The sequence below is a fragment of the Candidatus Arthromitus sp. SFB-turkey genome (genome assembly GCF_001655775.1).
GTDB classification, from domain to species: domain Bacteria; phylum Bacillota; class Clostridia; order Clostridiales; family Clostridiaceae; genus Dwaynesavagella; species Dwaynesavagella gallinarum.
Genome location: NZ_LXFF01000023.1, coordinates 1 through 57,671 on the forward strand (window position 1 = coordinate 1; position 57,671 = coordinate 57,671).

The window sequence follows — 57,671 nt, forward strand, 5'->3', positions numbered from 1 at the left end:
TATATTAATTTTTGAAAAAATATCAAGAATTATATTATAAATATTTTAAAATTTGAGGAGAAAAAATTGGATAATATAAATAAACAAAAAATTTTTATAATTAAATTTTTATATTTTATTTTAATATTAGGAATTATTTTTTCCATATTTAAATATGCATTACCAGTTTTGTTTCCATTTCTTGTGGCATTTTCTATATCAATAATTTTACGTCATCCTGTTGATTTTATATCAAAACATTTAAAAATAAATAGAAAGTTTGTAGGAGTTTTATTGCTATTGCTTTTGTATGGAAGTATATCTTTTGTATTTATATTTTTTGGAACAAAACTTTTTAGATATATAGGAGAGTTGTTTCAAAAACTTCCAGAGATATATACAACAAATATAGAGCCAGCTTTAAACATTATAATATATAAAATTCAGGATATAATTCCAGAACTTAATGTTGTTTTAGATTTAGAAAATATAAGTAAATACATAATAAATATAATTAATTCAATTTCTCTTAGTGCGGTAAATTTAATTGCATCTATTGCTACTAAAATTCCATCTTTTTTAGTTAAATTTATATTTGCTATAATTGCTTCATTTTTATGTACACTTGATTATTATAAAGTTACTGGTTTTATAATGAGGCAGTTTCCTGAAAGAGTTCAAGAAATTATTATTAATGTTAAACAAAATATTTTTGGAACAATAGTTAAATTTCTAAAGGCATATTCAATTTTGATGTTTGTAACTTTTATTCAATTAAGTATAGGATTAACAATTTTTAATATACCAAATGCTATAACACTTGCAGTTATTTTTTCTATGTTAGATGTTCTTCCCGCTATTGGTGTTGGAGGATTGCTTATTCCTTGGTCAATAATTGAGTTTATAAAAGGAAATTATGATTTGGCAATTGGTTTGTTGGTTATATATGGAATAATATCTATAGTTAGGTCTATACTTGAGCCTAAAGTTATTGGAAAACAAATTGGATTGAATCCTCTTATAACTCTTACTAGTATGTTTTTAGGAGCAGAGATACTTGGATTTTTTGGTATATTTATTTTTCCGATAATTGCAACAATTATAAAATATTTAAATGATAGTGGTACACTTAAGTTATTTAAGTAAAAGATATTTTTTATAAAAAATTATTATATATTTATTAATGTGTTAGTTGTTTTAAGAAGGTGGTTTTATGGATGTAAATTATTTTCACCTCGCATTGTGGTTTTTAATATTTTTAATTTTAATTATTGTTGAAGTTTTAACAATAAATTTATCAACTGTATGGTTTATTATTGGAAGTGTATTTGCGTTTTTTTCTTCATTTTTTACTAGAAATTTAAATTATCAGATTATAGTCTTTATAGTATTTACTATAATTTCTATTATTTTAACAAAAAGATTTTTAACGAAGGTTTCAAATTTTAAAAAGATAAATACGAATGTTGATTCTATAATAGGTAGAACTTGTTTAGTAACAAAAGATATAAATAATTTATTGAATCAAGGTGAGATAGTTATAGATAAAAATATTTGGTCTGCATTAAGTAAAGATGATAATGTTGTTATAAAGGAAGGTACTAAAGTTAAAATATGTGATATAAAGGGAGTTAAAGTTATTGTTGAAGAAGTGTAGTTAAGGGAGGTAAGTATGTTTTTGTTAGTGTTTTTTTTTATATTTTTTGTAATTTTAATATTGATATTTGGTGGAATTGTAATTGTTCCACAAGCTTATGTTTACGTAATTGAAAGGCTTGGAGCATATTATAAGACTTTAGAAGTAGGTATTCATTTTAGGATACCATTTGTTGATAGGGTTTCTAATAAAATATCAATAAAAGAAAGAGTTGTAGATTTTGATCCTCAACCAGTTATAACTAAAGATAATGTAACTATGATGATAGATACTGTTGTTTTTTTTCAGATAACAGATCCAAAGCTTTATGTTTATGGAGTTGAAAATCCAATTTTAGCCATAGAGAATTTATCTGTTACAACACTTAGAAATGTAATAGGAGAACTTGAGTTAGATGAAACATTAACTTCAAGGGATATTGTAAATGGAAAGATGAGAATTATATTAGATCAGGCAACTGATTCTTGGGGAATAAGAATAAACAGAGTTGAGCTTAAGAATATTATACCTCCTCAAGAAATACAAGATGCTATGGAAAGACAAATGAAAGCTGAACGTGAAAGAAGAGAACTTATTTTAAAGGCAGAAGGAGAGAAGAAATCTGCTATACTTCTTGCAGAAGGGGAAAAAGAATCTACGATTTTAATAGCAGAGTCAAAGAAACAAGCTGCAATAAAAGAAGCAGAAGGTCAGGCAGAAGCAATATTAAAAATACAAACAGCGTTAGCTGAAAGTATAAAATTAATGAATGAAGCTTCTCCAACTAAAGAAGTGTTATCAATTAAAGCGCTTGAGACTTTTGAAAAGGTTGCAGATGGAAAAGCGACTAAAATAATTATTCCGTCAGAATTGCAAAATTTATCTGCACTTACAAGTACTTTTGGAGAAATTTTTAATTCTAGTAAAGAAATATAAAGGATTATTACATATCAATCTATAAGTTTTTATAGGTTGATATTTTTTTATAAAATATCATATTTGAAAATAATTAAGAGTGAGGTTTTTGTTTTGGATGATTTGAAAAATATTTTTAAGGGTGTAATTTTGGGAGTGTCTAATATTATTCCAGGAGTTTCTGCTGGAACTATGGCTGTAATATTGGGTATATATAATAAAATAATTGATTCTGTATCAGGAGTTTTAAGGAATTTTAAAGAAAATTTTAGGTTTTTATTTTTTATTGGAATTGGAATTTTAGGAGGGATTATATTTTTTAGTAATATTTTAGAAGAGTTTTTAAAAAAATATCCTTGGCAGATGAATTATTTATTTATGGGATTGATTGCGGGAAGTATTGGTATTTTATTTAAAACAGCTATTTCATATAATCCTAAAAAAAGTTATTATATATATTTTATTATTACTTTGTTAATTTTGGTTATTATGAGATTTATAAGTCCTCCGATAGATTCGAAAATTATAGTTAGTTTGAATTTTAAAAATATAATTTTTCTAATGTTAAGTGGTTTTGTAGCATCTAGTGCAATGATTCTTCCAGGAGTTAGTGGTTCGTTTGTTCTTGTTTTGTTTGGAATGTATAATTCTATTATATCTGCAATATCAAATTTTAATATTATAGTTCTTATACCATTTGGAATTGGAGTTATTTTAGGATTAATTATTATGATAAAAATTATTGGATATTTATTGAAAAATTTTAAAGCACAAACTTATATGGGAATAGTTGGACTTGTTGTAGGATCTATTTTTTCAATATTTCCTGGATTTGAATTTTCGATATTAGGGATAAGTTGTATAGTTGTATTTTTAATTGGTTTTTTAATTTCATTTTGTATTTGCAAGATTAATGTAAAAAATGTAAAACAGGACTAAAAGTAGTTTGGATTCGTTTTGGGGGCATTATGGTAAAAAACTTTTAGTCCATATTTTAAATATATTAAGTTGAATTACAAATATTATTGTAAAGAAAAAAATAATCTAATACGAAACTATAAATATAACTAAAATTTAAGGAGAATTATAATGAATTTAAGTTATTTTTTTAATAAAGATAGTTTTTTTAGAAAACTTATGTTTTGGTTTATAGCTGTAGTTTTCGTAGGAGTGGTTGTTTTATTGTTAAAGCATGGACATAGTTCTTTATCTCCAGCAGCTAAACGTATGTTTGATGCAATTTCGGTAATTAAATAAATTATATATAAAAAGCTACAATCTTTATTGATTGTAGCTTTGTTTATTGTATAAATTTTCGTATAATACAAGAATTATAAAACACAATATTAGGCTGAAACCTGATATTAAAAATGGAAGCTTAAACCATAAATCAAAAATTATTCCAGAGGATATTGCGCCTAAAAATGATCCTATGGCTTTAAATCCATTTTGAAGTCCCAATAATTCACCTTGATTATTTTTTGAATTTTCTATTATCATTGATTGCATAATAGGAGCTATTAATGTATGTGCAATAATAAATATCAGTAGAAAAGTTGTTAAAATAATTTTATTTGTTGAGGTCATAGAAATTACTATACTTAAACCTGAAATTAATGTAGAGGATAGATATAAAGTTTTTGAACTGAATTTTTTATTTGCAATTGGTATAATAAATAAATTTGTAATTAATGTGAACATTCCTGTTGATCCTAAAATCAATCCATTTACTGTTGTTGGTAATTTTAAAATATCTTCAACATAATAGCTTATTGTTGAAGTATAACTTTGAATTCCTAAAAAAGTTAAAATCATTAATGAAAGTATTAAAAATATAAATTTATTTGATTTTGAAACTTTTTTAAAGTCTTTTATGCTAAATATTTTTATTGTGAATTTTGCTTCTTTATTTTTAATAGAGATATCTTTAAAAAATATAGCAATACATAATAGAGAAATAAGTGATAAAATTATTTGAACGATAAATGTGACTCTATAATCATTTGTTCCTAAATATCCTCCTAATAATGAACCTATTGCAATTCCAAGACTTCCAGATGCGTTTAAATATGCAAATCTTTTTAATTTTTGAGAATTTGGAGTTATATACGATACGTAAGAAATACTTGATACGTAGTATCCGGATATAAAAATTCCAGATATAATTCTTGCAATTAAAACAGTTACATGATTTGGGAAAAATCCAAAAATGACTTGTCCTATAGTATATCCTAACATTCCAAGCATCATAGGAAATTTTTTACCGTATAAATCACAAATACTTCCAAATGTTGGAGAGGCTACAAATGTTGAAATATTTAGGCATCCGTACAAAAGTCCAAAATAAAAAGTAGGTAGACCCACAGAATTTATAAGTTTTGGTGTTACAGGATGAACCATACTAAGAGAAGTAAGAACTAAAATGTTTATTAAAATTATTGTTATAAAATTTTTATTATTGTATTTAAAATGATTCAAGTTGGCATCTCCTTAAAATGAAATTGTTGGTATAATTATATAACAAAATTTAGTGTAATTTTAAAAAATATTATAATAAATTTTGTTATTATTTTTTGAGGAGATTTTAGATATGGAAATAGAAGTTAGAATTTTGGATATTGATATTGAAGATATCAGAAAAAAATTATTTGAGCATAATGCAGTACTTGTAAAAAAAGAAAACCAAATTAATAAATTATTTGATTTTGAAGATGGAAGATTATTAAATAGTAAGGGCTATGCTAGAATTAGGATTATTGAAGATTTAATTTCAAATGAAAGTTCATTTTATATGACAGTTAAGAAAAAAATATCTAGTAATAATGATAAGTATAAAATTATGGATGAAAAAGAAATTAAAATAAGTGATTCATTTGTTGGTGAAGAAATTTTTAAATCTTTGGGTTTGAGAATGACGTGTTTAATAAACAGATATAGGGAAAGTTATAAAATTTTTGATGTTTTAGTTGAGATTGATGTAAATGATAAAAGTTTTTATCCTAATCCTTATATTGAAATTGAAGGCAATTGCACTAAAAATATCGAAAAAGTTGTTAATATTTTAGGATATAGTATGGAAGATACCACTTCTAAAAGCATTTTTGATATATTGAAAGAGCGTAATAAAAATTAAGTTGATAAAAAATTTTTGCTAATATATAATTGATTTGAAAATTATATATGGTGTTTAAATTTTCAAATTTAATATTAAATAAATAGAAATTTTAATTTTAATATGTCTTATAAAGTATTTTCAAAAGACATTTTTATTTTTTTACAGGGAGAGAAAGAATTGAAAAAATTTATACATAAGATTCCAATTTTGTTGTATTTGATTTTATTTTTGACTATTTTTACATCATGTGTAAGTCAGGATAATGTTTCAGAAAAAAATATAGAAGATAAGTTAAGAATTGTTTCTCTTGCACCTTCTAATACAGAAATTTTAGTTGGATTATCTTTAGGAGAAAATATAATAGGTGCAGATGAGTATTCAGAAAAAGTTGAAGGTATAAATAAAGAAGCTCAAATTTTTAGAATTGGAGATCCAAATATAGAAGAATTATTAAAATTAGATCCAGATATTGTACTATTATCTGGGCATGTTTCTTATGTGGCTAAATTTGAAGAACTCAAGAATTCAGGAGTTGAAATTATAAATATAGAAACAGCTGAAAGTATAGATGAAATTTATGATTCCATGTTGTTTATAGGAGAAAAAACTTACAAGTTAGATGAAGCAAATAAAATGGTTGAAGATTTAAAAAATAAGATTGAAGAAATTAGTAAAGATAATTCTGATCAATCTGTAACAGTTTATTTTGAAATATCTCAAGCACCGTATATTTATAGTTTTGGTAGTAATACTTTTTTAAATGAATTATTGATGCTATCAGGTGGAACAAATATATTTCAAGATTTAGATGGATGGATTTCTCCAAATGAAGAATCAATAATAAATGCTAATCCACAAATTATTTTTACAAATGTTGATGTAACAGGAAATATTGATGAAATTAAAAGTAGAGTTGGATGGGAAAATATAGATGCTGTAAAAAATAATAGGGTTTATTACATAGATAAGGATTATTCTTCTAGACCATCTCAGTTTTTCATAAACGCATTATATCAAATGAATGATTATATAAAACAAGTTTTAAATGAAAAATAGTAAATTAATAAAGATAATATTTATAATTTGTTTTGCAATTTTTTCAGTATTTTTAGGGATAATTGTTGGTGGAAAGATAGAAAACATAAGAGATATTTTGGAGATTATTTTACATAAACTTTTTGGTTTTAATATAGATGAAAGCATTTCACAAACAAAAATTTCTATTATTTGGGATATTAGATTACCTAGAGTTTTACTTTCTTTTTTAGTTGGAGGAATGCTTTCAGTTAGTGGTGCTGTTATTCAATCTGTTTTAAGAAATCCTCTTGCATCATCTTATACAATAGGTATTTCATCAGGAGCTTCTTTGGGAATTGGACTTTTTATTGTTTTGGAAGTTGCAACTTCATATTTTATATATCCAGTTGTTGGCTTTATATGTTCTATTATAACTGCAATATTTGTTATTTACTTGTCTAAGAAAATTGATAAATATATGTCAAACAATACTATAATTCTTATTGGTATGGTTGTTTCATTGTTTTTAAATGCTTTTTTAACTTTCGTAACTTCTATACAAAAAGAAAGTTTATCTTCAATTATCATATGGCAAATGGGATCCTTTTCTTCTAGAGGATGGGAATATATGCTGTCCATTATTCCGTTTTTTTTAATATCAATTATAGGAATTATGATGTTATCAAATGAAATGGATATTTTAACATTTGGTGATGAGATGTGTAGCGCAGTTGGTGTTAATTTAAATAGAACAAAAGTTAAATTGTTGATTTTTTCAACTATTTTAACGGGAGCTAGTATAGCCTCAAGTGGAATAATAGGATTTGTAGATTTAATAACCCCTCATATATCTAGGAAATTATTTGGATCTAAACATGTTGTTATTGTACCTATAAGTATGATTTTAGGAGGTGCACTTATGGTTATGTTTGATATAATAGCAAGAGTTGTTATATATCCAGCAGAACTTCCTATATCAACAGTTAATGTTTTAATAGGTACACCTATATTTTGTTATATATTTTTTAAGAAAAATAGGAGGTAATAAGGGATTTTAGAAGTTTCAAATCTTTGTTATTCTTATGGTAGAAAAAAGATCTTAGATGATATAAATTTTTGTTTAAAATCGGGAGAACATTTAAGTGTAGTAGGTGTTAATGGATGTGGAAAATCTACACTTTTAAAATGTTTGTGTAATTTTTTAAATTATGAAGGAAGCGTTAAGATTGATGGTATTGAAATTAAAAGTATAAATCCTAAAGATTTGGCTAAAAAAATTACTATATTGCCTCAACAGATTAATATGTATTTTGATTATAAAGTTAGAGATGTTGTTAAATTTGGAAGATATGCTCATAGTAAATGGAAGTTTTGGGATAAAAAAGAAAGTGATTATATAAATGAAATTTTAAAGGATATGAATATTTATCATTTAAAGGATAAGTATATGAGTGAGTTGTCTGGAGGCGAACGTCAGAAAGTTTTTATTGCTAGAGTTTTAGCTCAAAACTCAGATATAATTCTTTTAGATGAACTGAGTAATAATTTAGATATTAATTCACAAATTTATATGGTACAGAATATTAATCGATGGTTTAAAGATAAAATTTTAATAAGTGTTTTTCATGATTTGAATTTAATAAGGAATTTGGATAATAGAGTAATGGTTATTAAAAATTCTAAAATTTATAAATATGGTGATGTGGATAGTATTTTTACAAGGGATAATTTGAAAAATATTTATGGTGTAGATATTCAGGAATTTATGATAAGTTCTCTTGAAAAATGGCAGTGTAGAAAAAAGATATTTAATATTAGAAAGGAAGGTAATGAATGGTGATAGTTGTTGGAGGTATGATAGGACTTGGTAAGACAAGCGTATCTGAAATTATATCTGAGGAATTAAATTCTCAAGTTTTTTATGAAAGTGTTGATGATAACCCAATTTTACCATTATTTTACAGCTCGAGTGATGAAGAAATTAAAATGAATAGATATCCTTTTTTGTTACAACTTTATTTTTTAAATAAGAGATTTGAATCTATAAAAAAAGCATTTGTACATAAAAATAATATTTTAGATCGAAGTATATATGAAGATTGGTATTTTTGTAAAAAAAATATGGAATTAGGAAGAATATCTGAATTAGAAATGAGTATATACGAGTCTCTTTTAAATAATATGATGGAAGAATTGAGGTTTTTTCCAAAGAAGAGTCCAGATATATTTATATATTTAAAAGGAAGTTTTGATACAGTTTTAAAGCGTATAACATCTAGAGGAAGAGAATATGAATTAGATAAAAAATTAGTATCTTATTATAAACATATATGGGAAGGTTATGATGATTGGATGTATAATGTTTATGATAAATCTGATGTATTAACAATTGATATGGATAGAATGGATGTTGTAAATAATGAAACTGATAGAAAAGAGTTATTAAAACTTGTAAAGGATAGATTAAATGTTACATCTGGAAGCTTTATTTAGTTAATTATTTATTGTAATATATTATTATGGAGTTATATTTTAGGAGGGAAAGTAAAGTGAATACGCCACATATAAATACGGATGGAAATAAGATAGCAGAATCAATACTTTTACCTGGAGATCCTCTTAGAGCAAAATTTATTGCTGAGAATTTTTTGACAGATGTTGTGCAGTTTAATTCAGTAAGAAATATGTTTGGATTTACGGGAAAATATAATGAAAAAGAAGTTTCTGTTATGGGAACTGGTATGGGTATGCCAAGTATAGGAATTTATTCATATGAACTTATAACTAAATTTGGTGTTAAAAATTTAATTAGAATTGGAAGTTGTGGAGCGCTACAAGAAAATTTAAAAGTATATGACGTAATAATAGCTCAGGGAGCTTCAACAAATTCAAATTATGCCTCTCAATATGGTCTTCCAGGAACTTTTGCACCAATTGCATCATATGAGTTATTATCAAAAGCAGTTAAAGTTGCTAATGATTTAAATATAGACGTTCATGTAGGTAATATTTTATCTTCTGATACTTTTTATGATGATAATGCAGAGGCACATTTGTTGTGGAAAAAAATGGGTATACTTGGAATTGAAATGGAAGCTGCAGCACTTTACATGAATGCAGCTAGGTTAGGAGCAAAGGCACTTAGTATACTTACGGTTAGTGATAATATAATAACCAAGGAAGAAACAACAGCAAGTGAAAGACAAAGTGCATTTGTAAATATGATGAAAATTTCTTTAGAAATGATTTAACACATTTTTAGATACATCTTAATACAATAGATGTATCCTTTTTTATTTTTTAATGAATTTATTTTCATTAAATTTGTTTAGGATGTAGTTATTTGTTGGAGATAAGTTATCGATGTTGTATTTTTTAAGTTTAATAATAGCACTAGTTTATTTCTATATATTTTTAAGTATTTTTAGATTTAAATTATTATATTTTTTGAAAAAATTTATTTTTAGAATAGTACCAGAATTGATAGTTTTAATGTATTTTAATTTCTTTATGATAAGCATAATAAATTCAAAGATAACAACTTCTTTGAGTAAGACGGGATTTTATAGTGTTGCAAATCAAATAAATACTATATTTTTTCATAAATTTTATTATGTAACATTTTTTGATTTTATTGTAATTATAATATTTTTATACTTTTTGTTTATTATAGTAAAAGCTATTTTTTGCAAAAATTATTTAAGTAAATTGAAATATTTAAAAACTACGGTAATGTATAAATATTTTGATGAAATAAAGTGGTTAATTATTTGTTTCTATATAATTTATTTTATAATTTTATTTGTATCTCGGGAATATTTTATATATTCATTACAACAGTATATAAATATATTTACCATCTTTAATATATATTTTATTATAAATATGTTTCTTATGATGAAAGAATTAGAAATAATTCTTATATCTGATTTGTTTAATTACAAAATAAATAAATTTGATGTTAAAGATTTCATTAAAGATGAAAATTATCGAATTTATGACTTTGATGTAATGTTTGAAGAAAAGAAATATTTATTTAGAGAAGTTAATAATTATTTAAATTATTATCAAAAAGAAGCGCTTACTATATGTATAGATGGAAAATGTGGATGTGGTAAGACTAGTTTTGCGGGAGTTTTACAAAAACAATTAAATGATGATTATTATGTTTTTGAGATAAATAGTTTAATAGTTACAGAGAATAATAGATTAAATGACTATTTTAATTTCATTATGGGGAATTTATTTAAAGCTCATGGTATATATAACTCTAAACTTTTAAAAAATTATATGAATATAATAAGTTATGTTATAAGTGATAAAATTTCTAATGTTGTTAATTATTTTTTAGATGAAAATTTTAAAAAGAGTTATTTTGATTTAAGAGACGAAATTAATTTGTATACAAAGAAGATATTTGATTCTAATTTTAATAAAAATCTAGATAAAAAAGGAATAATATTTATAGTTGATGATTTAGAAAGGGTTTATAATGAGGCTCAAATTGTTAACATGCTAATTTTTTCTCAATATATAATTAGTTTTGATTATGTAAAGTTTATATTTGTTACTAATTTAGATATTTTGAATGAGAAAATAGAAAGTAGATATTTAAACATGTTTATCCATAAAGTCTTTAAAATTGATGATACGAATACAAATGCTATACTTTCAAAATATTTTAAAGAACTTGATATGTATGAAAATATTAATAGAAGAGAAAATTTGACAGAGTGGTTTAAAATTTTGGCTACGATTGAGTTCGATAAAAATATTAAAGAATTTGGAATGTATTTATATAATAATATTAATCTTGAGTATTATATTTTTTCTAAAAAATGGACGGAATACAAAAGTAAACTATTTGAAAAATTGGATGAAAGTAAACTCATGGAAGGATCATTTATAAAAATTAATTTCGATAATAATTTAGATTATGAAATTATGAATGATTACTATAATTATATTTATTTTAAGAAATCATTTCTGGGAGATATTAGAGATGTAATATTAGATAATATTTATATGATAAATAGATTAGCAAAAATAAAATTTGATTTATATAATGATGAGCAGGTAATTGCTATTTGGATATGTCTAGAAAAAAAAGGTTTATTAGATAGTACAATGTATTTAGATAAAGAAAAGTATAGAATATATAAAAATCTTACTAAGTATAAACAAAATATTAATAAAATAAGTACACTTGTAAATCTAAAACTTGAAAAAAATCCTAGAAATTTAAAAAGACAAGTATCATTTTTTTGGTATAGTTTTGAAAAATTAAATGAATATTTAAAAGAAATAGAAACACATGAGCATTTTGATGATGTTTTAAAATTAGTTACACAAAGAGATTTTATATTGTTTTTTATGCTTATATGTTTTTTTAAAATATCAAATTTTATAGAAGATCCTAAAGAAGAATTCAAGGTTAGTTTTAAAAATAATGTGGATATTATGGGGATATATAAATTTTTAAATTCAAATTATGAAGATTTGAAAAGGTGTTCCGTTAGGGGATTAACATCATTTGTAAATGAAAATGCAAATGATGTGGATATTGAAACTTATGTATCTTTAAAAGGATTTGATAAGGGAATAAATTATATATTTTTATGTTTTTATATTCAAACTTATATATACAAAAAGATGATATTAGAAGATGTTAATGAGGAAGGATTTGAACTTCTTGTAAGATTTATATATGATTTAAATAGAAATTAAAATAGTAACTACAATATGTAGTTACTATTTTTTATTTTGTATCAAAGAAGAATGGAATATTAAGCTCGTCAAATACTTGCTTTAATTCAGATAAATATTTTTCAGCTAGTTTGTTAAAACCACCGTCTTGTTGAAATTCTGTTATGTATTGATTTATTTTGTTTAAAAGTTCTTCATTTCCTTTTTTTACAGCTATTCCCCAATATTGAGTATCTCCTATTGGTTCTAAATTAATTTTTGTAGTATCTTGATTTTGAGTATGAGCTTTATAAATTGTATCTTGTCCATATATAAATATATCTGCTTTTCCTTGTGCAACTTCTAATATTGCTGCAGATTCTTTATCAAAAATCATTATTTCAGCGTTTTGTAGATTATTTTCTGCAAATATGTGTCCTGTTGTACCTTTTTTTACAGCAACTTTTATTCCCTGTTTGTTTGCATCATCTATTGATTCTACTTCTGAATTTATATTTATAAGCATTGCTAAATTTGATACTGCATAAGGAATAGAAAAATCTACAACTTTTGATCTTTCTTCTGTTATTGTCATAGATGATAAAATAATATCTATTTTTCCTGCTTGAAGCGATGGTATTAATCCACTGTAAGCGGTGTTTATAATTTCAAGATCCATATTTAATTTATCAGCTAAATATTGGGCTAATTCTACTGAAAGTCCATATGGATTACCTTGATTATCAATTGTCTCAAATGGAGGAAATTGGAGTTCCATACCAACTCTTAGAGTTTGTCTCTCGTTTTTTGTTGATGAACAAGAAACTGTAAAAAGTAATATTGAAATAGAAAGTATAAATTTTCTTATAAACTTTTTCATAAATTGCTCCTTTAATTTAAAAAATTTTTTCTAAGTACATTATATATTAAAAGGTGTTATTTCATCTAGTATTAAAATTTTGATAATAAATAGAAGCAATATTTGTATATAAATTAGAAAAAGTTCACAAAATAAAAATATGTTTGATTTTTAATTTACCAATTGGGAGAAGTATCATGGATCTTAATATTTTAGATAAGCTAATTGAATATGCCATAATAGATGTTTTTGAAGATACTAAACTCAAAATTTTGGGATTTCCGTATAAATGTAAGTTTATAAAAAGAAGAGAACAAGAAAATTTTTATATAAAAGATGCAACTCTTAATTTTACAATGATCGCTAAAGATAATAAAATCGTTCATTTTGAGTTTAAAAAAGAGTATTTTTATAATGATATATATAAATTTCTTGTATATTCATCATTTTTGATATATGAAAATAAGGATGATTTTGAACTTATACTAGTTTATCCGAGAAAAGCAAGAAAAATAGTTAAAAGTATGGCTTTTACTTCTTTAAGATTTGTGTATACAGATGTTTATTTAGATTGTTTTAATGGCGATAAGCTTCTTATGAAATTGGCCGCTAAGGCTTCTAAAAATAGAAGATTTAAAGATGAAGAATATTTAGCATTATCGCTTATTCCATATATGTATTCCAAACGTGAAAGAATTACTTTGATAATAGAAGGATTAAGACTTGCAAATTCTTTAAATTCTAAAAAGAAACATAGTATTATTATAATTATTCTTATTCTATCTGAAGGTTTTTTGGATGAATCAGATATGCTTAAACTTAAAAAGGAGATAAAAATGTATAAAATTGGTAAAATGCTATTAGAAGAAGGGAAGAAAAAAGCAGCAGATGAAGTTGAAAGAGAAATTTCTGGAAAAATGGTTGAAAAAGGTAAAAATCAAGCTAAAGTTGAAATTGCTATCGATATGATGAGAAACAAAGAACCTCTTGATAAAATTATGAAATATACAGGATTTGATAAAAGGACTCTTGAAAAAATTTATTATAATTTTAAATAATAGCTGGGGTAAATTTTATTTACTTCAGTTTTTTGTTTTTTGATATTTTAAATTTAAGTATTTTTAAATTTAAAATGATATAATTAGTTAAAAAATTTGAAAAAGGATGATTAGTTATGAAATTGTTGTTGGCTGAGGATGAAAAAGAGTTTGCTAATGCTTTAGTTGCTGTATTTAAACATAATAATTATTCTGTTGATGTTGTTTATAATGGACAAGATGCTTTGGATTGGGCTTTAAATACAGATTATGATGGAATTATTTTAGATATAATGATGCCTAAACTTAGTGGACTTGAAGTTTTAGAAAGACTGCGTAAAGAAGGAAGTAGTGTTCCTATTTTACTGCTTACTGCAAAAGGTGAGGTATATGATAAAGTAAAGGGGTTAGATATGGGAGCTGATGATTATTTACCAAAACCCTTTGCTATGAAAGAGCTTTTAGCTAGAATTCGTGCAATGACAAGAAGAAAATCAGAATTTTTATCAAATACTTTGAATTTTAATGGAATGAGTTTAAATAGAGAAAATTTTGAGTTATCTTATAAAAATCAAAGTTTAAGATTAGGAAATAAAGAATATCAAATGATGGAGATGTTAATGAGTAATCCCAATATGTTAATATCTACGGATCAGTTTATGGAAAAAATTTGGGGATATAATTCTGACGCAGAGATTAATGGAGTTTGGGTTTATATATCTTATTTAAGAAAAAAGCTAGTTTATATTAATGCTCCTTTTGAAATTAAAGCTGCTAGAGGAATTGGATATAAGTTAGAGAAAAAAAGAGGTATAAGTATAAATGATTAAAAAATTACAAAGAAAATTTATATTTATAACTATTTCTTCTTTATTCATTGTTCTTTTAATAGTTGTAGGTACTATTAATGCTATTAATATTATTCAAACTGAAAATAAAACTAATGAATTAATTAACATAATTTTAGATCATGATGGAGTACTTCCAAGAGACTTTAAAGGGCCTAAAATTAAACCTAAAGATGATTTTAATAAAATGGATTCTCCATTTCGTTTTGAATATTCTAAGGAAACTCCTTTTCAAACAAGATACTTTTCAATAAAGTTTTTTGATAATGGGGATACAGTTATAGACATTAAAAATATTGCCTCTATAGATTATTTAGAAGCAAGTGATTTAGCTGAATTAGTTATTAATTCTGGAAAAACTTCAGGTTATAAAGGAATATATAAGTTTAAAATTTCTGAGAAAGATGGATATAAACTTCTTGTGTTTCTTGATTGTAGGAAAGATATTTTAGTTATTAGAGATTTTGCTATAGTATCTATATTTGTTGGAATATTATTTTTAATTCTTGTTTTAATTTTATTGAGTATTTTGTCTAAAAGAGCTATTAAGCCTTTTATTGAAAGTATGGAGAAACAAAAAAGATTTATAACAGATGCAGGACATGAGATAAAAACGCCTCTTGCAATTATATCTGCAAATACTGAAGTTATAGAAATGTACAATGGTGAAAATGAATGGACTCAGAGTATTAGAAATCAAGTTAATAGATTAAGTGAACTTATTAAAAGTTTGTTATCTCTTGCTAAAATGGATGAGAATGATTTTAATTTAGAGATGGAAGAGTTTTCTTGTGGAGATGTTGTTTGTAATTTAGTAGATAATTTTGATGCACTTTTTAATAATAAAAATTTAGATTTACAAAAAAATATAGATTCTAGATTAAAAATGGTTGGAAATAGAAATGATTTTTATAATTTAATTTCTATTCTTTTAGATAATTCTGTAAAGTATACACCAGATGGTGGAAAGATAGAAATATTTTTTGGTAAAAAAGATAATAAAGTAGAATTCTCAATTTTAAATACATGTGAAGAATTTTTACAAGGTGATTTAAGGTATCTTTTTGATAGGTTTTATAGATTAGATAATTCTCGTTCAAGAGAAGGTGGAGGGTATGGTATAGGATTATCGATAGCTGAGTCCATTGTAAAGGCGCATAAAGGTAAGATAACAGCTATTGGAAAAGGAAATGAAGTTTGTTTTAGGTTTTTATTACCTCAAAATTTAGATAAGAGAAAATAATTTTCAAATTCGCTTTTATAGTGGGTTTGAAAATTTTTTTTGAGAAAATTGAAAGTTTAAAGTTAATTTAAGGTTGGATATATATACTTGTTTACATAGAAGGAACGATGTTCACATCAAACTTAATAATTATTTATAAGGAGGAGAAAAAAATGGGAAAAATTAAATCAACGTTTCAAAGGTATGAAAAAAAATATCTTTTAGATGAGAATAAATATTATAAATTTTTAAACAAAATTGAAGATAAAATGAGAATTGATGATTATGGTAAAGTTACCATTTGTAATATATATTTTGATACAGAAGATTCAAGACTTATAAGATATTCTCTTGATAAACCTGTTTATAAAGAAAAATTAAGGATGAGGAGTTATGATGTTCCAAATAGTAAGAGCACAGTTTTTGTAGAACTTAAGAAAAAATATGATGGAGTTGTGTATAAGAGGAGAGAAAATATGCTTATTGTTGAAGCGGAAAATTATTTGTATCGTGGAGAATATCCATCATTTGAAAGTCAAGTTTTACATGAGATAGATTGGTTTATAAATCATTACAAGACTATACAACCTAGTATGTATATTTCTTATGAACGAATTGCAATGTATGGAATAGAAGATTCAGAAATTAGGATTACCTTTGATGAAAATATTTTATGGAGAGATACGGAGCTTGATTTGAAAAAAGGATCATGGGGTAATCCAATAATTAATAAAAATGAGTATTTAATGGAAGTAAAAATTGCTGGAGGAATGCCATTTTGGTTGTGTGATGCTTTAAATAGTTTGGAAATTTATCCTAGATCATTTTCAAAATATGGAATAGCGTATCAAATGCAACAAGGATATATAGATATGATTAACACAGAAGAGAGTTATGAAAGAGAAGTTTTTGCTTGTTAGAAATTTTTAGAGATTTTAGGAGGAGAAGAAGTTGTTAGATTCATTATTTGCTTCAATTTTATCAACAGAGGCTACAAGTTCGATTTCAGGTAAAGAATTGATAATTTGTATGCTTGTAGCATTAGCTTTAGGGGTAGTTATAGCACTGATTTATATGTTTAGAAGTGTTTATAACAAAGGTTTTGTTATAACTTTGGCATTAATGCCAGCTGTTATACAAATGGTAATTATGCTAGTTAATGGTAATTTAGGTACAGGGGTTGCAGTTACTGGGGCGTTTTCTTTAGTTCGTTTCAGGTCTGCTCCAGGTACTGCTAAAGAAATAATAAGTATATTTTTAGCTATGGCAGTTGGTCTTGCTACAGGAATGGGATATATAGGTTTAGCGGTATTTTTCGTGATAGTAATGGGAATAGCAAGTATAGTACTAAATTTAAGTAATTTTGGTAGTTCAAATTCTTCTGAAAAATCTTTAAGGATTACAATACCAGAGTCTTTAGATTATGGAAGTATATTTGAAGATGTATTTGAAAAATATTTAAGAAAGTGGGAACTTGTACAGGTGAGGACAATGAATATGGGAAGTTTATTTAGATTAGAATATAGGATTACTGTTAAGAATGTTATTCAAGAAAAGCAAATGATAGATGACTTAAGGTGTCGTAATGGAAATTTAGAAATACTTTGTGGAAGAGTTTCATCATCTAAGGAGGAATTATAATAATGAAGAGAGATAAGTATAAAAAGTTTTTAGGTGTTGCTTTATCAACGATGTTTTTATTTGGTTTAAGTTCATGTACAAATACAAATGCAAGTGCTACTAATAATGTAACTCAATCTAGTGTAAGTACAGATAATTCAAATCAACCTATGCCAAGAATGATGAATGTTTCTTTAGAATGAGTTGATTTAAATGCAGAATTAACTTCTTCTGTGGTTGATAAAGAAATTAAAAATAAGGATAAGGAAGTAAATTATGATAGAAATACGTCTACAATAATTACATTAAATGGTGATAGTATAAGTTTTCAAGGTGAAGGGGTTACAGTAGGTAATTCTACTGTTACAATTACACAAGCAGGAACTTATGTTATAAGTGGTAATTTAAATAATGGTCAAATAATTATTGATGCAGCTGATACTGATGATGTTAGAATTGTGCTAGAAAATGTTAATATTCATTCTGAAACAAGTGCTGCTATATATGTTAGAAATGCAGATAAATTAATCGTAACTCTGCCTAGTGGTACTACAAACACTTTAAGTGGAGGAAGTACTTACGAGAATATAGATGAAAATAATATAGATGGAGTTATTTTTAGTAAAGATGATCTTACTATAAATGGAGAAGGAACTTTAAATATTAATGCAAATTATAAACATGGAATAGTTTCTAAAAATGATTTAAATATAGTAGGAGGAACTTTTAATATAAATTCTGTTTCTCAAGCTTTATCAGGTAAAGATGCTGTTAAAATATATGGGGGAGTATTTAATATAGAGTCTCAAGGAAAAGGAATAAAGAGTGAAAATGTAGATGAAACAGAAAAAGGAAATATTTATATTAACGGCGGGGAATTTAATTTAAATACTTTAGATGATGCACTTCACACAAGCGGAAGTATAGTTATAGATGAGGGTAATTTTACTATAAAGACTGAAGATGATGGAATGCACGCAGATAAAGATCTTGTAATAAATGGAGGAAATATAAATATAACTGAATCTTATGAAGGTCTTGAGGGATATAAGGTTGTAATAAATGGAGGAGAAATAAACATTGTTTCTAGTGATGATGGTATAAATGCAGCAAATCCAGAAAGTACCAATACTGTAGAGGTTATACCAGATACAACAAATACTACAACTACTCAAGAAGCTACACAAAATACAACAAATAATATGAATACTGTACCAGTTCCTCCAACTGATGGAAATACAATGGTGCCAGGTAAAATGGGAAGACCAAATACAGATAATGGAATGATTAATGATCCAAGTGCTTATATAAAAATAACTGGAGGAAATACTACCGTTAATGCTTCAGGAGATGGTATTGATTCAAATGGAAGTTTTTTAGTTACTGGTGGAAGTCTGTTTGTATCAGGCGCTTTAACTAGAGGAGATGCAGCAATAGATTATAATGGTGGAGCTAAAATTGAAGGAGGAACTGTTGTGGCTGTTGGAGGGATAGGAATGAACCAATCATTTGGTTCAGAATCTACTCAGTACAGTATTTTTTATAGTGTAAATGCTCAAGGATCAGAAAATAATGCTGTAAAACTTATTGATGATTCTGGAAACGTAGTTGTTTCATGGGAAAATCCTCCTAAAGCATATTCATCCGTTGTTGTTTCATCACCTGATTTAAAACAAAATGGAAATTATAAACTTCAGACAGGTAGTGATATTATTGAATTAATTTTACAAAATGTTGTTACTACAAATATTTCCCAAGGAATGGGTATGGGTGGAAGAGGACAAAGAGGACAAAGACCTCAAGAATTACCTGTGAATCCAAATACTAGTGGTACAACTGAAACTCAAACAACAGGTAGTTTTTAGTTATATAAAAGAGAATAGTTTAACCTATTCTCTTTATTTTTTTGTATGGAATAATTTAAATATTTCATTAATTATGAGAGGTAGCAAGGAAAGAAAAATTGATATTATCCAATCATTTGAGTTTAAATTTTTTACATTGAAAAAATTATTGAAAAATGGAATTGTTACAAGTATTGTTTGAATGATTATGCCAATTAAAATTGAGTATATAAGTTTTATATTTGAAAATAATCCTATTTTTAAAATTGTTTTATCTTCAGATCTAATACTTAATGATAAAAATAGTTGTGAAAATGATAAAACGATAAAAGCCATAGTTTGACCGTAAATTGTTCCGTATTTTCTAAAGCCTATTAAAAATGATATTAAACTTATTATTCCTATTAGTAATCCTCCAAAAAATAATTTTAAAATGCTTGAATTTGAAAATATTCTTTCATTAACTTTCTTCGGTTTTTGTTTCATTACATCTTTATCGTGAGTATCAACGCCTAAACTCAATGCAGGTAGTGAATCAGTGATTAGATTTATCCATAAAAGGTGAGTTGGATTTAATGGAATTGGAAAATTAAATAATATTGATAGAAAAATTGTAATTATTTCTCCTAAGTTACAAGTTAATAAGAATAAAATAGATTTTTTAATATTGTTGAAAATGTTTCGTCCTTCTTCAACAGCTGTTATAATAGTTTTAAAATTATCATCAGTAAGGATTATATCTGAAGCGTTTTTAGAAACGTCAGTTCCTGTTATTCCCATTGCAATTCCTACGTCAGCCATTTTTAAAGAAGGTGCGTCGTTTACCCCATCTCCAGTCATAGAAACAATATTTCCACTAGATTTTAAAGCTCTAACAATTTTAACTTTATGTTCTGGGGAAACACGGGCGAAAACACTTATATTTTTAATTTTTTCTTTAAATTCTTCATCTGTTAAATTGTCAATTTCACTTCCAAGCATTGCTTGATTTATATTATCAGCAATTTTCAAATCTTTAGCAATTGTAAATGCTGTATTTTTGTGGTCTCCTGTAATCATAATTGTTTTTATTCCAGATTTTTTTGCTTTTTCAATGGAATCTTTCACTTCTTCTCTAGGAGGGTCAATCATACCAACTATACCTAAAAATACTAGGTTATTTTCAAATTCTTCTTCTCTTAAGTGAACAATTTCTTTGTATGCAAAACCTAAGGTTCTTAAGGCATTATTTGCCATGGTTTCTGCATTTTCTAAAATTTTGTTTTTTATTGAATCTGTTAAATCTAAAATCTCATTATTTATTAAAACTTTTGTACAAAGAGAAAGTAAATTGTCAACGGCACCTTTTGTGAAAGAGTAAAATTTATCATTTATATTGTTTACTGTTGTCATAAGTTTTCTATCTGAATCAAAAGGAATTTCTCTTAGTCTTTTATAATTCATTTTTTGATTGTGTACTGATGAAAATTCTAAAAGTGCTATTTCAGTTGGATCACCAGTTTTGGAATTTTCAGAATATGTTGCATCATTACATAAACACATATTTTTTATTAGAAGTTTATTTGCTTCGTTGTTAATGTCAAACTTAGAGGCATCAAGAAGTGTGTTGTTTGAGAAAAATTTTACAACAGTCATTTTATTTACTGTTAGAGTTCCAGTTTTATCTGAACAAATTATATTTACAGAGCCTAAAGTCTCAACAGCAGATAATTTTCTAACAATTGCATTTTTCTTAATCATTTTTTGTACGCCAATAGCTAACACCATTGCTATAATTGTTGGTAATCCTTCTGGAATTGCAGCAACTGCTAAAGAAATAGATGTTAAGAAAATTTCAAACAAATCATTTCCTTGAATTAATCCAATTACCATAATGATAATGCTTATTGCAATTGTTAAAATTCCTAATTGTTTTCCTAAATTGTTTAATTTCTTCTGTAATGGAGTTAGTTCTGTTTGAGAATTATCTAAGAAAGAAGCAATTTTTCCAATTTCTGTATTCATACCAGTTTCTACAACAACACCTGTTCCACGTCCATAAATAACTGTTGTTGACATGAATGCAAGATTTTTTTTATCACCAAGAGGTAAATTTATATCTTCATAGGTTTCATTAGAATTTTTATCGATGGGAATAGATTCGCCAGTTAATGTTGATTCATCAATTTTTAGGTTAACAGATTCAATTAATCTTAAATCTGCCGGTATGATTCTACCTGTTTCAAGAATTACAATATCACCTACAACTAGATCTTCAGAATTTATTTCTATAATTTCATTATCACGTTTAACAAGAGCTTTTGGAGATGAAAGATTTTTTAAAGCTTCTAAAGATTTTTCAGCTTTGGATTCTTGAAATATTCCAATGGAAGCATTAAGTATAATCACTAGAAATATAATAAGTGCTTCTTTAGGTTCTCCGAGAAAAAATGAAAGAATTGCCGCGATTATTAAAATGTAAATGAGGATATTATTTAGTTGCTCAAAAATCATTTTTAATATGCTTTTTTTTGCTGTTTTATTTAATGAATTTTTTCCATTTTTAGATATGAGTTCAGAAGCTTGAGAAGTTGAAAGTCCAGTAGAAGCGTTTGAATTTAATTCTTTTATTACGTCATCGATTTTTTTCGTATGCCACATAATATAGATAACCTCCAATTTTAAGAATATAATAATATATTTATTTTGTGCATTTTTAAAAAGTTTATAAAAAGAATTAATATAAATTTAAAAATAGATAATCATATATTTAAGGTTATTTTTTGAGAGGTATAGTTTTATGAAAATATCTGGATTAGAGTATAAAGATAAAAGTAATTTTGTGTTAAACAAAAAGATAACTAATGATAGGGTAGATAGTTTTTCTAAAGAAATGGATAATAGTTTTTTTGATAAATCAAAAAAGGATTTAAAAGAATTGTTAGACTCCATAAGAAAGAAAGGAAATAGAATTGTTTTAACAAAAAATCATAGTGATGTTGTTGATTATAAAAATTTAGTTAAACAATATTTAAAAAGAGTTTTAGACGATATGTATGAATTAAATAAATGTTCAGATACATTTAATTCACGATATTATTTAACTGTGGAGACTATTGATAAAAAACTTCAAGAACTTACAGATAAGATTATAGGAAATGAAAAAGATAATATTTCTATTTTAAATACTCTTGATGAAATTCAGGGATTGATGATAGACGTGTACAAATAAAGAAGAATGTTTATTGTTCTTCTTTATTTTCATTTACAAACCATTTATTTGATGAATTGAAATAATGAGGGTAAAATTCTGTGATTTTATAATCTTGTATATTGTATTTCTTAAGAGGTTCATTATTTAAATAATTTTCTATATTTTCTTTAGAGTTTGATTTCATCATAAATATTGAACCGCTCATATCAGATTTTAGCCCTGAAATTAATATAAGATTTTCATTCATTGCTTTTTGAGTATAGCTTATGTGTTCTTTCATTATATCATCATTAATCATATCAGGATTTTTTAACATGCTTTCTATAACAAAATATTTCATTTATATGCTCCTTTTGTTTATATAAAATTATTAAAAAAAGAAGGTGAATTATTTTTAGGAATTACCTTCTTTTTAATTATGTAGGATATTATTTTTTATCTTCAAGTTTATTTTTATCTTTTTTAGGTTTATCTTCTTTGAATTTGTAAACTTGAACATTAACGTAATTGTTTTTACTATAAATTGCAAACAATAATATGAAAACAGATATCCAAACGTAATTATAACCATTATTTTTCATGTTGAATTTAGCTCCTTTACAAAATTATTTCTTAGTAAATATATTAACAAAATTTTGTCTAAAATTAAATATTATTAGTAATTAAATTTTATCTATAAAGCACTAAATATTAAAATATTTGCAAATAAATTTTACATATAGTAACATATATCTCTGAAAGGAAAGGGAGAGTCATTGTTAAAGAGATTAAATTTAAAAGATTTATGTTATTTTTTAATTGGAATTATTTTTTTAACTTTGGGAATTCGTATAATAGGTGTTTCAAATCTCGGACTTTCATTTTCAGATGCGATACCTATAAAATTATCTGAACTTTTGAAAATTCCAGTATCTTTATCAAGTCTTATGCTTGGTATATTTACCTTATTGGTAGCTAGTGTTATAAAAAAGAGTAAAATTCCCCAATTTGAATGTTTAATAACTTCGTTTGTATTAGGATTTTTTATTGATTTTTGGTTGTTTGTAATTCCTGATATTTATTTTGAAGGACTTCTTTTAAGTGTGAGTGTATTTGTATTAGGAGCATTTGTTTTATCTTTAGGTATTTCCATTTATCTACAACCTAATAAATATCCACCGCATCCAAATGATTTACTTCTTATGGCTGTAACTAATAGGTTTAACTTTTCAATTTTAAAGTCTAAAATTTTAATAGATTCTATGTATGCTGCAATAGCAATTTTACTTTTAGCTCCAATTGGAATTGGAAGTGTTTTTAATACTATTTGTTTAGGGTTTTTTATAAACAAGCTATTTGATTTTTTTGAAAAAATTTATAATAAAAAATGCTAATTATATAACAATGATTAAAATAATTCATAATATACTTCAGAGGTTTAAAATTATTTAGGAGTATATTATGGAAGATAAAAATATTAAAAAAAAGCTTAAGGGAACTGAAACGGAAAAAAATTTATGGACAGCATTTTCTGGAGAGTGTGAAGCTAGAGTTAGATATGAATTTTTTGCAGATGTAGCTAAAAAAGAAGGGTATGAACAAATTGGGGCTATATTTGATGAAACTTCACATAATGAAAGAGAACATGCTGAACTTTGGTATGATTATTTGGGGCAAATTTATGACACTGAAAAAAATCTTAAAAGATCTTCTAAACTTGAAGATTATGAATCTACTCAAATGTATATAGATTTTGCTAATATTGCAAGGCAAGAGGGATTTGATGAAATAGGAGATAAGTTTCAGAAAGTTGCTGGTATTGAGAAAGCTCACAGTGATAGATTTTCTAAACTTAGAGATAACATATTAGATGGAAAAGTGTTTAATAGAAATAAAAAAGTTATGTGGCAGTGTAGAAATTGTGGTTATTTAATTTTTGAGGAAAGTGCTCCAGAAATTTGTCCAGTTTGTGAATATCCACAAGCGTTTTATCAATTACAAGAAAATAATTTTTAGGAAAAATAAAGACAATAAAGTAAGCAGTGTTTACTGCCTACATTATTGTCTTTATTATTGTATTTTTTAGGTTAGATAAAATGAAAAATATTAATTTCATATTTATTAGGGAATCAAATTTAATTTTTGGTTTTGAAAATTTGTTTTTATCGTGAGAAAAATGTAAATTTTTACAAATAATAGGTGTTAAATTTGCTTCATTCATGGTTTTATATGAATTTGGTTTGAAAAATTTATCTGGTATTATATTTTGTTCTTTGTGTTCAAACTGAAAATATTTTTCACTTTCATATTTTTTAGGTATGTTAGGAAAACATGAAAATATTTTTGAAGGAAGTAGGGTATCATTATAAAAATTATTGGATTTTTGTTTATCTAATTGTGTTAAATAAATTTGATATGAAATTAAATCTTGAGCATTTAAAATTTCATTCATTTCAAAATTTGGGTTAGAGAAAAAATCTTCAAGTTCCCATATATATTCAGACATTAAATTATTTGCTTGATTAAAATTACATTGTTTATTTAACAAATAGGATTTTAAATGTGAAAATGTTTTGTAGAGTGAAATTTTGTCATACGTTCCTATGGATGAAATGGAGTTTTTCTGCGAAAAGTATTCTATAATATTAAATAGTAAATTTAAAAATTCATCACTGATTTGTGGTTTTACGTCTATATATAGCTGAAAAGCATTAAGAAGTTCAACTAATTTTTTAGGTTTACATTCTAGAATGTTTTCTTTAAAATCTATAAACATTTTTTCAATTTCACATGAAAAATTAAGAAAAGGTATTTTATATGGGCTTGTGTCTTTAAGCATATTTGAACACTTTAAAAAAGCGATCATCAAATATGCTTGAGATGAAAAATCAAAAGAATTATCTGTAGATTCAAAGGAAATAGTGTTATTTTCCTTTTTTTGTTTTTTATCTCCTTTAACGTTTTTATTTACAAATAAACCAAGTTCATTTCTAAAATTGTTAATGTAGTAATTTAATTGACATTTTACACTTGATACATAAAACTTAACGATTTCTTTTCGCTTCTTTTCATCTTTAATAATTTTTTGGTAGTATTCTGCAAGAGTTAAAATTGAAAGGGACATATAGGCGTTACTTAATATGTTAATCTTTTTTTTGATTTTATCTTCTTTCCAATGGAATATGTGATTTTCTGGTTTTATTTTTGGTTTTGCTTTTTTATAAACGTAGATTAAAGGATATATATTTTTTGTTCCTACAAGATCAGAATTTGAAGGCTTGTCCTTAAACTCTTTTCCATTTATTATTTCCCCGCATTTAGAATTTAGAAAAATTTGTTTTAAACTTTCTTTACCAAAATTAAATAGTTGATATTCAACTATTGGGGAGTTAAGAGAGCTTAATTTTAAAAATTTTCCTAAATGGTTTTGTTCCATAAAAAAATCACCTCATTAGTATATTATGAGGTGAAAAAATTATTATTTCTTAATATAACGAAATATAATGAGGTTTAATTTGAATTATTTTTGTTTATTGAATTAGATAGAGTTTTACTCATAGTATGATCATATTTGAGTATTATTTATGCTATTTAGTGTAGTTGCTCGTAAAACTCTTCCATCAAAAGTTAAAGCAGATTTAAACACTGCACTTGATGTTTGGATGAGTAGTAACTAAATGTACACCTATTATAGATAGTGGATAATATTTTATAATTTGAAGTTTTATTTAATTTTTTGCATTTCAGATTATTCATTTTCTAAACCTCCTTATTTTTAAGTGTTGATTTCAAGTATTGTTATTTTGTTTGTGAGGTTTAAATCTAATTAATTATTTAAACTTTTTACTGTTTTTAAGAAGCTTTCTTAGTATTATTTTTTAAACATCTTTTTACAGAAGTTTTTTTACGTTTTTTATCATCCTCTAGCTTTGTTGATAAAATACATGGATCAGTTATAGAAACACCTAAATGATTTTTAGTTAAATTAGAAGTAGCAAAATTATAGCTAAGGCGTGCTCTGAAAAGTCTACGAACTTTAACAACTGCCGATGTTTTTAGAGGAATTAAAAGTAGTCCAAATACAAGCGCAACCAGGAGAGAAAAAAACTTATAAATTGAAGTCATACTAAATTTTTTACGTTTCAAATTATTCATTTTCTAAAACCTCCTTATAAATGTTGATTGCAAAACTATTTTTTGATAAAAGAAGCTTTACTTTTATTTAATTAAGTAAGTTTTAATTGAATTTAAAGTAAAGTTGTTGTTTTATTTGTTTTAATTTTTGTATAATTAGTTATTTTGGTGTTCAATTATATGAAAAATCTATTTTATAGACTAATTGTAAACAAACTATTTCTAAAATGCAAATAATTTTAATAAAATTTCGTATTTTTTAAGTGTTTTATTTTTAAGAAATTTAGAATATGGTGTGTTATAATTGTTTTGAGGTGAGTTTTGGTGAAAAAAGGAAAAATTGATTTGAATAATTTGAATGAAGTAATTAAAACATATACAGGGGTGCAAAAAAAACAAACTTTGTTAAGCTCAAGTATTGGGGAAGATTCTTGTTTAATAGATTTGAAGTCTTTTGATGACGATATTATGTTAATTTCTTCTGATCCTATAACTTTTACATCAAAAAATATTGGGAAATTGTCTGTTATTATAAATACTAACGATATATACGCAAGTGGTGGATTAGGATATGGAATAATTTTAAATGTATTTATCCCGCCTAATAAAACTATTGATGATTTTAAAAATTTAATGGAAGAAATTCATAAAGAATGTATTTTTCATAATCTCCAAATTTTAGGTGGACACACTGAGGTAACAGATGTGGTAAATGATATTGTTGTTTCTGTTACTATAATTGGAACTAGTAAGAAAAAGTATGTTGTAAAGACAAGCTCATCTAACAAAGGAGATTTAATATTTTTAACCAAAACTCTTGGAATAGAAGGAACAGTTGTACTTTTTGATGAATTTAGATGCGAACTTGAAAAAATTTTAACAAGTAATGAAATAGAAGAAATTGAAAAATTTAGAGATAAAATTTCTATAAGAAAAGAGTGTGAAATTCTAAGAAGTTTAAAAATATCTTCGATGCACGATATAACAGAAGGTGGATTAATTGGAGCACTTTTTGAAATGAGTATGTCTTCCAAAAATGGATTTAGAATTTTTAAACACAATGTAATTATACATAGTGTTACAAAAAAGATTTGTGATTATTTAAAGAAAGATATATATCATTTGATTTCATCTGGAAATTTATTATTTACTTGTGAACCAAAATATGAAAATCTTATTAAAACAGCTTTTTCAAATGAAAATATGGAGTGTTTTTTAATTGGAGAAGTTATAGAAGGTGGAAAGTATATAATAAATGAAGATTTTGATAAAGAAATTCCATTAAATATATCGGATTCATTTTTTGATTAGGAGGAAAAATCAAATATGAAATTAATTATTGCAAGTAATAATCAAAACAAAGTTAATGAGATAAAAGATATATGTAGAGATTTAAATTATGAAATTGTTTCTCTTAAAGATGAAGGAATTTTTATAGATATAATTGAAGATGGAAGTACAATTGAAGAAAATTCGTTTAAAAAGGCAAATGAAATTTATAAATATATATCTAAAAGAGGAGATAAAAATTTTTTAGTACTTAGTGATGATAGTGGACTTATGGTAGATTATTTAAATGGAGAACCTGGAGTTTTGAGTGCAAGATTTTCAGGAGAAAATTCTAGTGATGAAAAAAATAGTGAAAAAGTTTTGAAACTTTTAGATGGAGTAAATTATTCTAAAAGGGGAGCAAAATTTTTAACAGTTTTAACTTTGATTGATGATAATGGAAAGAAAAATCAATTTCATGGAGATATTTACGGTAAAATATTGGAAGAAAAAAGAGGAGAAAATGGTTTTGGATATGATTCTATATTTTATATAGAAGAAATACAAAAAACTTTTGCGGAACTTTCAAAAGATGAAAAAAACTTGATTTCACATAGATATAAAGCTTTAATGAAATTAAGAGAATATTTTAAGACTAACATGTAAATAATAAATTTTATTATAAAATTAAAAAAAATATTGACAAGATAATTAAAGTGTTATATTATTAAATACGTTGAGGGCAACGGCATTTAATTTGTAGTTGTTGTTTGTGGTAAATCGGGGTGTGGCGCAGATGGGAGCGCGCGTGCTTTGGGAGCATGAGGTCGCAGGTTCGAGCCCTGTCACCCCGACCACTTGCGGGTATCGTATATCGGTAATACTCCAGCCTTCCAAGCTGGCAAGGTGGGTTCGATTCCCACTACCCGCTCCAAATTTTAGATGTCTTGTGGTGAATGTAGTTCAGTTGGTAGAGCGCCAGATTGTGGTTCTGGTTGTCGTGGGTTCGAGTCCCATCATTCACCCCATATCAATTATAGGGATATAGCCAAGTTGGTAAGGCAACGGACTTTGACTCCGTCATGCGTAGGTTCGAGTCCTGCTATCCCTGCCAATATGGTTCGTTAGCTCAGGTGGTAGAGCACATGACTTTTAATCATGGTGTCCGGGGTTCGAGTCCCCGACGAATCACCAAATGCAGGTGTGGCGGAATTGGCAGACGCACTAGACTTAGGATCTAGCGCCTTAGGGCGTGGGGGTTCGACTCCCTTCACCTGCACCATACAATGATAAAATGTGCGGGAGTAACTCAGTTGGTAGAGTGCCACCTTGCCAAGGTGGATGTCGCGAGTTCGAGCCTCGTCTTCCGCTCCAACTATGCGGGTATCGTATATCGGTAATACTCCAGCCTTCCAAGCTGGCAAGGTGGGTTCGATTCCCACTACCCGCTCCATATGTGTCTTTAGCTCAGCTGGATAGAGCAACGGCCTTCTAAGCCGTAGGTCAGGAGTTCGAATCTCTTAAGACACGCCATATTTGTTATTTAGAAACGATACGAAGTATCGTTTCTTTTTTTGTTTACTTGCTAAATGATATAAGAAATTATATAATAATAGTTATTGATAATATAATAATATTTGATTGTGAGAAGGAGAGGGTTAAATGACTATTGGTTTAATCGGATTAGGGAGAATGGGATTTAATTTAGCGCTGAATATGAAGGATAATGGACATAAAGTTATTTGCTTTAATAGATCTAAAGATAAAGTTGAGCAAGCTATAAAAGAAGGATTAGAAGGAGTCTTTTCTATTGAAGATTTAGTAAATAAATTGGAATCAAGAAAAGTTATTTGGCTTATGCTTCCAGCTGGTGAGATTATTGATACAATGATTAAAACACTTGTGCCTTTATTAAATAAAGGAGACATTATAATTGATGGAGGAAACTCTAATTATAAAGATACTTTAAGAAGATATGAAGAATTAAAATTACAAGGTATAGATTTTGTTGATATTGGAACAAGTGGTGGTATAGATGGAGCTAGAAATGGAGCTTGCACTATGATTGGTGCTGAAGATTCAGTATTTGCATACATAGAAGAGTTAGTAAGAGATATAAGTGTTGAAAATGGATATTTACACTGTGGAAAAAATGGATCAGGGCATTTTGTAAAAATGGTTCATAATGGTATTGAATATGGAATGATGGCAGCAATTGGAGAAGGATTTGAAATATTAGAGAAAAGTAGATTTGATTTTGATTTTGAGAAGATTGCTAGAGTTTGGAATAATGGTTCTGTTGTACGTAGTTGGCTTATGGAACTTGCAGAGAATGCTTTTAAGAAAGATTCTAATTTAGATAAGATAAAAGGCGTTATGTATTCTTCAGGTGAAGGACTTTGGACAGTCCAAGAAGCTTTAGAATTAAAAGTTCCAGCAACGGTAATAACTGAATCTTTAATGATGAGATATAGAAGTGAGCAAGAAGACACTTTTACAGGAAAAGTTGTTGCAGCGCTTAGAAATGAATTTGGAGGACACGCAGTAAAAGAGAATAAATAAATTTTGAAATAAGTTTGGAGGTAATATGAAAGAATTGAAAATTGTTGAACCAAATATTTTTGTAATATTTGGTGCTACTGGAGATTTAACTTATAGAAAGTTAATGCCAGCAGTTTATAATTTATACATTCAAGATCTTCTTCCGAAAAATTTTTCTATAGTTTGTATTGGACGTAGAGAATTTTCCCAAGAAGATTATAGTGGAAATGTTAAAAATTCTATAAAAGAATTTTCTAAAAATACTTTTGATGAAGAAAAATGGAAAGAATTTTCCCTTATATTCGAGTATTTAAAATTAGATTTTGTTAAAGATGATACGTATGCTTCTCTTAAAGATTTAATTAATAACTTATGTAATAAATACGGTTGTTCTGAAAATATAATGTACTACATGGCTGTTTCTCCTGAGTATTTTTCAGTTATAGCTGACAAACTTAATAAAAATGGTTTAGTTCGTAAGGATAAAGGAATTAAAAGAATAATAATTGAGAAACCTTTTGGTGAAAATTTAAAATCTGCAAGAGAACTTAATAAAAAAATAACTGAGATTTTTACGGAGAAAGATATTTATAGAATTGATCATTATCTTGGTAAAGAAATGATTCAAAATATAATGGCCATTAGATTTGCAAACCCTATACTTGAATCTATTTGGAATCATAGATACATTGATAATATTCAAATAACAAGTAATGAATCTTTAGGGGTATTATCAAGAGGTCAGTATTATGAAAAATCAGGTGCTCTTAAAGATATGTTACAAAATCATATGCTTCAGTTATTGACTCTTATTGCTATGGAACCTCCAACATCGTTAGATACTGAAAGCATTAGAGATGAAAAAGTTAAGGTATTAAGAGCGATTCCCAAAGTTGATGAGGAATTTGTTTTAAATAATATTGTTAGAGCTCAATATTTAGAAGATAAAGAGGGGACTTTAAAGGCTTATAGGGATGAAGAAAATGTTTCGAAAGATTCTAATGTTGAGACATTTGTAGCACTTAAGTGTTTTATAAATAACTATAGATGGACAGGAGTTCCTTTTTATATAAGAACAGGTAAAAGATTAAGAAAGAAAATAACTGAGGTTATAATTGAGTTTAAAAATGCTCCATTTGTTTTATATAATGGAGAAAATAATATTCAACCTAATTTACTTGTTATAAGAATTCACCCAGATGAAAGAATATTTTTAAATTTAAATGTGAAAAAACAAGGGAATGAAAATGAAATTATTCCTATTCAAATGGATTTTTGTCAAAATTGTCATTCTATAGTTTCAGCTGAAGCTTATGAAAAATTAATGTATGATGCAATAAGAGGAGATTCAACATTATTTACACGATGGGATGAAACAGAGTTTTCTTGGAAGTTTGTAGAGAAGATATTGGATATATGGAAAAATAAAGATATTCCATTGTATACATATACCTCTTTAACAGATGGTCCTAAGGAAATGGATGGGCTTTTAGATAGAAAAAATATGAAATGGTGGGATTTTTAAAAATGAAAATACATGATATTTCAACTTTAATTCATCCAGATATGATTGTTTATAAAAATAAAATTGATAAAAAGCCTGTAATTACAGTTGTAAGTGATTATTCTAAAGGAACAAGTTATGAAAGTAGAGCTCTTTTAGATATGCATGTTGGAACTCATATGGATGCACCGCTGCACATGGTTGAAGGTGGAGATACTATAGATAATCAGGATTTATATAAATGTGTAACTGATTGTAAGGTTTTTGATTTGGCTCATGTTGAAGAGAAAATAGAAATGAGTCATATACAAGGCTTTAGTATTGAGGAAGATGATTTTATAATTTTTAAAACTAGAAATTCATTTGCTAAGGAATTTGATTTTAAATTTGTATTTATTTCAACAGAAGTTGCAGAGTTTTTAGCTAGCAAAAAAATTAAAGGTGTTGGAATAGATGCATTAAGTGTTGAAAGAGATCAACCTAATCATGAAACACATGAAGCTTTTTTGAAAAATAATATTGCTGTTCTTGAGGGATTAAATTTAAAAGATATAAACGAAGGGAAATATTTTTTAGTTGCACTTCCTTTAAAAATTAAAGGTGCAGAGGGAGCACCTTCAAGGGCAATTCTTATAGAAAAGTAATGTTTTAAAAGGATATAAATTTTATATCCTTTTTTTGTTGGCAAAAATTACACATTAATAAATTAAATTTAAAAAAGTTTTATTGAACATAATAAAAATAAGCAGATTTTATAATTTATAAAAATTTGGAGTTATAAGATTATGTTTGATAAATTAAAATGTTTATTTAGTTTTAATTGGTTTTATATAGTCTTGTTTTTAGTGTTGAGTATTTTTAGTTTTGGAGATGAAATAACTGTAGGAAGAGAAACTATAAAAATGATCATTAAAGATAAACAAGATTTTAGTCAAAAATCTCAGTATGTAAATTCTAAAAATAATAAATTTAATTTTATTGATATAGATAAAATTTCATCTAATGATGATATGGTAATTTATACAGGTGAAATTGAGTACATATTTTTTCATCCTCTTATTTTAGATAGTCAAAATGGGTTTGATATTAGAAAAAACAATAATAGAAAATTGTATAACTTATTTATAACTACTGATGAATTTAAAAAATGTTTGGAAAAGCTTTATGAAAATGACTATATGCTTGTAGATATTTTTGATGTTTATAAGGAAGTATACAAAGAGGGAAAATTTAAAATTCAAAGGCAGGATTTAAAGATACCAAAGGGTAAGAAACCATTTATACTTTTTGTTGATGATTTAAGTTATAATAGGTACATGTTAAACTCTACATCTTCAAAATTAGTATTAGATGAAAGTGATTTTAAAATAAAAAGTTTAAATGTAGAAGATGGGAAAGAAGTTTTAAGTGATGATAAGGAAATAATACCAATTTTAAATAAATTTATTGAGGAACATGAGGATTTTTCTTTAAATAATGCTAAGGGAGTAATATCTTTGACGGGTTCTGAAGGTGTTTTTGGATACAATACGGGGAAATATGCTAGAAGAAATGAAAAAAACGTTGAAACATTAAGAAGACTTTCAAAAGATATTTTTGATGCTAAGAAGGTAGCGGATAAATTAAAAGAAGATGGCTGGAAATTTGCATGTCATACTTATGACCATATAAATTTTAAAAATGTTACGATGGATTATATAAAAAATGACATAGAGAACTGGTTTAAATATGTTTCAAATATTGTTGGAACAACCAATATATTTGTTTATCCTTATGATAATTCTATAAATGAAGGTGATGAAAGATTTAAATATTTAAATTCAAATGGGTTTAATATTTTTTGTTCTTCAGATAAGGGAATAAATAGAGATTCATTTACATTAAAAGATCATGTGAATATTCATAGAGACTTAATTTGTTACGAAACAATAAAATCTAATAAGAAAAATTTTTATAAAATATTTGAAGATGTAATAAATAAAGATACTAGAAAAATTAAGAAAAAAATTTAATTTATTAAAGGGATGCGTTTATGAGTAAAATTGTAGAATTTAAAAATGTTGGTAAGAAGTATAAAGTTGGGGAAGTTTGTATTAATGCTTTGGAGAATGTTAATTTTTCTATTGATGAAGGAGAATTTGTAGTAATTCTTGGAGCTAGTGGAGCAGGGAAGACCACAATTTTAAATATTTTAGGTGGAATGGATTCAGCATCTTGTGGAGAAGTTTTAGTTAATGGAAACTGCATTACTAAATTTAATAAAAAACAGTTAACTAAATACAGAAGGGAAGAGATAGGATTTGTTTTTCAATTTTATAATTTAATTCCTAATTTAACTGCTTTAGAAAATGTAGAGTTTGCAACAAGTGTATGTAAGGATTTTTTAAATGCAAAAGAAATGCTTGAGAAAGTTGGTTTATCTGAACGTATAAATAATTTTCCGACACAGTTATCAGGGGGAGAACAGCAGAGAGTTGCAATAGCTCGTGCAATAGCAAAAAATCCATTACTTTTATTATGTGATGAACCTACTGGAGCATTAGATTATGAAACTGGAAAGAAAGTTTTAAAACTTTTGTATGAGATAAATCAAAACTTTAATAAAACTGTTGCCTTGATTACTCACAATTCGCTTATAGCACCTATGGCTGATAAAGTTATACATGTTAAAAATGGTACTATTGATAATATTGAAATTAATACAAATAAAATCCCAGTTGAGGAGATTGAGTGGTAAATGAAGACGTTGTTATTGAAATTATTAAGAGATATTAAAACATCCATTGGTGGATTTATTTCTATAATATTTGTTATTGGAATTGGGTCGGCTTTTTTTTCAGGACTTTTAAACTCAGTAAATTCAGTTGATAATTTAATAAATAATTATTATGAACAACAAAATTTTATGGATTATATAGCTTATTTTAAAGGTGTTAGTGAAGAAGAAATTTTAAAATATAGAGATAATGAAAATATAGAACAATTGGAGTTAAGACATTCATTTGATGTTGTATTTAATATTAACAATAAGGATACTGACTTAAGAATACATACCCTTACTGAAAATGTTAATAAGCCTTATTTGTATGAAGGAAAATTTCCAGAACTTAATGAAATAATTTTAGACAAAACATATATGGAACTTAATAATTTAAAAATCGGAGATACAATCAATTTTAAATATAATTCTTTTGATTTTGAATTAAGAATTTCTGGTATTATGGATTCACCTGAGTACGTTTATAAGGTTAAAGATACATTTTCTGGAAATGTAGATTTTGATGGATTTGGTATTGGATACATAAAAGAAGAAACTTTGAAAAATAAGTTTGATGAAATAAATTCACCTTTTGTTTATACAGATGTGATTATTAAATCTAAAAATAGTTTAGATGGATTGAATTTGTTTGAAGATATAAATTCGTTTGTTAGAATGATTGATAGAGAAGATCACATTAGTTTCAAATCTTTTGAAGGCGCACTTAGTCAAATTGAAAAAGTTGTTGTAATATTTCCAATAATATTTTTCTTAGTTGCAGGTATTATAACATTTATTTCAATGTCTAAAACAGTTGAAAATCAAAGAACTCAAATTGGAATTATGGGAGCATTAGGATTTTCAAATTTTAGAATTTATTTTAATTATGTTATGTATTCGTTTATAGGAGGTTTTATAGGTGCGATTTTAGGAGGAATAATCGGAATTTATACCATACCTGAAAGTATTTCAGGTACTTTCTCTGCACAATATGTTTTTCCAATAACTCCTTTAAAGCTTTATCCTGAGTTTATAATTTATGGAATAATTATTTCAATTTTATTTTCTATCACTGCAACTATAATTTCTTGTTATAAAACTTTAAGAGAAGTTCCAGCCAACACTTTAAAACCGAAACCACCTAAAAAGTCAAGTCATATTTTTATTGATAAGTTTTTCATTTGGAATAAGATGTCATTTACCTATAAAATTATACTGAGAAATATTTTTTACAATAAGATGAGGTTAATTTTAAGTTCAATAGGTGTAATTGGAAGTATAGCATTTTTAATTACAGGATTTTCTTTAAAGGCATCTGTTGAAGAACTTTTAGATTATGAAACTAGAACAAGAAAATATGATTTTGAAATAAGAACTGTTAATTATGTAAATGAGGAAGAAATAAAAAATTACAGTGAGAATATAAACATAGTTAATTTAAGCACTACTATTTTAGGGAAATTTTATGAAAACAATAATGATAAAATTGATATTCCTGTTGTTGTTGTTAAAAGTGATAATAATTTAATTTCTATTGAAAATACAAATGATGAAATTATAAAATTCAATGATAATAGTGTTGTGATTCCTCATAAATTTGTTGAAGATTATGAGCTTAAAATTGGAGATAAAATAACTTTAGAATTTGATATTGGAGATGAAATAAAAAATATTGATGTTTTTATAACAGATATTGGAAATATGTATTCCACTCAAATGATATATGTTTCAGAGAATATTTTAAAAAATAATGGAATGGATATTTCCTTTAATTCGGCTTTTGTAAAAGTTAAAGAGGGAGTTTCAATAGATGATTTAATAACTGAGTTAAAAGAGAATGAAAATATTGATGGAATAACTTTAGTTGGAGATATACGAGAGTTTGCTAAAAATATTATAAGTATGATAAATTCGGTTATTATGATTATAATTATTGGATCTGCAATTTTATCTATTTCTGTAATTTATAACATAACATCTATAAATATTTTTGAAAGAGTTCGTGAGATTTCAACTTTACTAGTTTTGGGTTATTATGATAATGAAATAAATAAACTTATTTTTATTGAAAATATAGTTTTAACTATTTTTGGAGGAATCTTGGGAATTCCTTGCGGTATTGTTTTGTTTGATTATATGCAATCACTTATTTCTGAAAGAGGAGCGAATTTACCTCAATTTATTTCAGCAGAAAGTATTATTATTTCGTTTATAATGATATTAATTTTTTCAATGGTAACAAATTTATTTTTGAAACGAAAAGTTTTAAAAATTAACATGATAGAAGCACTTAAAGGTGTGGAATAAAATTTAGGTTTGAGAGATTATCTCAAACCTTTTTGTTTTAAAAAAGTTTAACATATTCTAAAAAAATAAAATACAATATGTATTATTAATAAATTAAGGTGAATTTATTTGCAAAAAGGTTATTTAGTTTTTGAATTGAAAAAAGATAATGGAGCTACGCCTGTGTGTGATGCACAAGTGAAAATAATTAACATAGATGGTCGTGAAGTTAATCTATTATTACATGTGAATGAGGATGGAAAAACTAATGAAGTTGAAATATATACAAAAGATTCTAATTTAACCTTTGATAAATCAAATAGAGAGACTCCATACACAAAAGTTGATGCGGAAGTTAGATTTGAAAACGATAAAATAATTTCTATTGATGGTATTCAGGTTTATTCAAACGTAACATCAATTCAAGAAGTTAAACTTGATAATAGAGAAAATAATTTTAGAGTTAGTAAAGATAAAAAAGGCAAATCTAAAAAAGAACATATTCACTTGAAAAATGAATCTCCTTGTATATTTCAAAATGATGAAAATAAATCAAAAGATATTTTAAATGAAGATGATAAGGGCATAAAGCCAATTGTGAAAATGGATAAGGTATGTATACCTGAATTTATAACTATTCATATTGGTGAATTAAATGAAAATGGTGAAATAATTACAGTTCCATTTATTGATTATATAAAAAATGTTTCTTGTTCATGTGTATATCCTACATGGAAAGAAGAAGCAATAAGAGCAAATGTTTATGCCATAGTTTCTTTTGCTTTAAGTAGAATTTATACAGATTGGTATAAAAGCAAAGGCTATGGATTTGAGATTACAAGTAGTAAAAAAAATGATCAAATGTACGTTAGAGGAAGAAATTTATTTAGAAACGTTTGTGATATTGTTGATGAAATTTTTGATATGTGTATAAAAATTAAAGGGTTTAATCAACCTTTTCTTTCTAGATGTTATAATTTGACAAATCAAGATAGAGTATTGTCAAGATGGGGAAGTTTAGATTTAGCAGAAGATGGACTTGATGCTTTAGAAATTTTGAAAAAATACTATGGAAATAATATTGAAATTGTTAATGTTCCAAATATTCAAGGGATTATAAAAAAATATCCTCAAAAGGAATTGTCAAAAGGTTCTACTGGTGAGGATGTTAAATTTATACAAAAGGCATTAAATAGTATTGGTAAAAAATATACAGGTATTACAAAAATTCCTGAGGAAGATGGTATCTTTGGAGATTACACTGAAAAAGCTGTTAGAGATTTTCAGAGAATTTTTAATTTAGATAAAGATGGTATAGTAGGACCTAAAACTTGGAATAAAATTTCTTTAATGTATGCTTTAACAAAGAAAGTATTTGGAAATGGTAATAGTAATGATGTTGAAGAGATAAATTATAATTCACTTCCTTTAAAATTAGGTAATAAGGGTGAAGATGTAAAAAATCTTCAAAAATCTTTAAATTATATACTTGGTCATTATAAATTTTTTGATAAATTAAAAGAAGATGGTTATTTTGGAGAAAAAACTAAGGAAGCTGTTGAAGAATTTCAAAAAATATTTGGTTTAGTTGTTGATGGTATTGTTGGTAAAAATACTCTTGAAAGAATTGAATATGTCGAAAGAAATATAAATGCTCTTCAGGATTTTATTAATAAACAGTTGAAAGTTAATTATAATGCAAATGATCAAAAAGTTAAAAGTGAAAATGTACAAAATCAAAGTAGATTAATTTTAAGTGAAAAAGAGATTTTAGTACCTATAAAAATGGGAGATGTTGGAGAAAACGTAAAACAGTTACAAGTTGAATTAAATAATTTATCAAAATATTATGGATTTTTAGGAAAAATTACAGAGGATGGAATGTTTGGACCTAAAACTCAAGATGTTGTTATTAAATTTCAGAAGAAATTTGGTTTACCAGTTGATGGTATATTTGGAGAAGAAAGTTTAAAAAAATTAATTGTATTAAACAAAGCTTTAGAGGAATTAAAACTTGATGATAGTATGTGTAAAGTTGAGCAAAAAAGTAATGTTACACGAACAGAAATTGAACTTAACAAGAAGGATTTTAAATCCGAATATTCTATGGAATATCCAAATTTTGATTTAGAATTTGGTTGTACATGTGGTTATATTACCCTTGTTCAGAAGTATATAAACGCTATTAAGAAAAGCGGTGAGAATTATTTTTCAAGTAAAATTGAGTTGTTAGAAGATGGAAAATTTGGACAAAATACACTTATGCATATTAAAGAATTTCAAAGAAAATTTAATTGTGATGAAAGTAACAAAATTGATAAGTGTACTTGGAATAAGCTTGTTATGGAATATGAAAAAATTTATAGTAAATAGTTAAATTTTAAAGATTTTCTTGCATTATTATTTAATGTTTAGAAAATCTTTTTTTATAAAAATTTAAAAATGGTATATAATTTAATTATTATTTAATAGTAAGAAGGTGTTTTAATTGCAAAGAATGTGTATATTGAAAAAAAATATAGCATTTTTTTTGGTTGTAATAAGCGTGTTATTCGTATTTGTTTCTTGTGGATTTAACAATCACACTAAAGTTATAGAAAAGTTTTTGACTAATTTTAAAAATCAAAAATTTACAGAAAGTTATGTTTATTTAATGGATAATGAAGAATCGTCAATTTTTAAAGGTTATATGGAAACAGTTATAAATTCACAAAATTCTGATAATGAACTTGGTAAACTTAATAAGGCAATTATAGATAAAATTTTTGATTTTACATATGAAATTGGAGAAGTTAATGAAGAGGGAGAATCTGTAAAAGTAAATGTTAATTTTAAATATTTTGAGTTATTAAAAGCATATGAAGGTGCTTTAAATGATTTTTTGACAAAATCTTTGGATTTTGAAAATTTGGATAATTTGTATAGTGTTGAATATATAACAAATCTTTTGATAGAACACATTAACAAACTTGAAAAACAAGAGAAAAATTTAGAGATTGAAGTTATTAAAGATAAAGATTGGAAACTTGTAATGAATAGAGAATTAACAGAGATATTAACAGCAAATTCTATTAAATTTATTGATTCTGTGAAAGAAAATATATCTATTGAGTGAAATTTATAAAAAATAATAAAAGATTTATAAATATAAATATTTAAATTTTGTAACAATATAAAATATAAAAAATTTAAAAATTTGTATTTTTAAATATTGTAAATGTGGTATATTATAGTTGAGTTATTTTGATTATTTAGGAGGATGGAGTTTTGAGTAAAATTGTTTTTGTTGGAGCTAATCATGCAGGAACAGCTGCTATTAATACAGTTTTAGATAATTATAGTAATAATGAAGTTGTTGTTTTTGATAGAAATTCAAATATAAGTTTTCTAGGTTGTGGAATGGCTTTATGGATTGGAAATGTAATTGATGGACCAGAAGGTTTATTCTATTCATCCAAAGAAAAAATGGAAGCTAAAGGTGCTACTGTTCACATGGAGTCAGAGATTAGTGATATAGATTTTGAAAATAAAGTTATATTAGGTAAATATAAAGATGGAAAAGAGTTTAAAGAAAGTTATGATAAATTAATATTAGCTACAGGATCTCTTCCAATTTCTCCTAATATTCCAGGAAAAGATTTAGAGAACGTACAGTTTGTAAAATTATATCAAGATGCGGCTCAAACAATTGAAAGATTAAATAATCCTAACATTAAAAATGTAACTGTTATTGGAGCAGGATACATTGGAGTTGAGCTTGCAGAAGCATTTGAAAAACATGGAAAAAATGTTACTCTTTTAGATTTGGCTTCAACTTGTTTGGAAAGATATTATGACAGACCATTTACAGAAATGATGGAGAAAAATTTAAGAGATCATAATATTAATACTAGATTTGGAGAAAAAGTTGTTGAGCTTAGAGGAAATGGAAAAGTTGAGAAGGTTGTAACTGATAAAGGTGAAATTGATGCTGATATGGTTGTTTTAGCAATAGGATTTGTTCCAAATACATCACTTGGAAAAGATAAAATTGATAAAATAGCTAATGGGGCTTACAAAGTTAATTTAAAAGGTGAAACTAGTGTTAAAGATGTTTATGCGATTGGTGACTGTGCGACTGTTTATGATAATTCAAGACAGGAAACAAATTATATAGCGCTTGCTACTAATGCTGTTAGAAGTGGTATTGTTGCAGCTCATAATGCTTGTGGAACTGAAATTGAATCAATTGGGGTTCAAGGTTCAAATGGTATTTCTATTTGTGGATTAAATATGGTTTCTACAGGATTAACTTTAAATACTGCTAAACAATTAGGTTTTGATGCAGATTATACAGAATTTGAAGATACACAAAAACCAGCATTTATGAAACATAATAATGAACAAGTTAAGTTGAGAATAGTATTTGATAAGGCTACAAGAAGAATTTTAGGAGCTCAAATGGCATCAAGACAAGATATATCTATGGGAATACATATGTTCTCACTAGCTATTCAAGAGAAGGTTACAATTGACAAGTTAAAGCTTCTTGATTTATTTTTCTTACCACACTTTAACCAACCATATAACTATATAACTATGGCTGCTCTTTCAGCTAAGTAAATTTAAAAATGAGTTATCTTAAAAGATAACTCATTTTTTTGTTTTTTCAAAATTATTGACAATAAATGTACGTACATGTTAGGATTTTTTATATTAAAAATTTCATTTTGAGGAGTTAGAAATGAGTAAATATTTGGTAACTATGATGGTGTTAATATAATTGATAATGAAATAAATATAATGTTTCAAGAGATACAATTAGAAAATTATTGTCTATATTAGAAAAGGAAGGATATATACAAAAGATTAAAGGTAAAGGATCAATTGTTTTAGATATACAGAGATATGATTTTTTTGTAACAAGAATCTATACTTTTAAAGAAATTTTTAGTAATTTAGGGAAAAAATATGTTACAAAAGTCAAAAGTTTAGGTTTAGTTTTTCCAAATGATAAAATTAAAAAAGAACTTTCACTTAGTGAAAATGATAAAGTTTGGAGAATAATAAGAGTACGGGAAATAGATAATGAAAATATAATTTTGGATAAAGATTATTTATGTCATAGTAGCGTTGAGTCTATAACAGAAGAAATTTGTGAAAATTCTATATATGAATATATTGAAAATGAATTGAATCTTAAGATTGCGTATGCAAAGAAAGAAATAACTACACAAATGGCCAGTGAAGATGATATTAAATATTTGGATATGAAAGATTATCAAATGGTGGTTGTTGTTAAAAGTTATACGTATTTAGATGATACAACACTTTTTCATTACACAGAATTTAGACATATACCAGATAAATTTAATTTTATATATTTTGCAAAGAAGATAATTTAAAATATATTTGTTAAAAATTTGCCCTAGTAGATTTTATTTATTAGGGCAAATTTTTTTTAATCATAATCGTAATTTTTTAACCATTCTTCATCTGGTTCAAATATTTCCATTTTTAGATTGCTATTTTTGCAAACTAATATTTTTGTTTTAAGATTTTCACTTGCTACAACAAATGGAAACTCTTCACGATTTGTTGCTGCACCAAAATTACCATTTTTATCTAATGCTATTACTGACATAGTTCCAGGTGTATAATTTGTATTTTTAAAACGTTCGATGTGATCCTTTATAGAATTTTCACAAGCAGTTTGTACATCTTCTCCCATTTTCATGCGATTTACTATTGAAATTGATAAACATCCTTTCATTATGTCTTCTCCTACTCCAGTTGCAGCAGCACCACCTATAAGTGAATCGCAATAAAATCCTGAACCTATAACTGGAGAATCTCCAACTCTTCCTGATTGTTTCATGAATAAACCAGAAGTAGATACTCCGACAGCCATATTTTTATTAGAATCAAGACCAATCATACAAACAGTATCATGTCCATCGTATGCCTCTAGATTATCTGGATCAAAATTATTTTTTATTTCTTTATTCCATCTGTCTATGGCAATATCATTTAACATATTTTTAAATTCAAACTTGTTAAGTCTAGCAAATTTTTCTGCACCGTGAGAACTTAAATAACAATTACGCTTACGCTCGCTTAAAAGATGAGCAACTTTTATTGGATTTTTAATATTTTTTACGGAACATATAGCTCCAAATGATAAATCATTTCCATCCATGAAGGCAGCGTCTAATTCAAGTTCACCTTCTATATTTGGAAGACTCCCAAAACCAACAGAATTAAATGATGGATTATCTTCAATATGAGATATAGATTCCTCAATAGCAGTTTTTACATTTCCGTCATTTTTTAAAATATTTTCACCAATAATAATTCCATCAAATGCCATTTTCCAAGTACCAATCATTGAATATTTCATAAATATACCTCAATTTAAATATTTCCTAATTTAATATATAAACATACAAACTTAAAGTCAATAATAAAAAAATAAAAAAATTTTTGTATAAATGTATAAAAATCTTAAAAAATGAAATTAATTAGATATCCTTAATTTTTACTATAACTTACTATACAAATTTAAAATCTCTAACCATATTTTGGTTGGAGATTTTTTTTATGAAAATTTGTTATTAAAATTGCAATAAATATTTACGAAAATATAAGAAAGATGTTCGGACTTAAATTTTATGTTGATTGGGGTGAATTTTGTGAAGTCATGTAATGTATGTAAAACAGTAGTTAAAGATAATGATAATTTTTGTACATTTTGCGGGAGTAAGATTCAATCTTTAAGTGAGCTTATACAGGAAAAAAGAAATGAAATGTTATTAAATGATAATAAAGAATCGATAGATAATTTTAATAATGGATTTTTAAGTACTGAAGTAAGAAAATTTAAAAAAAACAGAAGGACTTTAGTTTTAAGTTTGATTTTTTTATTAATAGCTATATTTTTAGGTTTGTTAGTAGGAAATCAGATAGATGGAGAAAATGTTCAAAAAGAGAATGTTGTTATAGAAAGTCAACTTGATAAAAACGATTATGGTGATGTTTATAATAATGGGAATAACGTTGCAGATAAACAAGAACAAGAAAATTTATTTGATGGTGAGTTTAAACCTATTAATGAAATGGAATATAATTTTCAAAATAATAAAGTTGTGGGAAATACACAAGAATATTTAACTCCACCTGGTAATGTTAATGAAAAAGTATCTATGAGTGGGGATATGTTTTTACAATTATATAATGCAACTGATAGTTTGAAAATGGATAGAGATAAAATTTTATTTACATCTTTAGTTAGAGATTTAAATGGAAAAGATTTGTGTAAATTTGTTTATAATGCACATCAATTTACAGCAACTTATGGAGATAATGATAAACTTTTATATATTATGAATTCATTTGGTGAAAAAGTTTTTGAAGATGGACAAGTTATAAAATCTATAGAAGAATTTTTAGTTTCCTATGAAGATATGTTAAATATAAGCAAGATTAGTAAAATGATTATAAATTTGATACATGATGAGCCTACCATTTCAAAGTTTCCTAGTATAATTAATCAGCAGTATTTATGGAATATAACTGTTCAAAATAATCTTATTACAGTTGTATCTTATGTTGATCATAGAAGTGAAAAAGGTGGAAAAATTAGAGAGAATTTCAAAATTATTTTGAAGAAAGATGGTAGTATATATAAAATAGTTGATTTGATTTTTAATGGAGAAAAAAGTGAAAAGATAATTTATTAACAAGACAGAGTTTGTGTGATATAATTATCACTCAAGTTCATTTTTAAAAGGGTGATATATTTGAAATTTGTTGGAATTTTTATTACCGTAATTTTAGCCTTAGTATCAAATTTCATAAGCGATTTAATTCCAATGCACTTAATATCGGCTGGAGTTTTTGCTATGATATTGGGTATGTTTTTTCATAAATTTATAATTAAAAGTTCTGATATAGAATATGGATTGAAATTTGTAGCGAAAAAGATACTTAAATTTTCAATAATTTTAATGGGATTTACTCTTAGTTTTTCTCAAGTGTTTTATGTTGGAAAATACTCTTTAATTGTTATGGTTTTTACATTGGTAGCTGCATTTGGTGGAGGGTATTTATTAGGAAAATTATTTAAAATGGATTGGAAGCTTTCAGGATTAATTTCTGCTGGTACAGGTATTTGTGGTGGAAGTGCTATTGCGGCAATTGCTCCTACTATTGAGGCTGAAGATAAATTTGTAGCTTATGCAATTTCAGCGACATTTATATTTGATATTCTTATGGTTATTTTATTTCCGATTATGGGAAAAAAATTAGGAATGAGTGATTTAGGTTTTGGTCTTTGGGCTGGAACTGCTATAAATGATACATCTTCAGTTGTTGCAGCAGGATATGCGTTTTCTGATTTAGCAGGAAAATTTTCTACTATTGTAAAATTAACAAGAACTCTTTCAATAATACCGGTAGTTTTAATTTTTGGATATATTCATCAAAGAGAAAAAATAAGAATGAATATTAGTTCTAATGAAAAGATAAAAGTTTCAATTAAGTCTATTTTTCCATGGTTTATAATATTTTTCTTATTGATGGTTCTTGTAAGAAGTTTGTGTGATGCTTTTCTTGTTGGAAGGTTTATTACATCAGAAATGATTGGAAATATGTCTAATGTTATTTCTACTGTGAGTAAATTTTTGATGGTTATGGCACTTGGAGCAATTGGACTTTTAACTGATTTTAAAAAAGTTATGAAAAGTGGTTTCAAACCCATGTTACACGGATTTATAATATCAGCTTTGGTGGTTGTTGTTGCATATGTTGTTCAACTTATGATAGGTCAAGTTTAAGGGCAACAATAAAATAAGGATGCAGTTTTCTGCATCCTTATTTTATTTGTAGAAATTTAAAAATTATATAACTTTATTTTAAATATAAAAATTGTTATCATTTATTTGTATTTTTGAGAAATATTTGAGGAGAGAAAAACTTTTATGTCAAATAGGAAAAGAGTTTCAGTTATGGTTATTGCACATATTCCAATGATAATTGGAGCTGTTGTTTTAGGTTTAAAAGGTGGATTAATAATGGGAATTGTTTATGGTGTTTTAAGTTTTTGGTTTGGACATTCATGCCATCATCACCTATAGCATTTTTATTTACGTCGTTTTATTCTTTGGGAGAGATAAGTGGGAATTTTTGGAGCTTAATTATTTGTTTTGTTCCTAGAATATTGATAGGATTGTTAACTTATTTTCTTATTAGTGCAATTTATAAGGTTTCTAAAAATAAATTTGTGTGTAATTAAAGTTGATGAATTTTATGCCATTGGTTATGGTGGTTTATATTCATTAGGTAAAAGTTGAGCTATCGTTGTTAGTATGGGAACTGGAACTGTATATGTTAAGGCAACAGAAAATTTTATAGTACATATAAGAGGAAGTGGAGTTGGTAGAGGTACATTAATTTGATTTTCAGAAAAGTTACTTAATATTACGAATTTAGATTTAATTGATAAGTATATAAAAAAGGATCTCTTTCAAAAGTTGATTTAGCTATTGAAGATATTTGTAATGAGTTGATTCCATTTTTACCCTCAGATACAACAGCATCAAATTTTGGAAGTATTAAATTTGATGCAACAAAAAATGATTTAGTATTTGTAATAATAAATATGATTTATCAAACTATAGGATTACTTGCAGTGTTTTATATAAAAAATGATAATATTAAAGATATTGTATTAACAGGAAGTTTAACTACATTTTCTGTTATAACTCAAGTTTTTAAGAAACTTGAGATTTTATATAATGTTAAGTTTAATATTCCAAATGATAGTGTATTTTCCACAGCCATAGGAACAATTATTTATTATAAAAAATTTTTGCAATAATTGCATATTTATGTCGAGAAAGGAAATAATTTTAAAAAGATTATTTTCCAGGAGGCTTATTATATGGTAAAAAATATCATTGCATTAATTTTGAGTTTTATGTTTATTATTTTTATAGCTAGTTATAGAGTTTCGGCACTTAGAGATAAAGAGTCGTATGAGTATGCTTGTTATGAGACTGAAAATAGTTTTTTAAATAATATTGGTTTAGATAAACTTAGAAGCAAATTTTTTGATAAATTTAAAATATTTGACGCAAATAGAGAAGAGAATAAGAATCTTATTAAAGCAAATCGTGAATTAAACAAAGAGATAAAAGAGAAACTTAAAGAAAATAAATCAAATCTTTCTCAAGATACATGGAAAGAAATTAGATCTTATAAGAATGAAATAAACGATATGAAAATTTCAACGAGAGAAAAAGTTAAAGATTTGATTGATAAGCAAAAAGAATATTTGCAAAATTCTAATTATAGTGATGAATCTATTGAAGAGTTTATAAATGTTTTGATAAGTGCTCAAGAGTTGAAAAGAGAAAGTATAGAGTTTGAAAAAAATTATTTACACAAAATAAATGATTTAATATGATAAAGGTACTTAATTTTTTAAGTACCTTTATCATTTTTTATATAATAGAGCACGTGAGGATATAATTTTGAATTTTTAGAAACTCTTGGATGGTTAAAATCTTTTAAATAATTCATTTTGATTTTTTTCATAACTTTTTGGGATGGTATATTTAATTTAGATGTAAAACTATAAATTTGCTGAAAATTTAAATTTGTGAAACCGTGTTTAATACACGCTAAAGCTCCTTCACTAGCAAAGCCATTATTCCAATAAATTTTGTTAATTCTCCATCCTATTTCAATAAAGTTATCGTTGATTATACCAGGTAAAGTTGTATTATGAAATCCAATGAATCCGATAAAATTTTTATTTGATTTCAGTTCACATGCATATAAACCGTATCCATATGTATTTAATTCATCATTGATTTTATTATAAAAATTTATTGTTTCGTCTTTGGTTAGTATATTTGGGAAAAATTTCATTATTTCTTTATCAGAATTCATTTTTATGAATGTGTGGAGATCTTCGTTTTTCCAATTTCTTAAAATTAATCTATTTGTTTCTAAATGTATCATGAGGTATGTCTCCTAAAAAAATTTAAAATGGAGGTTTTTTAAGATGATAGCAATAATATCACCGTCACTTACAATGGAAGAATGTAGTGATAATTATACAAATTTAACGATACCTTTTCAAGTTGACATGGCTAAGAAAATTGTTTCTAGAATAAATGAACTTAATATTCAAGATATGAAATCTATAATGAATATTAATGAAAAATTAGCTACAATTAATAAATTGAGATATAAAAAAATAAAATTTGATAATAATGGAAGTCCAGCCATACTTTCTTATACTGGAACAGTTTATAAAAATATTAACGCATCAATATTTGATTTAGATGAAATTGAGTTTTGTAAAAAACATGTTAGGATTTTAAGTGGTCTTTATGGGATTTTAAAACCTTATGATAGTATCTACGAATATAGACTTGAGCTTAAAACTAAGATTGATATTGAAGATAGTAATAATTTGTATGATTATTTTGGGAATTCAATATATAAATGCTTAATTTCAGAAGATAGAGAAATTGTAAATCTTTGTTCTGGTGAATATAGCAAAGCGATAATTCCATATTTAACAAATGAGGATAAGTTTATAACATGCAGTTTTAAAATTAATAAAAATGGAGTTTTGAAAACTTTTGCAACAGATGCTAAAGATACAAGAGGAAGAATGATAAATTTTATCGTAAAAAATAAAATAAATAATGTAGAGTTATTAAAGAATTTTAATGAAAACGGATATGTTTTTAGAGAAGAATTATCCAATGATAGTGAATATGTTTTTGTAAAATAAAAGTACTCATTAAGAGTACTTTTTTAATTTAATATGATTTCTAACATTAATAATAGTATAAAGCCTAATATAAAACCAATGGTTCCATGATTTTTAGATTTATTTGAATTACATTCTGGTATTAATTCATCAATAACAACAATTATTATAGTTCCGGCAGCAAACGAAAGTATAAAAGGTAGAAGGGAAACAATTTTATTTGCTAAAATAATTCCTAGTATACCTCCTAATGGTTCTAGTAATCCAGGAATGGATCCTATAACAAATGATTTTAGTGTTGAAATTCTTTCATTTTTTAATGGTATGGAAAGAGAAAAACCTTCTGGGAAATTTTGTAGTACCATAGCGATTGATAAGGTGATTGCGCCAGCTAGACTTCCGGTTAGATTTTGAGAACTACTTAAAGAGAAAGCTATACCTATTGAAATTCCTTCAATCATATTGCGCAGTGCAGAGGATAAAATTATAAGAGATTTTTTCTTTAGAGACATGGATATAGGTAGATTATTTTTTAAAATTATACATGATATAAATTTATCTGTTAATTTGAATGATAAAGCTCCTAAAATGAAACCTAAAGTTATGGAAAACAAATTAGTTAGTTTATTATCTGATAATTCTGTAGCTGGTATGAGTAATGACCAAATAGAAGATGAAATCATCATACCTGCAGTGAAACCTAAAAATATTTTATAATATTTTATACTTAAATTATTTTTGATAAACAATACACAAGAAGCACCTAGTATAGTTGATATCATTGCTATTGTTGTACTTATTAATGTTAGTTTCAATGATGAGAAAGTATACATTATTTAAGAAAAACTCCTGAAGACTTCTAAGATAAATTAAATAAAAATACGAATTTATTTTAATAATATTAAATAGATTTAATATTGTGATTATAGAAAAATATATTTTTTATTTTTGATTTTAGGAATTTAGATTAATGCAATTTTGGATATGTATTAAAAAATAGAGTATTTAAATTTAAAATATTTAAATTTATTATATAAAATTATAGAATTTCGTTAAAAAAAAGTATATATGCTTGATAAATGTGTAATTAGTAATCTTGATTTTTAATTAAGTAATGTTATATTATATTGTAGCCTACTAATGGTAAATGCTATTAATAATATCTAAATTAAAATATCATTTTTATCATGTTTATAGTGATGTGATTGTTTGATTAGTATTTAGTTTGGTTTTGAATTTTAGGAGGTTTTCATGAACAGTAGATTAAAGAAGCTTTTGGGAGGAATTGTTTTAAGTTCTACTTTATTTTGTGTTGTTCCAAAGGCTGACCCACTACCTGTTAATGAACAAGTTAATCAGGATGATGAAGAGGGAATTTTTGAAACTATTTACGATAAAATAGCAGGTGGAGATACTAATATTTCTGTTTCAAACGATGACGATTTAGGAATAAGACCAAATATTGATGTTGATGATCCACCGAAACAAGATGTTCCTCAAAAAAATAGAAGCACAGAGGTTAAAGAAGGTACAGAGCAAAAAGTAGAAAAAAGTAGTAATGAGAGCATGGGCAGTAATATTGCAAATTTTGCTAAAAGTTTAGTTGGAAAACCATATGTTTATGGTTCAACAGGACCTAACTCTTTTGATTGTTCGGGATTTGTAGTTTATGTTTATAAAAAATTTGGAATTAATCTTCCAAGAACTAGTCAAGCTCAGGCTTATGTAGGAAAGAGAATAAGTAAAAGTGAGTTACAACCTGGTGACTTGGTATTTTCAAATACGTATTCATCTTTGTCTCATGTTGGAGTTTATATAGGTAATGGACAGTTTGTTCATGCGGCAAATTCAAGCACAGGTGTTACAATTTCTAATATAAATGATGGTTATTATGGTCCAAGATATGCTTGGTCAACGAGACCATATTAAGATTGAAGGCAATGTTTTAAAACATTGCCTTTTTTATTATTATATTTAGAAAAAAAATACATATATTTTTATTATAGTTTATTTTGGGGGGATAATATGAATTGTAGAAGAGATAAGTATAAAAAAAATATGAGAAGTAAAGGCATATTTATTTCAATTTTATCTATGGTTTTAGTTTTAGGATTATCTTTCGTTATTGCTAATGGTTTAGCTATGGTTATATATAAAGGTGGCATTTCAGAAAATTTACAACAAAATGTTGGTGATAAAGAGAGTGTTTTGGAAGAGAAAGAGAAAAATTATCAAAATGAATTGTTAGAAGATAATTTGGTATTATTTCAAGGTGGAGTTTTCACAGATTTAGAGAATGCCGAAGAATTTAAAGATAGTATAGAAGATAAAACTTTAGCTAGTATTGTTAACGATGGAAAATATGAAAGAATAGTTTTAGGAGTATCTACTAAGGATACATTTTTAGATATGGTTGAAATGTTTAAAAAGAATAATATTCAATTTGTAAAGCAAGTGTACAGAATTCCTACTGATGTAAAATACAATTCTGAAATATTGGAAATTATAGATTTATTTACTAATTTTGTTTTGGATAATTTTGAATATTTGACAGATGAATTTGATATAGAAGATTTTAAACAAGATGTTATAGAAGTAGAAGCAAATTATGGTAAGGTAGGTTCGTATAAACAATTCAAAGATCTTAAAGAGTTGATTTTAGAACTTGATGATAAAATTGTTAAGGAAGATTTAGAGAGTATAGTTGATTTTATATATTTTAGTTTTAAAGATTACAAGATTTAAATTCGTATTCAATAATGCTTGTTTAAATTAGTCTTAAATGATAGAATAATATAGAAATTTTGTATTTAATGTAAATTAATGCCAGTACATATAAAAAATATTTTAAAATTTATAAAAGTGTATATTAATTGAATAATAAAGTATAAAAATGTAACAATCTTAAAATGAGCGATGCAAAAATATTGTAAATGAGTGTGAAGAAAATAATTAAGTTATTTGAGAGGAGATAGATTATGGGGTTGTTTGGTATAAGTAAGGATATGGGAATAGATCTTGGAACTGCAAACACACTTGTATATGTAAAAGGAAAAGGTATAGTTTTAAGAGAACCATCAGTTGTTGCGATAAATGACATTACAAAAAGAGCTTTAGCTGTAGGTAGAGAAGCTAAGCAGATGATTGGAAGGACACCAGGAAATATTGTTGCAATAAGGCCACTTAAAGATGGAGTTATAGCAGATTTTGAAGTTACACAAACAATGTTAAAGAGATTCATTGAGAAAGTTACATCTAAAAGTATTTTGGCTAGTCCGAGAATTATAGTATGTTTTCCATCAGGAGTTACAGGTGTTGAAAAAAGAGCTATTGAAGAAGCTACTAAGCAAGCTGGTGCTAGAGAGGTTGTTCTGATGGAAGAGCCTATGGCTGCAGCCATAGGGGCTGGTTTGCCTGTTGATGATGCTACTGGAAGTATGATAGTTGACATTGGAGGTGGAACTACTGAAGTGGCAGTTATATCTCTTGGAGGTATTGTAACAAGTAAATCTTTGAGAATAGCTGGAAATGAATTAGATCAGTCTATAACTAGTTACATAAAAAAAGAATTCAATCTTATGATTGGAGAAAGAACTGCAGAACAAGTTAAAATGGAGATAGGTTCGGCTTTTCAATTAGATGAGGTAGAAAGAGTTATAGATATAAAGGGAAGAGATTTAGTAACTGGATTACCTAAAACTATTAAGGTAACTGAAGATCAGATAAGAGATGCTCTTAAAGAGCCGGTGTCTGCTATAATAGATTCTATTAAAACAACTCTTGAGAAAACTCCTCCAGAGTTAGCGGCGGATATTATGGAAAAGGGTATAATGCTTGCTGGTGGTGGAGCTTTGTTAAGAAATTTAGATGCTTTGATAAATTATGAAACTCACATGCCTGTTCATATAGCAGAGCAACCTTTAGATTGTGTTGCTTTAGGAGCTGGAAAGGCACTTGAAAATTTTGATAGGATAGCTAAAAATCAAAGAGGATATTAGTATTTAAATGAAATTTTTAAAAAATAAGATAAATATAGTTATATCGTTATTAGTTGTAATCATGGTAGTTCTTATTTTATTTTCTTCTAATAGAGATAGTAAATCTAAATTAGAAGGTATTGTTGGAGATACTTTAAGTCCAGTGCAAAGGATGGTTTATACAGTATCTAAGGTTGTATCAGATACTTATCAAGGAATTGTAAAATATTCAGGGTTAGTCAATAAAATTGAATTATTAAGTAAAGAAAATGGTGAATTAAAAGCTAGGATTAATTCATATGAACAGTTGAAGGTAGAAAATCATAGATTGAGAGAAATTTTGAATTTTAAAAACAGGCTTGATGATTATAAATTTGTAGGAGCTAATATTATTGGTAAAAATGGGGCGTATACCAATGAGTACATAATAGATGTAGGTATAAATAATGGATTAAAAAATGGAATGGTAGTTATTGCTAATGGTGGACTTTTTGGTATGGTTACATCAGTATCAGACAATTGGAGCTTAGTTTCACCTATAATTAATGGTAATATTGCTGTTAGCGGAATTGTACAGAGAACAAATGGTAATCAGGGAATAATTAGAGGTTATGAAGGCGGAAGTAGTGATTATAATTTAAAAATGGAATATTTACCTATTGATGAAGAAGTTTTAGTTGGTGATATTATTGTAACTTCAGGGTTAGGGGGTGTTTATCCTTCTAGTATACCCATTGGAGAGGTGATGTCAGTGGAAAGTGATAAACGTAATTTAAGTAAAAGTCTTTTTATAAAATCACATGTTGATTTTGAGTTTGTAAGTGAGTTGTTTGTTATATTACCAAACAGTATTGATGAGGTAGAATATTAATTTTAATTATGAAAGTGTTAGTTTTATCTTTTATTACGTTTGTTTTTTTAGTGTTAGACACATCGTTTGCGATATTTTTTGATTTTAATGATTGGTATCCTAGTATTGTATCTTTGTATTTTTTTATATATTCTTTGAATAATGAAAAGTATGGTATTACTTTCTTTGCATTGTTTGTAGGATTTTTACAAGATATATTTTTTTATAATGGATTTGGAGTAAATATATTTTTGAATTTAGTTATAGGATTTATAGTGCATTATTTATCAGTTAAGTATAATAAAAATAAATATATTTTATCTATTTTTTTGGTTGCTAGTGCGTCATTATTGAAAAGTTTTTTGGTGATTATATATATGAATATTGCTTTTGGTGTAAATATATATATAGTTAAATTGTTGTATGAATTTGTATATACATTTGTAGTGTTATTGTTTATGTATCCAATTTTCAACAGTATGTTTAAAAGTAAGTTGTTTAGAAAAACCTTGGAATTTTAGTTGGTAAATGGAGGTAACATAATGGGTACTAAGCAAAGAAAGAGTACTGATTATAGATATTTAGTTATTATTATATCTATGTTTGTACTTTTTTTTATTATCTTGATGAGATTATTTAAATTACAGGTTAGAGATTTTGAAGAGAATTTAAAACTTTCTAATTATTATTCGCAACGCCAAATACCGATACTTGCTCCTAGAGGTGAAATTTTGGATAAAGATGGAGAAGTTTTAGCCACAAATGTTGAAAGTTATATTTTGGAGTATTCGTATAGGAATAATAGTAAAAGTTTTTTTAAAGTTATATCAGAGGTTTTAGATATTTTAGAAAGATATGATGAAGAATTGTATGATAATTTTGAACTTAAGGTTAATCCATTTAGATTTGAATTTGGTGGATTAAATGAATCAGATAAAAAAAGTAGGGAGTTAAGATTTAAAACGGATAGAGGTTACTATGAAAAATTAAAAAAGAAGTATTTTCCGTCAGTTAAAGAACTTACGGATACACAAAAGAGAGAATTAGAAAATTATATTTTAGATATAAGTGTTGAGGAAGTATTTTATGATTTAATTAAGGAGTATGATTTATATAAACTTTTAGATGAAAGTACATTGGATTCTAATAGTACAGGTAAAGAAATATATGATAGCTTGACTAGTGAGTATACAGACGAGTATATTAGAAAGTATATGTTTATAAAGGATAGTATAAAAATGAATAGTTTTTCTGAATTTAATCCAGTTATTTTGGCTACTGATTTGAAAAAGGAAACTGCATTTGAAATAATGCAAAAACAAAATATGTTGCAGGGAATAAATGTATCACAGAAGTCTATCAGATATTATCCAGAAGGTGAATTTGCTTCAAATATTATAGGTTATATAGGACCTATTGACGATAATCAAAAGGAAAGGTATCAACAAGAAGGTTATAATATTGCTTATGATGTTATAGGTAGAGCAGGAGTGGAATCTGTGTTTGAATCCAATTTGAGGGGAAATCATGGAGGTAATGTTATAAAAGTTGATAATAATGGGGTTAAAAAACAAGAAATATTTGAAAAGGAGTCAAGGCCAGGTGATAATCTTTATCTGACGATAGATAAAGATTTGCAAAAAGTAGCAGAAAGAGCTTTATCTGATGTAATGTTGGGTTTGCAAAAAACAGGAAATAACCATGGTTCAGGACTCGATACAAGTAATGCAACTCGAGGAGCAGCAGTTGTTATGGATGTTAATAATGGTAATATTTTATCATTGGTGTCATTGCCAAATTATGATCCTAATGTCTTTGTTTCAGAAGATAATATGACTGAAGAAACTAGAGAAAAGTATTTTGCGACGAATTTAAAAGAATTTGGAGAAAATTATATTAAAGAACGTAATTTAGATATAGATGTTGATACATTATTTCCATTATCAGATAAAGATAATATGAATAGTTTAAGAGATGATCCTAATGATATATACCCTAAAGTTTTTTTTAATTATGCTACACAAGGATTGATACCTCCTGGATCTACTTTTAAACCGTTAACTGCTATAGCAGCTTTAGAAGAAGGAGTGATTAAACCAGACGAGTTAATTAAAGATAACGTTATATTTGAAGCTTATAATAATCAATGGAGAAATCTTATAGATTATAGTTTGGGTAGTATTGATGTTAAAGATGCGTTAAGAACGTCTAATAATCATTTTTTCTATGAAGTTGGTAATAGGATGTATAATAGTAAAAATTCAAATCTTGAAGGTTTGGATGTTTTAGCTAATTGGGCTTGGAAATTTGGGCTTGGTAGGCCACCTAATAGTACTAAATATATTTCAACAACAGGAATAGAGTTGATAGAGACAACAGGTCAAGTATTTAATTCGCAAAGTATGAAATCAAATATTGTAGCATTATCATCGTATAATATTGTTGATATTTTGAATAGAGGAGAATTCGGAAAGTATAAATTTAAACCTATTGATATATCTAAAAAAAATAGTGATGGAGAAAAATTGTCAAAATTAAAGAAGGAAATTAAAGACTTAGTAAAGAAAATATTAAGTGAAGATTTGCCATTAGATATAGAACAAGAAATATTAAATGAAAAAGTTAATTACTTAAGTACAAATCTTAAAGAGTTGTTTATTCAATTAGTGGGATATTATGCAAAAGAATTTGGTATGAATTATGAGCAAAGTGATATTGATAATATGACAAATGCTATCACTGATTATATTTTGTATTCTTTAAGAACTGAGATTTATACACCTGGAAACGTTATAAATGCTTCTATAGGTCAAGGGATAAGTTTATTTACTCCAGTACAGCTTGTGAGTTATATTGCAACGCTTGTTAATGGAGGAATTAGATATAAATTAAATTTGGTTGATAAAATAGTTGATGTTGATAATAATTTAGTAAAAGAATATAATCCTGAAATTTTGGAAAAAGTTTATTTGAAGCAAGAGAATGTAGATGCAGTGATAGAAGGTATGAGGAGAGTTAATAGGACTGGTAGTACTGCTAATGTATTTACAAATGGTAACTATTTTCCTATAGAGACTGGAGGCAAAACAGGGACTGCAACGTTTAAAGAAGATGGGATGCAAGAAAAAGTAGGTAGGGCTGCTTATGGTGTTTTTGTAGGATTTGCTCCGGTAGAAAATCCAGAAATAGCTGTATGTGTTGTTTTATATGATGGTGGACATGGTTATTTTGGTGCGTATGTAGCAAGAGCTATATTTGAAGCTTATTTTAAAGAAAGGTTACAGAAGGATTATCCTAAATATGTTCCAATGTTTCCTTATACTTATACTTTGATGGATTAATTTTTAGGAGGAAATTTATGGGTAGTAATGGAGTGAAGATTAAAGGTGGTAAGGATGGATTAGAAATAATATTTGATGATGATAGATATACTTATGATAAATTAGCTGTAGAGTTAATTGATAAAATGAAAGGAAATCTCAGATTTTTTAGGGAGTCATCCATCAAATTGATTATAGATTTTAATAAAATAGATAATGACATATTAAATGATATAAAAAGGTTTTTTGAAGATGATATACAGGTAAAAAATTTAGTTTTAGAAGATAAAAATAATTATTGTTTGGAAAATAGTTC

General features: G+C 26.0%; 56 protein-coding genes, 9 tRNA genes and 1 pseudogene (1 of these 66 running past the window's edge). 56 read left to right on the forward strand and 10 right to left on the reverse strand.

Annotated features, from left to right (window positions below):
• Nucleotides 1-66 precede the first annotated feature (66 nt).
• The 5 genes from ytvI to A6P36_RS08090 all read left to right on the forward strand — a co-directional run bounded on the left by ytvI (nt 67) and on the right by A6P36_RS08090 (nt 3,787).
• Entirely contained in the window at nt 67-1,125 is a 1,059-nt protein-coding gene (gene ytvI, locus A6P36_RS04150) for a sporulation integral membrane protein YtvI (protein ID WP_066761306.1), read from the forward strand.
• A 67-nt stretch (nt 1,126-1,192) separates the two neighbouring features.
• Complete coding sequence (locus A6P36_RS04155; protein ID WP_066761308.1) at nt 1,193-1,636, forward strand: NfeD family protein; 444 nt, start codon at nt 1,193-1,195, stop codon at nt 1,634-1,636.
• 15 nt (nt 1,637-1,651) lie between these two features.
• Entirely contained in the window at nt 1,652-2,551 is a 900-nt protein-coding gene (locus A6P36_RS04160) for an SPFH domain-containing protein (protein WP_066761310.1), read from the forward strand.
• A 93-nt stretch (nt 2,552-2,644) separates the two neighbouring features.
• Nucleotides 2,645-3,469 carry a DUF368 domain-containing protein gene (locus A6P36_RS04165; protein WP_066761493.1) on the forward strand — a complete coding sequence of 275 codons (825 nt, stop codon included), beginning with the start codon at nt 2,645-2,647 and terminating at the stop codon, nt 3,467-3,469.
• A gap of 150 nt (nt 3,470-3,619) precedes the next feature.
• Nucleotides 3,620-3,787, forward strand: a complete 168-nt coding sequence (locus tag A6P36_RS08090; protein WP_156507975.1) for a hypothetical protein — start codon at nt 3,620-3,622, stop codon at nt 3,785-3,787.
• Between the two features lie 24 nt (nt 3,788-3,811).
• Here A6P36_RS08090 and A6P36_RS04170 read toward each other — a convergent pair whose 3' ends face one another.
• On the reverse strand, nt 3,812-5,008 hold the full coding sequence (locus A6P36_RS04170; RefSeq protein ID WP_066761312.1) for an MFS transporter: 1,197 nt from the start codon (nt 5,006-5,008) through the stop codon (nt 3,812-3,814).
• A 112-nt stretch (nt 5,009-5,120) separates the two neighbouring features.
• Here A6P36_RS04170 and A6P36_RS04175 point away from each other — a divergent pair, with 112 nt between their 5' ends.
• The 7 genes from A6P36_RS04175 to A6P36_RS04205 all read left to right on the forward strand — a co-directional run bounded on the left by A6P36_RS04175 (nt 5,121) and on the right by A6P36_RS04205 (nt 12,389).
• The gene (locus A6P36_RS04175; RefSeq protein ID WP_066761314.1) at nt 5,121-5,663 is read left to right on the forward strand and encodes a class IV adenylate cyclase; all 543 of its coding nucleotides are present in this window, start codon (nt 5,121-5,123) and stop codon (nt 5,661-5,663) included.
• 159 nt (nt 5,664-5,822) lie between these two features.
• Nucleotides 5,823-6,701 carry an ABC transporter substrate-binding protein gene (locus tag A6P36_RS04180; RefSeq protein ID WP_066761315.1) on the forward strand — a complete coding sequence of 293 codons (879 nt, stop codon included), beginning with the start codon at nt 5,823-5,825 and terminating at the stop codon, nt 6,699-6,701.
• Entirely contained in the window at nt 6,691-7,707 is a 1,017-nt protein-coding gene (locus A6P36_RS04185) for a FecCD family ABC transporter permease (protein ID WP_066761316.1), read from the forward strand. The genes A6P36_RS04180 and A6P36_RS04185 overlap by 11 nt, the downstream gene beginning before the upstream one ends.
• Nucleotides 7,708-7,770: 63 nt before the next feature.
• The gene (locus A6P36_RS04190) at nt 7,771-8,502 is read left to right on the forward strand and encodes an ABC transporter ATP-binding protein (protein ID WP_066761317.1); all 732 of its coding nucleotides are present in this window, start codon (nt 7,771-7,773) and stop codon (nt 8,500-8,502) included.
• Nucleotides 8,496-9,155: a deoxynucleoside kinase gene (locus tag A6P36_RS04195; protein WP_066761319.1), complete on the forward strand. Its 660-nt coding sequence runs from the start codon at nt 8,496-8,498 to the stop codon at nt 9,153-9,155. The genes A6P36_RS04190 and A6P36_RS04195 overlap by 7 nt, the downstream gene beginning before the upstream one ends.
• Before the next feature lie 56 nt (nt 9,156-9,211).
• The gene (deoD, locus tag A6P36_RS04200) at nt 9,212-9,913 is read left to right on the forward strand and encodes a purine-nucleoside phosphorylase (RefSeq protein WP_082917613.1); all 702 of its coding nucleotides are present in this window, start codon (nt 9,212-9,214) and stop codon (nt 9,911-9,913) included.
• 643 nt (nt 9,914-10,556) lie between these two features.
• On the forward strand, nt 10,557-12,389 hold the full coding sequence (locus A6P36_RS04205) for a P-loop NTPase fold protein (protein ID WP_242861652.1): 1,833 nt from the start codon (nt 10,557-10,559) through the stop codon (nt 12,387-12,389).
• Between the two features lie 31 nt (nt 12,390-12,420).
• Here A6P36_RS04205 and A6P36_RS04210 read toward each other — a convergent pair whose 3' ends face one another.
• Complete coding sequence (locus A6P36_RS04210; protein WP_066761324.1) at nt 12,421-13,227, reverse strand: transporter substrate-binding domain-containing protein; 807 nt, start codon at nt 13,225-13,227, stop codon at nt 12,421-12,423.
• A gap of 176 nt (nt 13,228-13,403) precedes the next feature.
• Between A6P36_RS04210 and A6P36_RS07960 the strand changes: the two genes are divergently transcribed.
• From A6P36_RS07960 to A6P36_RS04245, 7 genes are all read left to right on the forward strand, one after another.
• The gene (locus A6P36_RS07960) at nt 13,404-14,264 is read left to right on the forward strand and encodes a hypothetical protein (RefSeq protein ID WP_082917614.1); all 861 of its coding nucleotides are present in this window, start codon (nt 13,404-13,406) and stop codon (nt 14,262-14,264) included.
• Nucleotides 14,265-14,380: 116 nt separating this feature from the next.
• Complete coding sequence (locus A6P36_RS04225; RefSeq protein WP_066761326.1) at nt 14,381-15,073, forward strand: response regulator transcription factor; 693 nt, start codon at nt 14,381-14,383, stop codon at nt 15,071-15,073.
• Nucleotides 15,066-16,334: a sensor histidine kinase gene (locus A6P36_RS04230; RefSeq protein WP_066761328.1), complete on the forward strand. Its 1,269-nt coding sequence runs from the start codon at nt 15,066-15,068 to the stop codon at nt 16,332-16,334. The genes A6P36_RS04225 and A6P36_RS04230 overlap by 8 nt, the downstream gene beginning before the upstream one ends.
• Nucleotides 16,335-16,486: 152 nt before the next feature.
• Nucleotides 16,487-17,233 (forward strand): polyphosphate polymerase domain-containing protein, encoded by a 747-nt coding sequence (locus tag A6P36_RS04235; RefSeq protein ID WP_066761331.1) that lies wholly within the window; start codon nt 16,487-16,489, stop codon nt 17,231-17,233.
• 31 nt (nt 17,234-17,264) lie between these two features.
• The gene (locus A6P36_RS04240) at nt 17,265-17,954 is read left to right on the forward strand and encodes a DUF4956 domain-containing protein (RefSeq protein WP_066761332.1); all 690 of its coding nucleotides are present in this window, start codon (nt 17,265-17,267) and stop codon (nt 17,952-17,954) included.
• A 2-nt stretch (nt 17,955-17,956) separates the two neighbouring features.
• Nucleotides 17,957-18,136 carry a hypothetical protein gene (locus A6P36_RS08370; RefSeq protein ID WP_242861653.1) on the forward strand — a complete coding sequence of 60 codons (180 nt, stop codon included), beginning with the start codon at nt 17,957-17,959 and terminating at the stop codon, nt 18,134-18,136.
• Between the two features lie 30 nt (nt 18,137-18,166).
• Nucleotides 18,167-19,798 (forward strand): carbohydrate-binding domain-containing protein, encoded by a 1,632-nt coding sequence (locus A6P36_RS04245; protein WP_242861654.1) that lies wholly within the window; start codon nt 18,167-18,169, stop codon nt 19,796-19,798.
• Nucleotides 19,799-19,831: 33 nt separating this feature from the next.
• On the opposite strand, the gene A6P36_RS04250 is transcribed toward A6P36_RS04245, so the two are convergent.
• A complete protein-coding gene (locus A6P36_RS04250; protein WP_066761333.1) occupies nt 19,832-22,417 on the reverse strand; it encodes a cation-translocating P-type ATPase in 2,586 nt (861 codons plus the stop codon).
• Between the two features lie 139 nt (nt 22,418-22,556).
• Between A6P36_RS04250 and A6P36_RS04255 the strand changes: the two genes are divergently transcribed.
• Nucleotides 22,557-22,988 (forward strand): YaaR family protein, encoded by a 432-nt coding sequence (locus tag A6P36_RS04255; protein WP_066761336.1) that lies wholly within the window; start codon nt 22,557-22,559, stop codon nt 22,986-22,988.
• Nucleotides 22,989-22,998: 10 nt separating this feature from the next.
• Here A6P36_RS04255 and A6P36_RS04260 read toward each other — a convergent pair whose 3' ends face one another.
• Nucleotides 22,999-23,310: a hypothetical protein gene (locus tag A6P36_RS04260; RefSeq protein ID WP_066761338.1), complete on the reverse strand. Its 312-nt coding sequence runs from the start codon at nt 23,308-23,310 to the stop codon at nt 22,999-23,001.
• Nucleotides 23,311-23,398: 88 nt separating this feature from the next.
• On the reverse strand, nt 23,399-23,551 hold the full coding sequence (locus tag A6P36_RS08095; RefSeq protein WP_156507976.1) for a hypothetical protein: 153 nt from the start codon (nt 23,549-23,551) through the stop codon (nt 23,399-23,401).
• A 174-nt stretch (nt 23,552-23,725) separates the two neighbouring features.
• Here A6P36_RS08095 and A6P36_RS04265 point away from each other — a divergent pair, with 174 nt between their 5' ends.
• Together A6P36_RS04265 and rbr are read left to right on the forward strand one after the other, a co-directional pair.
• Nucleotides 23,726-24,343, forward strand: coding sequence for a YczE/YyaS/YitT family protein (locus A6P36_RS04265; RefSeq protein ID WP_066761340.1), 618 nt, complete (start codon nt 23,726-23,728; stop codon nt 24,341-24,343).
• Nucleotides 24,344-24,410: 67 nt separating this feature from the next.
• Nucleotides 24,411-24,965, forward strand: coding sequence for a rubrerythrin (gene rbr / locus A6P36_RS04270; RefSeq protein WP_066761342.1), 555 nt, complete (start codon nt 24,411-24,413; stop codon nt 24,963-24,965).
• Between the two features lie 37 nt (nt 24,966-25,002).
• Here the strand turns inward: rbr and A6P36_RS04275 are convergent, their stop codons facing one another.
• Together A6P36_RS04275 and A6P36_RS04280 are read right to left on the reverse strand one after the other, a co-directional pair.
• A complete protein-coding gene (locus A6P36_RS04275; protein WP_066761344.1) occupies nt 25,003-26,385 on the reverse strand; it encodes a hypothetical protein in 1,383 nt (460 codons plus the stop codon).
• 416 nt (nt 26,386-26,801) lie between these two features.
• The gene (locus A6P36_RS04280; protein WP_066761346.1) at nt 26,802-27,104 is read right to left on the reverse strand and encodes a hypothetical protein; all 303 of its coding nucleotides are present in this window, start codon (nt 27,102-27,104) and stop codon (nt 26,802-26,804) included.
• A gap of 303 nt (nt 27,105-27,407) precedes the next feature.
• Here A6P36_RS04280 and A6P36_RS04285 point away from each other — a divergent pair, with 303 nt between their 5' ends.
• The 21 genes and pseudogenes from A6P36_RS04285 to treR all read left to right on the forward strand — a co-directional run.
• Nucleotides 27,408-28,394, forward strand: coding sequence for an AIR synthase-related protein (locus tag A6P36_RS04285; protein ID WP_066761347.1), 987 nt, complete (start codon nt 27,408-27,410; stop codon nt 28,392-28,394).
• Nucleotides 28,395-28,409: 15 nt separating this feature from the next.
• Nucleotides 28,410-29,018, forward strand: coding sequence for an RdgB/HAM1 family non-canonical purine NTP pyrophosphatase (gene rdgB, locus A6P36_RS04290; protein ID WP_066761348.1), 609 nt, complete (start codon nt 28,410-28,412; stop codon nt 29,016-29,018).
• A 115-nt stretch (nt 29,019-29,133) separates the two neighbouring features.
• A tRNA-Pro gene (locus tag A6P36_RS04295) sits at nt 29,134-29,209 on the forward strand.
• 3 nt (nt 29,210-29,212) lie between these two features.
• Nucleotides 29,213-29,286 (forward strand) — tRNA-Gly (locus A6P36_RS04300).
• Nucleotides 29,287-29,304: 18 nt separating this feature from the next.
• Nucleotides 29,305-29,380, forward strand: a tRNA-His gene (locus tag A6P36_RS04305).
• Nucleotides 29,381-29,390: 10 nt separating this feature from the next.
• A tRNA-Gln gene (locus tag A6P36_RS04310) sits at nt 29,391-29,466 on the forward strand.
• A gap of 4 nt (nt 29,467-29,470) precedes the next feature.
• Nucleotides 29,471-29,546 (forward strand) — tRNA-Lys (locus A6P36_RS04315).
• Nucleotides 29,547-29,549: 3 nt separating this feature from the next.
• Nucleotides 29,550-29,634, forward strand: a tRNA-Leu gene (locus A6P36_RS04320).
• A gap of 16 nt (nt 29,635-29,650) precedes the next feature.
• Nucleotides 29,651-29,726: transfer RNA gene (locus A6P36_RS04325), tRNA-Gly, on the forward strand.
• A gap of 5 nt (nt 29,727-29,731) precedes the next feature.
• Nucleotides 29,732-29,805, forward strand: a tRNA-Gly gene (locus tag A6P36_RS04330).
• A 3-nt stretch (nt 29,806-29,808) separates the two neighbouring features.
• Nucleotides 29,809-29,885: transfer RNA gene (locus tag A6P36_RS04335), tRNA-Arg, on the forward strand.
• Nucleotides 29,886-30,014: 129 nt separating this feature from the next.
• Nucleotides 30,015-30,914 (forward strand): phosphogluconate dehydrogenase (NAD(+)-dependent, decarboxylating), encoded by a 900-nt coding sequence (gene gnd / locus A6P36_RS04340; protein ID WP_066761349.1) that lies wholly within the window; start codon nt 30,015-30,017, stop codon nt 30,912-30,914.
• Between the two features lie 25 nt (nt 30,915-30,939).
• Nucleotides 30,940-32,418: a glucose-6-phosphate dehydrogenase gene (zwf, locus tag A6P36_RS04345; protein ID WP_066761350.1), complete on the forward strand. Its 1,479-nt coding sequence runs from the start codon at nt 30,940-30,942 to the stop codon at nt 32,416-32,418.
• A gap of 2 nt (nt 32,419-32,420) precedes the next feature.
• Nucleotides 32,421-33,041 carry a cyclase family protein gene (locus tag A6P36_RS04350; RefSeq protein WP_066761352.1) on the forward strand — a complete coding sequence of 207 codons (621 nt, stop codon included), beginning with the start codon at nt 32,421-32,423 and terminating at the stop codon, nt 33,039-33,041.
• Between the two features lie 141 nt (nt 33,042-33,182).
• Nucleotides 33,183-34,409, forward strand: a complete 1,227-nt coding sequence (locus tag A6P36_RS04355; protein ID WP_066761354.1) for a polysaccharide deacetylase family protein — start codon at nt 33,183-33,185, stop codon at nt 34,407-34,409.
• A 20-nt stretch (nt 34,410-34,429) separates the two neighbouring features.
• Nucleotides 34,430-35,134, forward strand: a complete 705-nt coding sequence (locus A6P36_RS04360) for an ABC transporter ATP-binding protein (RefSeq protein ID WP_066761355.1) — start codon at nt 34,430-34,432, stop codon at nt 35,132-35,134.
• Nucleotides 35,135-37,462, forward strand: a complete 2,328-nt coding sequence (locus A6P36_RS04365; protein WP_066761356.1) for an ABC transporter permease — start codon at nt 35,135-35,137, stop codon at nt 37,460-37,462. It abuts the gene before it with no gap.
• Nucleotides 37,463-37,570: 108 nt separating this feature from the next.
• Nucleotides 37,571-39,814 (forward strand): peptidoglycan-binding domain-containing protein, encoded by a 2,244-nt coding sequence (locus A6P36_RS04370; protein ID WP_066761358.1) that lies wholly within the window; start codon nt 37,571-37,573, stop codon nt 39,812-39,814.
• Nucleotides 39,815-39,929: 115 nt separating this feature from the next.
• Nucleotides 39,930-40,556, forward strand: coding sequence for a hypothetical protein (locus A6P36_RS04375; RefSeq protein WP_066761359.1), 627 nt, complete (start codon nt 39,930-39,932; stop codon nt 40,554-40,556).
• Between the two features lie 152 nt (nt 40,557-40,708).
• A complete protein-coding gene (nox, locus tag A6P36_RS04380; protein WP_066761360.1) occupies nt 40,709-42,043 on the forward strand; it encodes a H2O-forming NADH oxidase in 1,335 nt (444 codons plus the stop codon).
• Between the two features lie 185 nt (nt 42,044-42,228).
• Nucleotides 42,229-42,825, forward strand: a pseudogene (treR, locus tag A6P36_RS04385) (trehalose operon repressor); the annotation flags it as partial.
• Between the two features lie 56 nt (nt 42,826-42,881).
• Here treR and A6P36_RS04390 read toward each other — a convergent pair.
• Entirely contained in the window at nt 42,882-43,820 is a 939-nt protein-coding gene (locus A6P36_RS04390) for a N(4)-(beta-N-acetylglucosaminyl)-L-asparaginase (RefSeq protein WP_066761363.1), read from the reverse strand.
• Between the two features lie 292 nt (nt 43,821-44,112).
• Between A6P36_RS04390 and A6P36_RS04395 the strand changes: the two genes are divergently transcribed.
• The 5 genes from A6P36_RS04395 (at nt 44,113) to A6P36_RS04415 (ending at nt 47,885) form a co-directional block, all read left to right on the forward strand.
• Nucleotides 44,113-45,159 carry a zinc ribbon domain-containing protein gene (locus tag A6P36_RS04395; RefSeq protein WP_066761365.1) on the forward strand — a complete coding sequence of 349 codons (1,047 nt, stop codon included), beginning with the start codon at nt 44,113-44,115 and terminating at the stop codon, nt 45,157-45,159.
• A 51-nt stretch (nt 45,160-45,210) separates the two neighbouring features.
• The gene (locus tag A6P36_RS04400; protein ID WP_082917616.1) at nt 45,211-46,254 is read left to right on the forward strand and encodes a YeiH family protein; all 1,044 of its coding nucleotides are present in this window, start codon (nt 45,211-45,213) and stop codon (nt 46,252-46,254) included.
• Between the two features lie 144 nt (nt 46,255-46,398).
• Nucleotides 46,399-46,554: a hypothetical protein gene (locus tag A6P36_RS08375; RefSeq protein WP_242861655.1), complete on the forward strand. Its 156-nt coding sequence runs from the start codon at nt 46,399-46,401 to the stop codon at nt 46,552-46,554.
• 428 nt (nt 46,555-46,982) lie between these two features.
• Complete coding sequence (locus A6P36_RS08380; protein ID WP_066761368.1) at nt 46,983-47,297, forward strand: hypothetical protein; 315 nt, start codon at nt 46,983-46,985, stop codon at nt 47,295-47,297.
• A gap of 63 nt (nt 47,298-47,360) precedes the next feature.
• Nucleotides 47,361-47,885, forward strand: a complete 525-nt coding sequence (locus A6P36_RS04415) for a hypothetical protein (RefSeq protein WP_066761371.1) — start codon at nt 47,361-47,363, stop codon at nt 47,883-47,885.
• Between the two features lie 17 nt (nt 47,886-47,902).
• Here A6P36_RS04415 and A6P36_RS04420 read toward each other — a convergent pair whose 3' ends face one another.
• Nucleotides 47,903-48,445, reverse strand: a complete 543-nt coding sequence (locus A6P36_RS04420) for a GNAT family N-acetyltransferase (protein WP_066761372.1) — start codon at nt 48,443-48,445, stop codon at nt 47,903-47,905.
• Between the two features lie 43 nt (nt 48,446-48,488).
• Between A6P36_RS04420 and yaaA the strand changes: the two genes are divergently transcribed.
• Nucleotides 48,489-49,229: a peroxide stress protein YaaA gene (gene yaaA, locus A6P36_RS04425; protein WP_066761373.1), complete on the forward strand. Its 741-nt coding sequence runs from the start codon at nt 48,489-48,491 to the stop codon at nt 49,227-49,229.
• Between the two features lie 23 nt (nt 49,230-49,252).
• Here the strand turns inward: yaaA and A6P36_RS04430 are convergent, their stop codons facing one another.
• Nucleotides 49,253-50,041 carry a ZIP family metal transporter gene (locus A6P36_RS04430; protein ID WP_066761375.1) on the reverse strand — a complete coding sequence of 263 codons (789 nt, stop codon included), beginning with the start codon at nt 50,039-50,041 and terminating at the stop codon, nt 49,253-49,255.
• Nucleotides 50,042-50,459: 418 nt separating this feature from the next.
• On the opposite strand from A6P36_RS04430, the gene A6P36_RS04435 reads away from it, so the two are divergent.
• The 7 genes from A6P36_RS04435 to minC all read left to right on the forward strand — a co-directional run.
• Nucleotides 50,460-51,137, forward strand: a complete 678-nt coding sequence (locus A6P36_RS04435) for a C40 family peptidase (protein ID WP_066761377.1) — start codon at nt 50,460-50,462, stop codon at nt 51,135-51,137.
• A 96-nt stretch (nt 51,138-51,233) separates the two neighbouring features.
• Nucleotides 51,234-51,953 (forward strand): hypothetical protein, encoded by a 720-nt coding sequence (locus tag A6P36_RS04440; RefSeq protein WP_066761379.1) that lies wholly within the window; start codon nt 51,234-51,236, stop codon nt 51,951-51,953.
• A 233-nt stretch (nt 51,954-52,186) separates the two neighbouring features.
• A complete protein-coding gene (locus A6P36_RS04445; RefSeq protein WP_066761381.1) occupies nt 52,187-53,206 on the forward strand; it encodes a rod shape-determining protein in 1,020 nt (339 codons plus the stop codon).
• A 7-nt stretch (nt 53,207-53,213) separates the two neighbouring features.
• Nucleotides 53,214-54,056 carry a rod shape-determining protein MreC gene (gene mreC, locus A6P36_RS04450; protein WP_066761383.1) on the forward strand — a complete coding sequence of 281 codons (843 nt, stop codon included), beginning with the start codon at nt 53,214-53,216 and terminating at the stop codon, nt 54,054-54,056.
• A gap of 8 nt (nt 54,057-54,064) precedes the next feature.
• Nucleotides 54,065-54,556 carry a rod shape-determining protein MreD gene (gene mreD / locus A6P36_RS04455; protein ID WP_066761384.1) on the forward strand — a complete coding sequence of 164 codons (492 nt, stop codon included), beginning with the start codon at nt 54,065-54,067 and terminating at the stop codon, nt 54,554-54,556.
• Nucleotides 54,557-54,577: 21 nt separating this feature from the next.
• Nucleotides 54,578-57,376, forward strand: coding sequence for a penicillin-binding transpeptidase domain-containing protein (locus A6P36_RS04460; protein WP_242861656.1), 2,799 nt, complete (start codon nt 54,578-54,580; stop codon nt 57,374-57,376).
• Between the two features lie 17 nt (nt 57,377-57,393).
• Nucleotides 57,394-57,671, forward strand: the 5' end (the start) of a protein-coding gene (gene minC / locus A6P36_RS04465; protein WP_066761390.1) for a septum site-determining protein MinC. 349 nt of this gene lie beyond the right edge of the window; the window shows 278 of its 627 coding nt (coding positions 1-278); the start codon lies at nt 57,394-57,396; its stop codon lies off the right edge, out of view.

Coding starts and splice junctions, on each gene's coding strand:
- A6P36_RS04155 (WP_066761308.1), top strand. CDS start 1,193: ATGGATGTAAATTATTTTCACCTCGCATTGTGGTTTTTAATATTTTTA.
- A6P36_RS04160 (WP_066761310.1), top strand. CDS start 1,652: ATGTTTTTGTTAGTGTTTTTTTTTATATTTTTTGTAATTTTAATATTG.
- A6P36_RS08090 (WP_156507975.1), top strand. CDS start 3,620: ATGAATTTAAGTTATTTTTTTAATAAAGATAGTTTTTTTAGAAAACTT.
- A6P36_RS04175 (WP_066761314.1), top strand. CDS start 5,121: ATGGAAATAGAAGTTAGAATTTTGGATATTGATATTGAAGATATCAGA.
- A6P36_RS04185 (WP_066761316.1), top strand. CDS start 6,691: ATGAAAAATAGTAAATTAATAAAGATAATATTTATAATTTGTTTTGCA.
- A6P36_RS04195 (WP_066761319.1), top strand. CDS start 8,496: ATGGTGATAGTTGTTGGAGGTATGATAGGACTTGGTAAGACAAGCGTA.
- A6P36_RS04205 (WP_242861652.1), top strand. CDS start 10,557: ATGATGAAAGAATTAGAAATAATTCTTATATCTGATTTGTTTAATTAC.
- A6P36_RS04210 (WP_066761324.1), bottom strand. CDS start 13,227: ATGAAAAAGTTTATAAGAAAATTTATACTTTCTATTTCAATATTACTT.
- A6P36_RS07960 (WP_082917614.1), top strand. CDS start 13,404: ATGGATCTTAATATTTTAGATAAGCTAATTGAATATGCCATAATAGAT.
- A6P36_RS04225 (WP_066761326.1), top strand. CDS start 14,381: ATGAAATTGTTGTTGGCTGAGGATGAAAAAGAGTTTGCTAATGCTTTA.
- A6P36_RS04230 (WP_066761328.1), top strand. CDS start 15,066: ATGATTAAAAAATTACAAAGAAAATTTATATTTATAACTATTTCTTCT.
- A6P36_RS04235 (WP_066761331.1), top strand. CDS start 16,487: ATGGGAAAAATTAAATCAACGTTTCAAAGGTATGAAAAAAAATATCTT.
- A6P36_RS08370 (WP_242861653.1), top strand. CDS start 17,957: ATGAAGAGAGATAAGTATAAAAAGTTTTTAGGTGTTGCTTTATCAACG.
- A6P36_RS04250 (WP_066761333.1), bottom strand. CDS start 22,417: ATGTGGCATACGAAAAAAATCGATGACGTAATAAAAGAATTAAATTCA.
- A6P36_RS04255 (WP_066761336.1), top strand. CDS start 22,557: ATGAAAATATCTGGATTAGAGTATAAAGATAAAAGTAATTTTGTGTTA.
- A6P36_RS04260 (WP_066761338.1), bottom strand. CDS start 23,310: ATGAAATATTTTGTTATAGAAAGCATGTTAAAAAATCCTGATATGATT.
- A6P36_RS08095 (WP_156507976.1), bottom strand. CDS start 23,551: ATGAAAAATAATGGTTATAATTACGTTTGGATATCTGTTTTCATATTA.
- rbr (WP_066761342.1), top strand. CDS start 24,411: ATGGAAGATAAAAATATTAAAAAAAAGCTTAAGGGAACTGAAACGGAA.
- A6P36_RS04275 (WP_066761344.1), bottom strand. CDS start 26,385: ATGGAACAAAACCATTTAGGAAAATTTTTAAAATTAAGCTCTCTTAAC.
- A6P36_RS04280 (WP_066761346.1), bottom strand. CDS start 27,104: ATGAATAATTTGAAACGTAAAAAATTTAGTATGACTTCAATTTATAAG.
- rdgB (WP_066761348.1), top strand. CDS start 28,410: ATGAAATTAATTATTGCAAGTAATAATCAAAACAAAGTTAATGAGATA.
- gnd (WP_066761349.1), top strand. CDS start 30,015: ATGACTATTGGTTTAATCGGATTAGGGAGAATGGGATTTAATTTAGCG.
- zwf (WP_066761350.1), top strand. CDS start 30,940: ATGAAAGAATTGAAAATTGTTGAACCAAATATTTTTGTAATATTTGGT.
- A6P36_RS04350 (WP_066761352.1), top strand. CDS start 32,421: ATGAAAATACATGATATTTCAACTTTAATTCATCCAGATATGATTGTT.
- A6P36_RS04355 (WP_066761354.1), top strand. CDS start 33,183: ATGTTTGATAAATTAAAATGTTTATTTAGTTTTAATTGGTTTTATATA.
- A6P36_RS04360 (WP_066761355.1), top strand. CDS start 34,430: ATGAGTAAAATTGTAGAATTTAAAAATGTTGGTAAGAAGTATAAAGTT.
- A6P36_RS04365 (WP_066761356.1), top strand. CDS start 35,135: ATGAAGACGTTGTTATTGAAATTATTAAGAGATATTAAAACATCCATT.
- A6P36_RS04390 (WP_066761363.1), bottom strand. CDS start 43,820: ATGAAATATTCAATGATTGGTACTTGGAAAATGGCATTTGATGGAATT.
- A6P36_RS08375 (WP_242861655.1), top strand. CDS start 46,399: ATGTCAAATAGGAAAAGAGTTTCAGTTATGGTTATTGCACATATTCCA.
- A6P36_RS04415 (WP_066761371.1), top strand. CDS start 47,361: ATGGTAAAAAATATCATTGCATTAATTTTGAGTTTTATGTTTATTATT.
- A6P36_RS04420 (WP_066761372.1), bottom strand. CDS start 48,445: ATGATACATTTAGAAACAAATAGATTAATTTTAAGAAATTGGAAAAAC.
- yaaA (WP_066761373.1), top strand. CDS start 48,489: ATGATAGCAATAATATCACCGTCACTTACAATGGAAGAATGTAGTGAT.
- A6P36_RS04430 (WP_066761375.1), bottom strand. CDS start 50,041: ATGTATACTTTCTCATCATTGAAACTAACATTAATAAGTACAACAATA.
- A6P36_RS04435 (WP_066761377.1), top strand. CDS start 50,460: ATGAACAGTAGATTAAAGAAGCTTTTGGGAGGAATTGTTTTAAGTTCT.
- A6P36_RS04440 (WP_066761379.1), top strand. CDS start 51,234: ATGAATTGTAGAAGAGATAAGTATAAAAAAAATATGAGAAGTAAAGGC.
- A6P36_RS04445 (WP_066761381.1), top strand. CDS start 52,187: ATGGGGTTGTTTGGTATAAGTAAGGATATGGGAATAGATCTTGGAACT.
- mreC (WP_066761383.1), top strand. CDS start 53,214: ATGAAATTTTTAAAAAATAAGATAAATATAGTTATATCGTTATTAGTT.
- mreD (WP_066761384.1), top strand. CDS start 54,065: ATGAAAGTGTTAGTTTTATCTTTTATTACGTTTGTTTTTTTAGTGTTA.
- A6P36_RS04460 (WP_242861656.1), top strand. CDS start 54,578: ATGGGTACTAAGCAAAGAAAGAGTACTGATTATAGATATTTAGTTATT.